Source organism: Shimazuella soli, assembly GCF_022511585.1.
GTDB classification, from domain to species: Bacteria; Bacillota; Bacilli; order Thermoactinomycetales; family Thermoactinomycetaceae; genus Shimazuella; species Shimazuella soli.
The window spans coordinates 57672-115342 of the sequence record NZ_JAKWBN010000005.1 but is presented as its reverse complement, the minus strand read 5'-3'; the positions used below and the strand labels follow the sequence as shown (position 1 = coordinate 115342).

Sequence of the window (57671 nt, the reverse complement as noted above, 5' to 3'; positions counted from 1 at the left end):
GAACAAAAAGTTTGGTTCATAACAGGAGCATCAAGAGGTTTTGGATTGGAAATCGCAAAAGAAGCACTGGCATCCGGTGACAAAGTTGTTGCGACAGTGCGGAAATCACCTGAGTTATTGACAAGTAGACTGGGTAATCCAGATAACCTTAGCGTGATCATACTCGATGTCACCAATGAACAACAGGCTCACGAGGCAGCGGGACAAGCAATCGAACGTTTCGGTAAAATTGATGTTCTTGTCAATAATGCAGGATACGGTATCCTCAGTGCAGTGGAAGAAGCGACAGACAAAGAAGTAAAGGAAAATTTTGAAGCCAATGTATTCGGGTTGTTAAATGTAACTCGTGCAGTCCTACCTTATATGAGAAAAAAACGCTCCGGACATGTGATCAATATCTCCTCAGTAGGTGGACTGACAGGGATCGTCGGATGGGGGATATACGGCTCGACAAAATTTGCTGTTGAAGGTTTGACGGAAGCAATGGCAAAAGAATTCGCTCCGCTTGGCATTTACGCGACTACCGTAGAGCCTGGTTTCTTCCGTACGGAATTCCTTGATGTAACGTCACTGATTCGCAGCAGCCACGTAATCGATGATTACGCAGAAACAGTAGGAGAAATGAGAAGTTTCGCCACGAAAGTTAACAAAAAACAACCCGGTGACCCTGTCAAGTTAGCCAAAGCAATCGTTCTCATAGCAAATGCGGAGAAACCACCTGTACATTTGCCTATGGGGAAAGACTCTCTTGATTTATTTAAAGAAAAAATGGAACTTTTTAATAAGGACATCGAAACATGGTATGACGTGATAACAGGTACAGACCATGATGATGTGATTTCATAAGTTTCTATATCAAGTTGTTAAGTATGTATTATTTCATTTATCTCAAACAATACAATATCTGGAACAATCAAATGAGTATAATTTACTCCTCATCATTTCAACCAATAAAAATCTGGAGGATTCTATAAATGAAAAAACGAATGTTAGGTGAATTAGAAGTATCCGCTATCGGTCTGGGTTGCATGGGAATGTCGAGTTTTTATGGACAAAGAAACGATAAAGAATCAATCAAAACCATTCATCAAGCACTTGAACTTGGAATCAATTTTCTTGATACAGCCGATATGTATGGTGTAGGTCATAATGAAGAATTGATCCAAAAAGCACTAGCTGATCGAATTCGTGATGAAGTTATCATCTCCACCAAATTCGGTTTTGTGATGAGTCCTGAGGGAGAAGTACTAGGCATCAATGGGCATCCTCATTATGTAAAAGAAGCTGTAGAAGCGAGTTTGCGTCGTCTGGGTATCGATGTCATTGACTTATATTTTCTGCATCGCGTCGACCCAAACATACCTATTGAAGAAACCGTGGGTGCTATGGCAGAGTTGGTAAAGGAAGGAAAAGTTAAGAAGATTGGACTTTCAGAAGTATCTGTCAGTAGTATTCGCCGTGCTCATGCAGTACATCCAATTACTGCAGTACAAACGGAGTACTCTTTATGGACACGTGATGTAGAAAAAGAAATTCTACCTCTGTGCAAAGAGTTAGGAATCGGCTTTATGCCCTACAGCCCATTGGGAAGAGGAATGTTAACAGGTCAATTGAATTCGCTTGACGAATTGTCCGAAGATGATTATCGACGAAGTAATCCTCGTTTTACGGCAGAAAACTTTCAGCAAAATCTTCAATTGCTTCAAGTGTTAAACAACTTGGCTCAACAAAAAGGTTGCCAACCTTCCCAACTCGCTCTAGCTTGGCTTTTAGCACAAGATGAACATATTGTACCTATTCCAGGTACAAAACAAAGAAAGTATCTAGTTGAAAATGCTGAATCTGTTGGGATTCAACTTACTTCAGAAGATTTAGCTGCGATCAATGATGCTTTCCCCATCGGATTTGCAAGAGGAGAAAGATACGAAGAAGATCCTTCAGTTTAACTCACCCACTCCTGTTCAATAGAACCAAACAACAGTATATTTTCCTTTGCTATTAACTTCTGCCTCTTTTTCATTTAAAACATAGTTCCACACCAACTCATGGTAAAGAATCGCCTCCTCAAATTATTGATAAGGCGATTTCTTTTTTACACCACTTCTTTCACTTGAAATAAGTGCTTCAACGCATGATACACTTAACTCTCGGATTACGTGTTAGGCACTATCTAAAAGAGACATTCTCTTGCATTTCTCCTACTAATCAAAAAGATAAAACATAAAAAGAACAAAATTCACACAACTACATATTAAGCAAAAACACGAGTATTAATTGGACTATTACCTTCTCAATTCAATACTAGACAACTTTTTAATAGACAGTTCCCTATATTCCTCTTATTGGACATATAGTTTAATTCATTTCCCATCATCATCCAACTGGATGTAAGTTACTCACTCGCTACTTTTCCTACTTTACGTCTAACTAATAATGCCAGAAATAACACTAATAGTGTCAGTAGTGCAATAATCACTGACAAAAGAAAAACCGCACGCTCAAATCCTATCAACGTGGTAGCTAAACCACCGCAATAGGCACTGGCTCCCTGAAGCAAGTAAGAGAAGAGGAACACGGAAGACAGGAGTTTCGCTCGATCCTGGATAGGTGCGTATTGAGAGGCTAATCCAATCCCCCCAGCTGCAGCAAAACCATATGCGATGCCACCAATAATGTCAGATAAGACAAATGCTACAAATGAATGGCTATATGATGAAACGACCAGCAATCCAACTGTTACAATAACAGCCAGAGCTCCTACAAGAATCGAGGTTATTGGAGTTAATCGACTTGCAAGAAGTGCACTAATAGAGGCGATAAGGTACGAAATGGATAATACAATCCCAATTGTTAGAATGTCATTCGTTCCAACAACGTCTCGAGCAATTTGTGCCCCAAGAGAAAGAAAGATACCTCCTTCCGCAAACCCTGTTCCCACTGCCAATGCAGCAACAATGTACACAGCTAACAGCGCCCTAGGCACCTTCAGACCTTGCGGCTTCCAAGATGTGTGACTTTTAGCATACAGCACATTTTGCCGAGGTAGAAATGAACTTAGTACAGCTGTAATAATAATAAATCCGACGAGAAACCAATAACTCAAATACAAAGGGAAGGGTGCAAATTTGATGAGAGAAGCACCAATAATCGTCGACATGAATAAACCTACGGATTGAGCTATTGTATTAATCGATCCGGGCAACTTCTGATTCGATGTAGGATTGAAGTCAACCAATGCTGCTGCTCCAGAACCAGATGTCAATCCTACACCAATTCCTTGGAATACACGCCCGATAAACAACCAAATCATACTGGGAGCTAAGGCGAATATTAGCGCTCCTATGAACAAAAAACTAAGTCCGATAAGTAACGTATTTCGACGTCCTATATAATCAGAAATATTCCCAAATAGGACTAAAACCAGTACCAGTACGACCGGATAAGTAGCATATATTCCCGTTGTGACTGCTTTAGATAAATGCCAGAAAGACGCGTAAACAGGAAATACAATCGAGGGTGCTGCACTGGACCATAAACTGATCGAAATCACCCAAGCCACAATCCAGAATGCCGTTTTAGATGAAATAGTTTGCATGAGGTTTTTTCCTCTCCAATCTCTATTTGCTTGTAATTGCAGGAACAAAGCGACTATTTCCAACAAGATCTAATCTTGATCAATAATTTGTTAGGTGTAGTTTCAAATCACTGTTTCCAAAGCAAAACAAGAGTTTAAACTAATCTATGATAAAATGTTTTAAATCACTGGTCACTATATATAGTAAAAACTTGGGAAATACTTAAGTTCAGATGGTATTATTCATCTTAATTGAACGACCGTTCTAAAATAATTAAAAAAATAATCCCGTCACATTGGGTGTTCTAAAATTTTTAAATTCATGTCAACAATATTTTCAAAACGTTCCCTGTCTTGTGATGTCTTGACGAGCACTCGAAGTCCTGTCATCGTATTCATTAAGAATTGGGATAGCATCACAGGATCCCATTGGGCTGATATCTCTCCGGTGCGTTGCCCTTCTTGGATCAACTCACAAAAAATGCGTTCTGTTTTTTCTAAATAGTCTTGTGATTTACTTCGTACTTCCTCGTCATGCAATGAAAGTTCAACCATCGAATTTACCATTAAACAACCTTGCTGACGAAAATTATCTTCATCCATGACCATACAAAACAAATTTTTAATGATTTTTTTTACCGATAGGTCATCGATCAACCGTTTCATTTTAGATTGTATCATCTGCAAATAACGGTCAACGACAGCTAAGTATAAGGTACGCTTGTCTCCAAATGTATCATATATACTTTTACGATGTATTCCCATATGGTCAACCAGATCTTGAACCGATGTTTTCTCGTAGCCTTGATACCAAAATAGTTCCATAGCTCTAAGTAAAACGGCATCTGTATCAAATTGCTTATTTCGACTCAATTTATCACTCCTCGCAGGTTAAATGAACATTATCCCCATTTAGAATGATCGTTCTAATAAAGACTATATTCTAATTGAAACGGTTTGTCAACAACAGCTACCTTGAAAGAACATGAAGTGGAAAATCTATATGGATTAAAAAAAGAAATTAAAACTATGAAAGCACAAGAATACAGGGAGACGGTTCTCTTATCGCATTGTATACTAGATAATGATCTACTCTCAGCATACTAGATTACCTCTCTGGTTAATCTCATCATTCCCATAAAATCCCATATCTTATATCTTTCGTATTTTATATAATTCAACTCCAATATTTAAAGTTGAATTATATCTATCTTGTTTGTCAAGCTATACACAGAGAATGCCTTTCCCAGCAGAAAAGATTTATAATAATGGTGCTCTAAACGGAAATCAAATAGCTTCTTTTTCAATTGAATTAGCAGATGCTGTTGAAAAAGTACTAAACAATAAAGCATTTCCTTTAGTATTAGGTGGTGATTGCAGCGTATTAGTTGGAAGTGCACTTGCTTTAGCACGTAAGGGGAAATTCGGTATGATTCATCTGGATGGGCATCCAGACTATTACCACAAGGGAAATAAAGAGTACGCTGTAGTTGGAGGTATGTCTTTAGCCACCATTACTGGAAAAGGAACAGACATTTTAACTAATTTAGAGAATCGTAGACCTTATGTTCAAAGTAAACATGTCCTAACTTTAGGTTACCGTGAATCTGATCCTAAACAAAATATTATATTAGAAGCTACAATGGACGGAGTTTCTTGCTGGAGTGCAGAAGGAGTATTGCGCGATGGGCTGGAAAAAACTGCTAAGAAATTAATTGATCTTATAAACAGCGAAGATGTTGAAGGTTATTGGCTTCATTTGGATGCTGATGTACTGGATGCTTCTATTATGCCTTCTGTAGATTGTCCAGAACCTAATGGACTACAATTCTCGGAACTTGAAATGTTACTTAAAACAATGCTAGAAACTGAAAAAATAATAGGTATGAATGTGACAATATTAGATCCTGATTTAGATCCAATGAAAGAAGTGACAAAGTCTTTTTCCAATGTTCTCATCGGCGCATTAAAAAGTAACAATGACGTTAGTTGAAACATTGAAGGGACTCATCTAGTATGAGTTCACCTTTGTTCAAGTAACTTTGATTGTATAAAGGAATCGATTCGTTCACAGCCGCTCAGTCAACTGATAAGGAATCGATTGGCTTAGCTCTTAGCGATGATGGTGCCAGAAAAACATGAGACTATTTATAACATTGTGAGCGAGAAAACCCACGGTTTAAATCGTGGGATGAAAGCGAGCGTTGGACGAAGGGAAGGAATTTCTTTCACTAGTCCAACCTTGAAAAAAGCATCTTTACAAACAAATATTCGCATGGTAATATATGTCTAGTCGCAACAGACGAAAACCAAGTTGTTCGCGGCAAAGAAGAAATCAACATACGTAAACCGTGGGGCACACGGGGTTAGCTTGGTAATGAAATAGTCATGAGGCTATCGTCCCAAGAATCCAACGGCTTTAGCCGTGTGGAGTGTCAAATATTGACGAAATCAAGGTAAATGAGCACTTTAATTTTTCTCATTGCACAAATTACATCATTTAAAACATAAAAATCGCCTCCTTATTTAAGAAGGCGATTTCCTTTTACACCACTTCTAAAAGAACAAAAATTAATGGCTTTTAGCGGATTGAGATGTTTGCTGTAAACTCCATAAAAATCCCCCAACCCATACAAACAGAGCTAAACCTGCTATAGAAATATAAATGGTAAACTCAAAGATGGATTTGCCAATAGCTGTCTGAATGAAAAACATCAGGATTAGAATGATCCAAGAAACTCCAGAAACATGTATGACTCTGTATGCTTGATTTCGATTTATCGTTGATAAACTAAGTAACCACCCTATAATGGGAATAGCTTGGTAAGCATGAAATCCTACAAAATGGATTACCATAATATTTCCTTCTGCACCAACAGAATGTCCTTGAATAACACTCATCCAAACTCCCGATAATATCCCACCCAAAATCCCTGCTATACAACTGTACTTTACTGATAGCAAGAGAAGTTGATTTTCTCCCTTTGACCGAAACACAAAGACAGTAAACATAATGATTAATATGGTAAGCATCGCTGCAACCGCTATGGTAAAGAAGTTAAGATAAACAAATGGCAAGTGAGCATGGGTAAAACGGGGATCAATTCCTCTCAAATTTTGCAATGTTTCCACAAAGTAACCAACCCAAATTGTAATGATCAATGGAATAACAAAAATCTTTCTCCGATAGGGAGTTGCTAAGGAAAGAAGATGCAGCAAAAATCCTGTTGAAAAAGCAAAGATACTGAGTGCCAAATCAAACGTAATTGCTTTGGAAAATTTACCTTCTGGTGGAATATCATTCGTTCCATGTATGAGGTACGTAATGGTTAATCCAATTGTAAGTAAAACACCAATTATACTTGTCCACACTAATCCTTTTTCTTGCTGATAATATTTTTTTACTAATAGAATACCTTTTCTGGCAACTTGAAATATATTCATCTTATTTTCTATCCTCTCGATGTAGTTTTGCAGGCTTCTGTTTCCAATAGAAAATAGGAAATATTACTCGCTAGCTCTTTCCTTCTAACAGATCGATCAAGATTTCTTATGAACTTCTGTCTTCATTGTCCCCATCCTTTGCCAGTGTACTTCTTAACAATTTCCTCGAAATTCGGCCCATATCGATCTTCCATTTCCTCTTTCATGTCTTTCTTAAGGTCATGCAAAACAGCATCATGATAAAAATGATTGAGTACCATCCTTACAATTGCAGGATGTTTAGTAATTAAAGCTTTTGTTTCTATTTCATTTCCTCTAATACCAACTATCGCAACTTCCCTATCTAATAAGAAAGAAAAATTTCTTCCAATAATATTTTGCCAATACTGCTCTGGTTCTTGGATTAGAACGTGCTTGATCGGCAAATCAACTGAACCCAAAGCTGAAACAATTACATGAATACCTTTTTCTTGTGCTTCCATTAAAAATTCTCTAAACAAATCCGTTTCTTCTGACCAGAAATCAGCAAACAATTCTGTTTTTGCTTTCGATAACTCCAATTGAATTCGTTCAACTACTTGTTTATCACTTGTTAAGGTATAAAAATCATCTACTTCTATTGATTTGGGATGTAAAGATTTTTGAAGTTGCTGAAAAGATTTATGCATGGATTGTTCCATTTTTAATTGCATTTCATCCAAAGGAATAGCGTGATAAAATGTTCGTTCACCTTTGGAAACTAGAATAAAACCTTTGTTTAATAAACTTTCTAAAGCTGCATATACATTTGAGCGAGATACACCGATTCTTTTAGAGACTTCATATCCTGTGAGTTTATCGCTTTGGATCAAAGTATATAGACATTTTGACTCTATTTCTGTAAATCCAAGATTTTTAAACTGATCAACTGCAAGTTCCATTCTTATCACTCCGGTTTTTTAGTAGTACTAAAAAGGAATTCATTTTAGTGGTTGCCTTTAGAACCACTATATATCAATATCATTTTGAACGCAATAGTTATATTTATCTTTTTCCCATTTGTTATTTGAACAACAGATTTAAGTAAGGAACCTCCATTCAAGAAAATAAATGATTCCCAAATAAACATCATCTATGACATACAGGATGACAAAAGAGCAGCTTACTAAAAACAACAGGTATTGCTTGTTGTGCGTATTATTAATTTGTTCAAACGAAATAGAAAAAAATCAAAAACAATATTCAACTGATAACTAATCGAATACCAGTAATATTCAGATTATTATGACATTAACAAGTGAATTAGAAATCAAGAATAAAACATATCAGCTAATAGATGAAACAAATCGGTAAATTGATAAAAAAGGAAATAATTAATTAAAAACTATTGCAAAAAAATCAGGATCAATATATAGTAGTCATCAGGAGAACCACTAAAGAGTATTCCGTTTTAGTACCACTATATTTAAAGTGGTCATTCAAACAACACAGACAAGGAGATGTACAAAATGAGTAAATCAAATTGGGGACCAAAATCAGTTTCTTTTTGGTTAGTGGGAGTAGTTACATTATTAATGCTGTTTTTAGGAGTAAGAGGTTTCATTCAACCGGAGGCAGCCATTCAAGGTTTTGGATTACCTTTGCACAACAATGCGGATCGATATGTTGTTTTTGTAAAAGCAGATCGTGATTTGTTTATTGGTATCTTTCTATTAGTTTTAATGGTGCTTCGTATGAGAAAAGCACTGCTTGTTGTCATGTTAACTTCGATCTTAATGCCTATAGTTGATGCTACTTTGGTTTTAACCTATGCCATAGATAAAACACCTTCTTGGATTCATATTGTTACTGCCCTTTATGGAATAATTATCTGCTGGATGTTATACCGAGAGGAAAAAAAGCAAAATATACCCGCTTTAAACAACTAAAAATAATAATTTTTCATCACTATAAAAATCAAAATGTATGAACAGTAACCCGAATAACGGACACTAAGTATCGTTAATCGTTTTTTTTGTATGTGGCAGAGAAAGTGACCAAATCGCCATCCAGAGGTAGCTTATTGAAGTGCAGAAGGAGTATTATGCGATAGAACAAAGACACAAATACATCAATTAAAACATTAAAATCGCCTCCTCAGTATTGAGAAGGCGATTTTCCTTATTACACCACTTCTTTCACTTGAAAGAAATGCTTTAACGCGTGGTACACTTGGCTCTTTTCTCGGATTACATAGTGCATAAATTTTGGATCTACCAAATGCCTGTAAGCAGTCATGAGAGTGCTGTGGCGATTGTATTGATTTACTTCCCCATAGCCAAACATGTTGCTTCTCTCCATCAAAGCTTTGACTAGACCCACACATCTTTCGTTGTCAGAGGTTAAATTGTCCCCATCGGAAAAGTGAAAGGGGTAAATGTTGTAACGATTGGTAGGATAGCGACTATCAATAATTTCGATCGCTTTTTTATAAGCAGAGGAACAGATGGTCCCTCCGCTTTCACCTTTGGTGAAGAATAGGTCTTCCGTTACTTCTTTTGCTTCCGTGTGGTGTGCGATAAACACAATTTCTACATTTTCATACTTGGTACGCAAAAAACGTACCATCCAGAAAAAGAAACTTCGTGCAATATATTTTTCAAAGATACCCATTGATCCACTGGTATCCATCATTGCGATCACAACAGCATTGGAATGAGGCTGAACTTTCTCTTCCCATGTTTTAAAACGAAGATCATCGATCGAGATTCTCGACTTTTCCCGCGAACCTGCTAAAGCGTTTCGTTTAATGGCTTCCAGTAACGTACGCTTTTTGTCAATATTGCCCATCAAACCTTTTTTGCGGATATCAGTAAAACGAATCTCTTCGATTTGAATATCTTCTTGCTCTTTGCGTTCCAAATTGGGAAGTTCCATTTCAGAGAATAAAACATTCTCTAATTCGTCAATGGAAACTTCAGCTTCAAAGTAATCATCACCTGCTTGGTCCCCCGCACCCTTGCCTTTTCCTTTAGCTGGTGAGCCAGAAGGATCTCTAGCTATCACATCACCCACTTGACTATCGCCATCACCCTGACCTACTTGTTTTCCTTTATTAAAATTGTAGCGAATGCGATATTCCTCAATGGAACGGATAGGAATCTTTACCATCTGTTTCCCATCTGACATAATAATACTCTCTTCACTCACCAGATCAGGCAAGTTTTTCTTAATTGCTTCTTTGACTTTTTCTTGATGGCGCAGCTGATCTTGATAGCCTTTGCGATGGAGGGACCAATCTTCCTCTGACACAATAAACAGGGGATTCTTCATTTTCGGTTCACCTCCCGCCTTGTTAGGTTATCGATTGAGTAAACTTCCTACATAACGCAGTAGTCCGTTTGCACTGGAAGGAGTATAGCCATAATCTTCTACCAATCGGGAAATAACTTCATTCATTTTTTTCAGCTGTATTTCATCAGGAGTTTTTGTAGAAGTAGTTATTTTCACTACATCTTTTAAATCAGCAAACAGTTTTTTCTGGATTGCTTCGCGTAAACGTTCATGACTGTTGTAATCGAAGCGCTTTCCTTTTCTTGCAAATGCAGAGATACGAATGAGAATCTCTTCTCGGAATGCTTTTTTAGCATTTTCTGAGATACCGATCTGCTCTTCTATCGAGCGCATCAATTTCTCATCTGGTTCCATTTCCTCTCCAGTAAGTGGATCACGAATTTTGCCCCAGTTGCAATATGCCTCCACATTGTCCAAATAATTATCCATCAATGTTTTGGCGGATTCTTCATAAGAGTAAACAAATGCTTTTTGAACCTCTTTTTTTGCAATTTCATCGTACTCTTTTCGAGCTACTGAAATAAAATGCAAATATTTCTCACGCTGTTCAGCTGTAATCGAAGGATGCTGATCTAGTCCATCTTTTAGTGACCGTAAGATATCTAATGCGTTGATATAATCTTGATCCGTACGAATCAAGGCACTGGATATCCGATTGATGACATAACGAGGGTCAATACCGGACATACCTTCGTCTAAGAACTCATTTTGTAGTTCTCGGACATCGATATCTTTCATGCCTTCAACAGACTCACCATCATAGAGTCTCAGCTTTTTGAGTAGGTCAACACCTTGTTTTTTGGAATCTTTTAGACGAGTCAAGATTGAGAAAATAGCGGCTGCTCTGAAAGAATGTGGTGCAATGTGGATATGGGACAGGTCACTTTGTTTGATTAACTTTTCATAAATACGTTCTTCTGCTGTCACTTGCAGATTGTATGGTATCGGCATTACGATCATCCGAGACTGCAATGCCTCGTTCTTTTTGTTTGCAATAAAAGATTTGTATTCGGATTCGTTAGTATGAGCAACGATTAGCTCATCTGCGGAAATCAGGGCAAATCGTCCTGCTTTGAAGTTACCTTCTTGTGTAAGGGACAATAAGTTCCATAAAAACTTCTCGTCACATTTTAACATTTCTTGGAACTCCATCAACCCACGATTTGCTTTATTTAGTTCTCCATCAAAACGGTAAGCTCTCGGGTCTGATTCTGAACCATAGTCAGTGATAGTCGCAAAATCAATACTACCAGTCAAATCAGCAATGTCTTGGGATTTCGGATCAGAGGGACTAAAAGTACCAATTCCTTGCCGCTCATCTTCTGAGAGTAAGATACGTTCGACAATCATATCTTCAATACGACCGCCAAACTCTTCTTTCAGACGGAAACGGCAAGAGGGACACAAGTTACCCTCAATGCGAACCCCTAGCTCTTTTTCAGCTTCGGCTCTTAATTCTCTTGGAATTAGGTTTAATGGGTCTTCTTGCATCGGACAACCTTTGATCGCATACAGCGCTCCTTCGTCCGTACGAGAATACTGTTCTAATCCCTTCTTCAACATGGCAACAATTGTTGATTTACCTCCACTTACTGGCCCCATCAAGAGAAGAATTCTTTTCCTCACGTCTAACCTACGTGCTGCTGAGTGAAAATACTCCTCTACCAACCGCTCGATTGAATGATTGAGACCAAAGAGCTCCTCACTAAAAAACAAATACGTTTTTCTACCATCTGCATGTGTCTTCACTCCGTGGCTTTTGATCATATTATAGACACGTGAGTGTGCAGTTTCAGCCACTTGCGGATGTTCTTTCACAATTTGCAGATAGTCAGCAAACGTACCTTCCCACAGGAAATTCAACTCATTTTCACGGTAGTCGGAAATACGTTTTAAGATGTCCAATGGAAGCCTCCTCTCCGGTAAGAACCAGCTTCACTTGCTTAACCGTTTATTATCGTATTCCACCAATACCCCTACTTTAAAACCTATAAATAGAGAAAAAGTGTATATTACTATATGCTTTTCTATAGCAAAAGGATACGATAAGTTTTAAACTTTTAGAAAAATGGGAGTTAGTAATATATCCAAATTTCCTAGGCAAATGGGAGAAAATCCAATGTACCATCCATTAATTCATAAGAATGAATTTGAAATTCCATTCTATTCCCTACTTTTCATTATACATCAAGACAGCCTAATTTGCTGTTGTTTTCGCATATTAGGCTGATCTTTCATATTCATTTCTCTTACTTCAAACCAGGAAAATCGAGTTGTCGTAATCCTTCATAAAGTACAATCGCTACGGAATTTGCCAAATTAAGGGATCTCACTTTTGGCATCATAGGAACACGGATCAAACTGTCTTTGTTCGCTTCTAAGATGGAAGCATCTAACCCTTTTGTTTCTTTTCCAAACACAAAAAAATCACCTTCTCGATAGGAAAACGATGTATAAGACTGCTTGGCTTTTGTTGTGGCACAAAAGAAGCGACGGGTGGGATACTTATCGCGAAGTTCTTGAAAAGAATCATACATTTGAATATCTAAATCATGCCAGTAATCTAAACCAGCACGTTTTAATTGCGTATCATCAACAGAAAAACCAAGAGGTTTAACCAAGTGCAGTTTTGCACCTGTTACTGAACATGTGCGAACAATATTTCCTGTATTAGGTGGAATCTCAGGTTCAACTAAAACAATATGAAAAGGCATATTTATTTCTCCTGTCATTTATCATTTAGAAATTTATGTAATATTTTACACTTTCAATATAAAAATAATCATTTTATAATGAAAGAAACGAAAAAAGGAGTACATCTTGATCAATTCCTCAACCAAAAAAAACAACTATATTATCTCTAGTTTCTTTTTGATGTATTTTATCGCGTTAGGGGCTTTTGCACCACTTTTTAGTTTATATTTACAGGGTCTACAATTTACTGGATCACAAATTGGTATCATTGCATCCATTAATCCACTTATTGTACTCTTTTTCCAACCTCTGTGGGGATATGCAGCAGACTTAACCAAACGTTTTCATTTGATTTTGATCTTTACTATCCTATTATCAGCTGGATTAGGGCTCCTATTCCCAATGCTTAGTACATTCTCTCTATTTCTTTTGTTATCCATCTGTCTTGCTTTTTTGCAAGCTGCAATTGAGCCAGTGTCTACCAGTATCATTTTAAGCTACACAGAAAAGTTCAATCTATCTTTTGGTAACTTCCGTTTATGGGGTGCTGTTGGATATGGCTTATCTATTTGGGCATTGGGACAATTAGCTCAATTGTATTCTCTAAAAATTATTTTTTACACCTTCTCCCTGTTTTTAGCCTTATCTGCTTTTTATGCTTGGAAACTACCCTATCAACCATCACAGATTAAGCAAAGTAAACCGTCGCTTAGACAAATAAAAAAACTGATGACCCATAAAAGATTTTTACTCTTTCTTCTCGCATGCTTTCTGGTTTATGGAACCATGCTGTCTAATAATTCTTTTTATGGACTTTTATATATCAGTTTGGGAGGAACCATTTCCGGGCTGGGTGTCAGTTTTCTGATCAGTGTAGGCAGTGAAGTTCCTTTTATGAATCTCGCTGGAAAACTACTGAAACACATCAATATTGCTACGATTTTATTAGTAGCCTCCTTTGTTTCAGGAGTTCAATATTTATTGTTTTTTTATCATTCCTCTACAAATTTTATTTATCTTGTCAACATTGCTCAAGGTTTCTCTTTGGGTATATTCATTCCTGTATCTCTCCAATATGTACAATCCCTTACTTCCAAATCATTTCAAACAACTGCTGTAGGAATTTATAGCGGAGTAAGTCTTGGTCTTGGAAACTGGTTTTTCACATTAATAGGTGGGATTGTATTGGAGCATAGCAATATCCACTATGTTTATCTTTTGTTTGGGATTGTCTCTCTCATTGGCATGTTACTTTTCTTAGTCATACGATTGTTGCCACAAAATGCAGATTCCATTCTACCATACGAAGGGTGAGGTTGATCCGCTATGTACCCAATATATCCTCTATTAGTTGCCGATTTAGATGGAACATTATTAAATTCCGCCAATCAAATACCTCATATAGTAAAAAAAAGGATAAACGATTTCCGGAGAAATGGAGGAAGATTTTCCATAGCCACAGGCAGAAGTTTAGCAGAATGTAAAATATATTTGGAGGAACTTCAAGTAGAAGAACCTGTCATTATTTATAATGGGGCAGCTATCTATTTGCCCTTGGAAGATCGTATTATTCCCTTATACACATTATCCATGAATCTGATGGAAACCCTCTTACAGGATATTCGAAAGCTACCTATAACAGCAGATATCCTCCTCCACAGCCCTACAAGTATGTATGTAAGAAGAATGCGTATATCTACCAGAGAAGCATTGGAGCAGCTCCCCATACGTATTCGTTTATTTCCTCCAGGTTTAAAGCTGCTTGAACCTATTTTTAAAATTCAGCTTATCGGGACAAGTGAAGAAATCGACAGACTAAAAGAATGGGCACAAACATATCCACTTTCCAATTATGTAGAATTTACCCAAACAGAGGATGAATACTTTGAAATATTGCCGATCCATGCCTCCAAAGGAAGAGCTCTCCTAAAAGTGCTGCAATTAATAAATTTCTCTATGGATCAGACTGCTGTTATTGGTGATCATTGCAACGATATTTCCATGTTTCAAATTGCGTCTTTAGCAGCGACAGTTCGTAATGCCCACCCTTTAGCCAAAAAACACGCTACTCATGAAGTTCCTTCCAATGATGCAAACGGGATTGCTACCCTGATTGATCATTACCTTTTACGGCGACACAAAAAACCTACAAGCACTGCTTTGTAGGTTTAACGAATATGAAAAAAATCATAGCGAATATTTGGAGTCCATGCTGCTGAATCTTGATATTGCCAGTAACGATGCTGGCTGTTGTTCGTATGCGCATTAACATAAGCTTGACCATTTTCATCTTTATACGTCACAATGGTATTATGATTCCATCTGCCATCTCCTTCAAAGTCATAGCAGATAACATCTCCGATTTGCAAATCTTCTACGCGGGGAACCCTTTGTGCCCTGCTACGCAAAAATCCATGTAAGCTATGAGCAACTGCCCAGCTGTAACTCCAATTATCGGGGTGTCCTTTGTGATACCACCATCCTCTGCCACGATCCCTGCCACCAACCATAGGATATCCCCCTGCATGTAAGCATTGAGAAATAAAATTAGTACAGTCATTGATCGAAAAGTAACGAAATGTCGGGTTGTGCGAGTTCCAATAAGTATTTGCATAAGAAACTGCTCGATCACGATTATACATAGCTTCTCCCCTCCACTATTCATCTATATGTAAAGAGGGGGATGTGGTCACAAAAAAGTACATCAGGGAAAATATGGATAATTGCTTATTTTATTACGCTAACTATTGCTTCTGGCTTTCAAGAGAAAAGGCATTTCAGCAGGCTGATAGGTCATCGCATAACGAGGACTTATATTTTTGTTAGGGACAAGCGAGAATTCATACTTTTGTACAAATGCAACTATCATAATAAGGGCAGTTGCCAATGACATATCTTGTCCAATACAAATCCGCTGACCTTTTCCAAATGGATAATAGGCTTTGCGTGCAGTATGATCAAAACGCTCAGGTAAAAATCTGTCTGGGTCAAATTTTTCTGGATCAGACCAAAACCGAGAATCATGGTGAGTTGCAAAAGGACTTAAAATGACAGCTGAATTTCCACGAATAACATAGTTTCCAACTGTATCCTCTTCCACTGAAGTACGAAAATACATCGGAAAAGCTGGGTATAAACGCAAGGTTTCATTCAATACCATTCGAGCATATTTCAATTCCTTCAAATCCATATATTCGGGCATCCGACCTTTTAATACTCGATCTACTTCCTCATAGACCTTGTCGGCAATGATTGCATTTTGGCTGAGCAAATAAGCAGCCCATGTCGCACTGCTTGCCGTAGACTCATACCCAGCTAAAAAGATAGTAAAAACCTCATCCCTGATTTGTTTGTCCGTCATAGATTGCCCATTTTCATCTTTCGCTTCTAACAAAACATTCAGCAAATCATCTTTTCCTGACTCACCTGATTGTCTTCGCTGATGGATAATCGAATAAATTTCTTGATCCAGTTGAGCGATTGCCTTTCTGTAGGCAGATTTCCCAGGTGTAGGAAGCCAGCTCGGGACAAAAAATGTCCAAACTCTCTTTGTCATCCCTTGAAAACAGCGTTTGTCAATTCCACTAGAATACGGGTCTGCTCTGGATTAATGGATGTGCCGAGCAATGATTTCAATACCACTTGTACATTCGTTTGTGTTGCATCTAGCAGCATATCCAATGGCAAGTTTTCTTCTGAACATTTTTCCCATCTTTTTGTCGCCTCTTTGACTTCTTCATTTACGATAGAAGCTACTTTTTCAATTTGCCTTGGATGAAAAGCCGGTTGCATTAATTTCCTCTGTCGTTTCCAGTGATCCCCTTCTGCCGTAAATAACCCATTACCTAAAGCAAATCTGATACCATCCATTATGCTTCCCTTTATGTAATTGGAAGCGTTATCAATAAGGACATGATGGACATAATCTGGGTGGCTCACTAAATATGCGCGAGCTGGACCAGAACCGAGACGTACCAAACCATCACCTTTTGCCGCCTCACTCATGCAATAACCAAAAGGATCTTTGGCTAACCGAGGAAGAGAAGAAAGAAGACCGAGTCCCTTTGGTCCTTGTGGATGTAAGGATTTTTGGGAATTTGTTGAGGTCGAAGTCATGCTGCCTGCTCCTTTGAAGTTACGTTGATACCGGATTCTATTTTTTAAATAAATAGAATTGCGGCTTATTATGCCAAAATATCTTTAATTTCATCACTTTTCATTTTCTTTGAAATATTAAACTCACTTAACATCTGTCACTTAAAAAAAGTGAAGGAAAACACATGCATCTTCCTTCACTTTTCATTTCTCATATTCAGCATAAGAAAAACCAGCTTTCATTTGAAAGCTGGAAGTGGAATATTAGAAAGAAAGATTTTCTTTAACTTCACGATTAAAATCTTTTTCGTTGAGGGTTTTCCAAGCTGCGTTAAATTCATCAATTTCTTTGTTGAAGTTATCGATAAGTTCGCCTTCTTTTTTGGAGTATTCATCGTATTGAAAAGTATTAGGTTGTTGTCCTTGGGAGATAGTGACATAAGCTTGACGATAAGAGTCAATTAAGTTTTTGAAATTATTAATATAATCAACTTGAAATTGAGTTGCCCGCTTTAATGCTGCTAAATATTGAGTTGCTCTCAATTTAGTTCCCTCATTTTGCAATTCATTCGCTTTGCTTTCTACTGTGGGAATTTCGTTAAGCAGAGATAGAACCCCTTGCTTATATATATTTAGATCAGAATTAGCTATATCTAAGGATGACATTAACTGGTTGTATTGGGCTTCGCTCATTTTGCCACCTTGGTTCAAAGATTGAGAGATTTCACTTCCCAGCTGATTTGCAGTATTGTAGTCATTTACCATCTGCCGTTGGTCACCTATATTTCTATCATGATGATCCATCAAATTATCCATCAGATCCATTAATTTATGCTTGATTTCCTTATCATCTTGAGCAGAAGCTTTCGTTGGTGCAACTTTACGATTATCTGCTATATTGTTTTGAGCACAACCAGAAATCAAAAGCAAGCAACCAATCAAAAACAAGCCTTTTTTCCACATGTTCATTCAAATATTTTTTCTCCTATCTTTTTTATAAATACAAATGAAATTCACCGAACTTTAGTTACGGGAATATATGGATGCATCCTAATATTACCTCAAATCAAAATTATTTCAAAACAAAAAAACAATCTTCTATAATAAAACTGAAGATTGTTTTTTATTTCCTATTCTTTAGTTTAAGGATCGCTAATTGTATCTCCTTTATAACCATTTCATCTTTTTCAGCTTTCATTGCCTTTTGTAAACTTTGTTCTGCTTCCTCACCGCCGATTTTCCCAAGTGCCCAAGCAATCATTCCCCTTATCATAGGTCGAGCATCCTGTTGAAGCATGGAGGCCAACTGAGGAATTGCAGATTTATCTTTAAAATGGGCTAAGGCAATAATCGCATTTCGTTGGATTGGATTTTTTCCTCTCCAAGAACCAGACATACTACCATATTGCTCTTTAAATTGTCGATTACTAAGTTTCAACAGTGGTTTCAACAAAGGCTTTACTTTTTCTCCATCTGGTTTCAAGGCTTGCTGATGATCAAAATAGCGCTTTCTATTTTTCGGGCACACCGTTTGACATGTATCACAGCCATAGAGGCGATTGCCAATTTTATCGCGATATTTTTCAGGGATCATCGCTTTCGTTTGTGTCAAATATGCAATACAGGATTGTGCATCCAATCTACCCGGTTCTACCAAAGCTCCAGTTGGACAAGCTGTCATACATAACGTGCATTCCCCACAACCGTCTTCAATCGGTTCATCTGGCGGAATATACACATCTACTAACATCTCTCCAAGGTACACCCAAGACCCAAATTCTTCTGTGATAATAGAAGTATTTTTGCCGCTCCAGCCAATTCCTGCGCGTTCTGCAACTGCTCGGTCACTTAATGCCCCTGTGTCAACCATGGATTGAATAGTAGCATTTGGAATAAGTGAATGCAGATAAACAGCAAGGTCATCCAACTTTTGTTTTAGTACTTGATGGTAATCTGTACCCCAAGAAGCTCGACAAAAGATTCCTCTGTAATTTCCATGTGTTGATTTTGGAGGGTTTGAAAGTTTGGCAGGATAAGCGATGGCGATCGCAATGATGGTTTTTACCATTGGCATTAGCTTTTCTGGATGCGTACGAAGTTCAATATCTTTTTCTTCAAAGCCTGAAGAAAAACCACGCTCCTGTTGTTCACGCAATCTTTCTTTCAATTCTAAGAAAGGATCAGCAGACGCAAAACCAATTTTATCGATTCCTAATTGCTGGGCTTTCTTCGTCAGTTTCTCTTTCAATTGCGATCCATCCATCGTCCTGCCTCCTTTCCTATTTTGGAACAGCTGCTCGAGCTAATTCATCACATCGATTGTTCAGTTCCACATTACTATGTCCTTTTACTTTGACAAACTCAACATCGTGTTTACGGTATAAAGTTAGTAACAGTCTCCATAAATCTTCGTTTTTCTTAAAACCTGACCTTTCCCATTTCACATACCACTTTTCATGAAAGCAGTTGACAATGTAGGCGCTGTCCGAATAAACTTTCACTCTACAAGTTTGCTTTAATATTTTTAACGATCGGATAACAGCCATTAGTTCCATTCGATTATTAGTTGTCTTCAGGTCTCCACCAGAGATTTCTTTCATTTGATCGCGATATATCAAAATGGCTGCCCATCCACCTGGACCTGGATTTCCAGAACATGCTCCATCCGTATAGATTGTAACTTCTTTCAATTCATTTCCTCCCTATCAAAAGAAAAAGACATATTAGATTTTTTCTCTAACATGTCTTTCTCTATCTTACACCTAAATTGTGTGGTCGGGGTGACAGGATTCGAACCTGCGACCCCTCGCTCCCAAAGCGAGTGCTCTGGCCAAACTGAGCTACACCCCGATATGCAATTTTGGTGGTACCGAAGGTGGGACTCGAACCCACACTCCAAAGGAACACGATTTTGAGTCGTGCGCGTCTGCCAGTTCCGCCACTTCGGCTCAGCGACAAAATCTATATTACGATATATTATCTTCTGTGTCAATCCTTTTTTAAAAGAAAATTATCTAGCAGCTAATTTTGTCCTTTGATTGAATTTTCCCATATGTTTTATTTTGAAAGATATGCTATATTATACCTACTTACTTTTTTATCTTATAATAGAAAGGAAGATTTCATGAATTGGAACTTTAATATCAATTGGACACATGTTTCCGAAGTCATCATCAGTTGTCTTGTTATTATTGCTATTACTTACATAGCCTTTTTGATTATCAAAGGAATTATTTATCGATTTATCGTTGGAAGAAAAAAAGAGATTCCTCGTTTACAAACATTAGCAAGTTTAGCTAGCAATTTTATTGGATATGTCCTTTTCTTTGTCGCAGTTGTTGCTTTATTGGATCAGTTTGGTATCAACGCAACTGGACTTATCGCCAGCGCCGGAATTATTGGCTTAGCTATCGGTTTTGGCGCACAAGGTCTTGTAAGTGATATTGTAACAGGTTTCTTTATCTTGATGGAAGACCAAGTAAATGTAAATGATCACATCACTGTTAATGGATTTTCTGGTGTAGTAGAACAGACAGGACTACGTGTTTTAAAAATTCGTGATCTAAATGGAGATCTTCACTTTATACCAAATCGCGAGTTAAAATCACTTACCAACCATTCTAAAGGTACTTCCAATACGATCGTTAATGTCAAGATACCTTATAGCAATGGACAAGATATGCTCCCCTATATATCAGAAATCCAAGCAAAATTGAATCAACTAAAAACAGATATGCCGCAAATAGTAGAAGGACCAGCTGTACTAGATGTACATACTCCAAATAAAGCAGAAAATTATATCCGCATTATCGCTAAAACGGAACCAAATCAAGGTATAGCTGTTGCCAATGTTTTGGAACAACACGCGAAGGAAATTGTAGAAGTAGAAAAAACGGTTACCGTTTAAAACACTCGTATTTTCAAAAGCAAGGCAATCTTATCTTACCGATTGCCTTGCTTTATGTTTTTCAAGAACTCCGATACCTTTTTATCATTGCGTAAAATAATAATTTGTTTTTGAGCGGTATATTTTTGTGTCATTGCTAATACTTTGTTTCTGCGGTGTGTTGGATAGTTCCAAACAAATAATAAAAAAGGAAAATCGATTTTCTCTGGACAACCGCTGCCCATATCGGATCTTGTTTGATTACGTGCTAAAACATAACGTTTAACAACACGATATATACATATCCATCGAAAAAAATCTAAAAAGATGATTGTATCTGCTCTTTCTAGCCTCGGTTGCCAGACACTACTGTAAGAACCATCTATTATCCAACTATCTTTTCGCAAATGCTCATCTTGCAAATCTGCTAACTCTTCGTTAGAAACAGCATTCCAACCTGGTTTCCAAAAAAGTTTGTCCAAATGAATAACTTCTATCCCCATTAATGAACCTAATTTTTTTGCTAAAGTTGACTTCCCAGAACCTGGTGAACCAACAATACATATCCTTCTCATTATCTCCTCCATTTATGGACAAAAAAAGAGTAGGTATTACAGCCTACTCTTACACATATCTATTTTTGATGTTCTATCTTATTCAAGATAAGGCTTCGTTTTACCTTCATTGCTTCTTTATATACAACAAAGGAAGAAAATCCTCTTTTATCGTAACAAACGCAGTCCATTTAAAATAACCAAAATCGTACTACCTTCATGTCCAACTACTCCCAATGGCAGATTGATCAATTCCGTAAAATTAGAAAGCAAAAGGAGTATAATCACAGTTGCTGCAAAAATAAGGTTCTGCCGCACAATTCGCTTCATTCTTTTGGATAAACTGACAGCTGTAGTAATTCGTGAAAGCTTATCATTCATCAAGACAACATCAGCAGTTTCTAGGGCTATATCACTGCCGCCTGCCCCCATCGCAATCCCCATGCTTGCTTGACTCAATGCTGGAGCATCGTTTACTCCATCCCCAACCATTGCAATTTTCCCGTGAGATTCCCTTAATTCTTTTACCTTATGGACCTTGTCTTGAGGAAGTAATCCGCTGTAGTATTCCTTAATTCCTAATTCATCTGCAATCACTTCTGCTGTCCGTTTTTGGTCTCCTGTCAACATTACTGTATGAATTCCTAGTTTATGAAGTGATTGAATCAAGGATTTAGCATCATTTCTTATTGTATCTTTTAGTGCAATAGCACCGATTACTTCTTTGTCCCTTTCTATGATTACAACTGTTTTCCCTTGAGCTTCCAATCCTTGAACAGATCTTTGCTTTTCATTTGTCAGGAAAAACCATTCTGGTTTACCGATTCTCCATTCTTCTCCACGGTAATTGGCTTTGACACCATAACCAGTTTCCGCCTGAAGCATCTCTGGTTTCGTACGATCTATCCCTTTGGATTTTGCATAAGAAACTACTGCTCTTGCAATCGGATGTTCAGACAACCATTCAATTGAGGCTACAGCTTGTAGCAATTTTATTTCTTCCATTTCTACAAATTGCACAATATCGGTTACTTTCGGTTTTCCTTCTGTTAAGGTACCTGTTTTATCAAAAGCTACAACATTTATCTCAGATAAAACTTCGAGTTGCATCCCATTTTTAAACAAAATCCCTTTGCGCGATCCATTTGACATTGCAGACAAAATGGCAGGCATAATGGAAGCAACTAACGCACATGGAGAAGCTACAACTAAAAAGACCATTGCCCGATAAAAAGTCTCTGACCAGCTCCAGCTAACAATAAAATGAGGAGCAAATAATAAAATGGATGTTACCAGTAAAATTACTTTTGCATATGTTTTTTCTAAACGTTCCATTTTTAGTTGAGACTCTGGTACCTCTTCTCTGGCTTGATCTACCATATTAACGATCTTTGCAAATAAACTATTTTCATTCGAAACTGTAACTTTAATGAAAAGTGAACCAGTGCTATTCATGGTTCCAGCATATACTTCATCGTTCTTGACTTTTGCTACTGGAATTGATTCTCCTGTAATGCTCGCTTGATCTACTTCTGAAGATCCTTCCAAGACGACCCCATCTACTGGGATCCTACCTCCAGGTCTTACGACGACAACATCATCCACTTTAAGCGCTGATACTGGAATTTCTGCCTCCGAACCATCTGAATAGACGATTGTCGCAACTTCAGGTTGTAGACTGAGCAACTTCGATAAATCTCGTTCGCTTCGAGCCATGGTATATGTCTCTAGTGCTCCGCTTAAGGAGAAGATAAAGATGAGTAATGCTCCTTCTAGCCAGTATCCGATTGATGCTGCTCCAATTGCTGCTACCATCATAAGCAGGTCTACACCGAATTCCCGTTCTTTCCATAACTCCATGAGTCCTTCTTTTGCTTTAACATATCCTCCAATAAGAAATGCAATAGCATAAAGAGTAACTGCATAATGAAAACTTGATTTTTCCAATAAAAATGCTACAAATGTTAACAATCCGCTTGAGATGGCAAAAGCAAATTCCAAGTATTGATCTATTTTCTTAATAGATCCCATTGATTCTTTACTCTTTTTATCTATTTGATATGTCACCAATTCCATAATCTTCACCACCATTATCAGCGAATTTTATTTTCATTTTTTAGTTAAAGTGACTATGCAATGAGAATGATTTTCATTTTTGCCTGTCCGCAACTTTATGATAATTATTATAAAGTAAAAATGATTATTTGTGAATACTTATTTTTGCTGGATTTAATCCGTTGTAGTCTACATTTCAAAACATACAAATGTACAAGATAGAAGCTAAATCTAACAAAGTGGTACAAGAAATCCCCCACCACTTAATGTCTGCTAAAGTGTAGGAGGATTCATTACAATCTAAAAAAAATTGACTTAAAAAAATAACACCTCGTTCTGAGTATGATGAACGAATGGTGCTCTATTTGCTGGTTCAAAAAAACAAGCCCTCATGTGAAAAAGGGCTTCTATTTTATCATTCTGTTTTTACTATCGTTTTCTGCACTATTATGATAAATTTAAAGAAAATCTGACCACTTCTCGATCAATTGAAGTTGATAGGTTTACCCATCCTATTAGAAAATAGACTAGCCTTACATTCCATCGTAAGGGAAAGGAGCAGATAATCTTGAAGAGGTTTCACTTCTTACCTTTTCTCATCCCTGAAGGGGTTACGTATGAAATGGAAACACTTATAGGCTCAAGGCCAAATTATGCAAATACACAGAAATCCCTTAACGACTATATCGATTATATGAAGTGGAAGTGGTACCGACGCTTTCCCTTTCGTATGGTTGAACCATGGATTTCTTGGGAAATATATGCGGATGATACACGAACAAGATACTTTTTTTGGGCACCAAATCTGCAATGGGGAAACGAATTTTGGAACCGTCTGTATACTTGGAGTCCTGAACTTAACTTCACCCTGGCTGAACCACCAAAAATGGATTTTTCTTTACCTCATGCAGGTATGAAGCTGCAATTAGAACGAGACTTTACTGTGCCGATGCGTATTTATGAAAAGAACACAATCGATACTCAATCTGCACTGCTCGAATTTCTTAGCAACGTAGAGGAAGGCGAACAAGTCGGGCTACAATTTTTGATCAGGCCTATTTTCCACCACCAAACTGCTAAGGCCTTCCAAAGAGCGATTAGAGAAGTCAGTCGAGATAAAACTGCAACGAGAAAAGAAACGGAAATGTATCTGAATGCTATAAAAACAAAAAGCGCCCAAGCACAAGCGGAAGTTTCTATTCGTATTGCTGCAACAGCACAAACTTATGAGCGAGCATTTGAGCTGACAGACCAAACTGCACGTACATTAAGCTATATGAACTCAAAAGAGTTAAATCGATTTGAATCTCGTGAGTGGTGGCAAATTGTCCGTCCGATGTTCCGTTATGAATGGAACAAACGCATATTCTCTTTTCGCAAACCAGAAAACAAAGTTGTACTTGGCACTCCAGAACTTGCTGGTCTTACACGACTGCCTAGTATTGCAGGCACAACAAAATTTATAAAAATTAAAGGCAGAAGAGTGCTTATCCCAGTGGAAGTACGAAACTTAGCGAATCGACCCGACCCTACTATATTGGTAGGTCATAATAACAGAAACATCAACAAAGCACCGGTCTACCTGCCTGTAGAAGATCTAAAAAATCATGTATCGATTGTCGGAGGTCCTAAGACAGGAAAGAGTACCCTAATCGTAAACATGCTTTCTGATTTTCTAAAATTAAAAACAGAGGAAAATAAACATGGTCTAACCTTGATTGATACCCAAGGAACGTTGTCTGATCAATTATTAGAACAAGTTCCACCTAAATGGCATCATCTGGTTCGTGTAGTCCGATTTCGCACAAGGACTCCCTTCAATCCATTTGATATGGATTTCCCAGCGAGTGATAACCGAAAAGCAAATCTCATTTCGGAGATCATCCGACGGGTTACTGGTAGTTGGAATCCTATGATGCAAGAAATATTCCTTGTATCAAGCCTTGCCTTATTAAAAGTTGGCATGGCAACCTTAGAAAACTTATTAAAAGTAATCGAAGATGAAGAGTTTTGCAAACGAATCATCTGTCTGTTAGATGAAAATGATCCAGAACAAGCGACACTTATTCGAAGTCTCATGAGAAACTTGCGTGACACAAAGCGAATTGATTGGCGAAAAGAATTTGTGCTCAGCTCCACTTTAGCACGTTTTAGAGGAATGCTCTTATCTTATTCTGGAGTATTGATGAATAAGAAATCCAACTATATCAAATGGCGTGAAGCTTTAGATGAAGGTCACATCGTTATTTTAGATATATCCGCCTGTCCAGCTTATGAACGTACTTTTTTTGGTACGGCTTGTGCTGTTCTCTTTCGTCAAGCGATGGTTACACGCTCCAAAGAATTCGGAGCTGGTGAACATATGCCATTGCACCCTTTTATCGTGGATGATGCGAGTTTGTATATGAATTCAGCACTGGATAATATTGAGTTTGTATTAAATGAAGCCAGAAAGTACAATGTACCATTTATCTTGGCAAATTCAGCGTTAACATCACAAATCCAAGATAAAGACATTGGGACCTTATTCCGTAATTTTGGTACAATATTTGCTTTCCAACAAGGCAGCCCAAGCGATGCACAAGTTGCTGTGGATAATATGTTACTTTATGGACTATCCCATCGTGATTTTAACTTGGTTGAAAAACACGTCGCTTATATCCAAATGATAGTAGACAATGTAAAGATGCGGACGTTTAGTATGAACATCAGAAAGCCTCCAAACCCAGTACACGATAAACCAGCTGATGATATGGTCAAAGAACACTTTGATAAAGCGGCGGAAATCGAAGAGAAAGTAGCAAAAGAAAAAGAAAATCAAAGGAAAAAGAATTGGCAGGACATTGAAGAAAAAGTAAAATTATTAGAACAAAAATTAAAAAACATGGAACCATATTCATCTGAAGAGGAAGAAGATGACTTTATCGACATCTTCTATGAAGATTAATTTTAGTTGAAAGGAGCGAAAAAATTGAAAAGGTATCATTTCTTGCCACAATCCATTCCAAAAGGTGTCCTGTATGAAGTAAACACCTTATTAGCAGATTCACCTTCCTATGATTTAACGGCCATCGCTTGGCAAAACATTCTTGAATTTTTGCAGCAAAAATGGTTTCGTCGTTTTCCATTTGCCTGGTTTGAACCTTGGGTAGCGTGGGAAGCATTTGCTACAGGAACAAGAACACGCTTTTTTTATTGGGCGCCTAATGAAACGATTGGACAGCATACACTAGACCGGATTGCTTTAGAGCACTTCGAATTCAACTATGAACATGCTGAAGAACCTTATCAGCTCGATTTTTCTAAGCCCCATAATGGCATGAAGTTATTTTTAGAACGTGACTTCACTGTTCCGATTGAAATATTCACAGGCAGCCATGATAGCCTGACACAACTTGTTGAACACATGAGTAATGTAGGCCCAGGACAGGAATTATTGATTCAATATTTGATACGGCCGGTTTATGATAGGCAGATGATTCCTAAATTTAGAAGAGTATTAAACAGCCTAAAAAAAGATAAATCATCCGATACAGGAATGTACCTAGATGCAATTCAAGAAAAAATGGAACAACCCAAAGCAGAAGTCGCTATTAAAATCTTAAGTTTTGCTGATTCTGAAGAAAATGCAAAAAAAATTACAGAGCATACTTATCGATCTATGGCCATGTTAAACTCTCCAGAATTAAATCGATTTCACTCTCGTGAGTGGTGGAGAATCATCCATCCATTATTCAGATATGAAGCAAAAAATCGTATTTTTCCTTTTCGCAGACCACAAAATGCAGTGATTTTAGGCACTCCAGAATTAGCTGGTCTAGCAAGATGGCCAACCACTTCAGGTTCTAGTAAGCTAGTCCGTATCAAAATGCAATATCCGCCACCACCTATCGTGGTTAGAAAATTAGCGAAAGAGCCCGGTAATATCTTTATAGGTAATGGTAAACGATTTACAGCTCGTTTCCCCATATATTTACGACCAGAAAATTTAGATGACCATATTGCGGTTATGGGCGGACCAAAATCAGGAAAAAGTGGCTTCATTTTAAATCTCATTGACGACTTAATTAAAATACGGACAGATGAAAATCGCATGGGCTTCACCATACTCGATACAAAAGGGACATTAGCCAATGAAGTGCTAGATCGTATCCCTCCAGAAATGCATGATAAAGTTACAGTCGTACGTGCAAGAGAAGGGAATTTTCCTTTTAATCCATTCGATGTGGACTACTCGATTCAACAAAAAGGCGGACAGGTAGTCGATATTTTAGCACGCGCAGATTCCTCTAATTGGAAACCTGTCGTGACAGAAACATTATTGCTTATTGGATATTCACTCTCTAAAATAGGCATTCCTACTTTGCGAAACATTCAACGAGTCATTGAGGAACCGGAATTTTGTAATTGGGTTATTGACCAACTTGATGAATCTTTACCAGAAACAGCTACCCTAAAACGTTCTCTGCTAAAATATGTACAGAAAGATAGCAATAAAATCAGCTGGCCTCGTGAGTTTATCGAAAGCTTCAGTACTGCTCGATTGCGTAATATCAATACATCTGGTATCACTAAAATGATGAATTCCTACACATGTGGAATTAAATGGTTAAAATCATGGGAAGAAGGTCATTACAATATCATTGATGTCTCGGGCATGCCGCCTGGAGATCAACGACTTATCGCTGCTTGTACTATTGCTCACTTCGAACTTGGGATGGTATCACGCGGAAGAAAAAATGCAGAGGGAAAATATGCACAACATCCACTTATTATTGACGAAGGATCAGGATTCGTTGATCTATTTGGTGATTTAAAAACCCTTACTGATTTTTACCGTGAGTTTAACATGCCATTGATATTGTCAACTCAAGGATTGAAAGATCATATGCCACCAAGTTATGTAGAAGCTTTTTTCCGTAACTTTGGTACCCATGCCGTTTTCCAATTAGGAAGTATTAAAGATGCTCAAACCGTGAGGGACAGTCTGCGTTCAGAATCATTCTCTTTAACAGAATTTGACTATTATCAAATCAATCCCCGTCATTGTTACATGCAGCATACTGTACTTCGATCAGAAGTGTTTATTTTAAACCCAAAAGAAATTAATCCTGCAAATTACAAAGGAAGAGGGCAATTCATAGCAGATAAATCCTTAGCAACAGCTTTAGAAATAGAAGAAGCAAAACGAGCTGAAATTAAATTAGGACTTAAACCACTGATAAAAGAAATACAAGAAGATCCAGTTTATAAACTTATTGATCAATTGTATGAAAACGACGTTTCCTAAAATTAACAGTAAAGAAAACTTGCCGACTGGCAAGCCTTTCAAAACGCAGACAGAGGCTTAGTTGCACTTATGCACCTCAGACTAGGGCACAAGCACACCAAGTGTACGGGTCGTGCTAATGCGCTAAAGCGCAAAGTCACGCCTCTGTCTCGCTATGTCGTATGCTCCTAGTCTCGCTTTGTAGATAAGATAAAATTTACACTTTCTTATCTACCAAAAAGAATGCTTTGTTGTTACTAAAAATTTTAATTTTGTATACTCTTATCCTCCTCCCTTGTAGTATGATGTGGATAATTAATTAGTGAAGGGAGGAAGTGTATGTCAAAGTTATCCAGCCTGTTTAAGAAAGAATCACCAACTAGTAGCAAGCTTGCCAAATGGTTAGAATTAACATCCATTGGTGTTATTTGCACATTTGGTGGTTTTTTCGTCTATCACTATACTCAAACATTTGCTCAGTCGCCGCCTGCACAGCAGCAACCAAGCGTTCAAAAATTGCCTATTGTAATGAATACAGTTGTTTCTAAAGACGCGAATGAACAAATGATGGAAAACCTTCCATCCAAAAGTTTGGAAACTACACTAAAAGTAAAGCCTATTCCTTACGATGGAACGGATCAAAATGGAGATGTACCCCTAACGGGAGATTCTTCTACTCCGCAGGGTAGTAGTGATACAGTCGAATTGCCTGATACTTCTATAGCTTCACAAACACCATCAACAACACCTAATTCAACTTCAACTGATTTAGCTGATTCGCAGTCTTCAGAACCAACAAACCCAGTTGAAATCATTACTGATCCAGACTATTCTGTAGCAGATGAACATAGCGGAAAAGATCAAGTAAAAGGAAAAGAAGACAACCAGCATTCTAATCCAATAATAGCAGCTCTTCAAAAACCAAAACCAGAACCTGCTGCAAAAGAGAAGCCAACACCAATACAAGTTATTACAAAGCCTGTTACTTCGAAACCAAGTACTTCAACTTCGAAACCAAGTACTTCAACTTCAAAACCGAGTACTTCAACTTCAAAACCGAGTACTTCAACTTCAAAACCGAGTACTTCAACTTCAAAACCGAGTACTTCGACTTCGAAGCCTAGTACTTCAACTTCGAAACCGAGTACTTCCACTTCGAAACCGAGTACTTCAACTTCGAAGCCTAGTACTTCAACTTCGAAACCGAGTACTTCGACTTCGAAACCATCAAAACCAAAAGCACCATATGCAGTACAAAAGACATTTCCTGGAACAAAATACTTTAAAACAGGTGCAAAGAATAAGTTTGTTACACAATTAGGTCACATGCTAGTAGCAGCTGGTTATGGAAAGTATTACAAAGTTGGCCCTGGACCAGAATGGACATCAGCTGATTTGAAAAATACACAAGCTTTCCAGCGTGCACAAGGCTGGACAGGCGGCGATGCCGATGGATACCCAGGTCCCGAAACATGGAAACGTTTATACAATAAGTACTACACAAAATATAGTCATTAAAAACATGAAAAACGCTACTTTCATTGGAAAGTAGCGTTTCTTTATTGTTAGTCTAGGTGTTACATCTTTTAGCTACAAATACATAATAAATGATGTAACACAATATTATAGCTGGGATCCCTAAATATACAGATAAAGCTGTTGCTGGATCCAAAACTTGGCTTAACATCACAATCGCATTCAGAACAAAAGCGAGAATAGGAACAAATGGATAGAATGGAGTGCGGAAAGATAAATCCTCAACTCTTCCACCATTTTTCACATATTGCCGTCTGAAGAAAAACTGTGACGCGGCAATAGACATCCAAGCAATAACAGCTGTAGTACCTGCTATAGACAGAATCCACATGTAAACGGTATCAGCAGCAAACTTTGATGTAAGTAAGGACAAACTAGCGACCAAAAAACTTACAACTAGAGCCCAAAATGGAACCCCTCGATCTGTTACTTTTCCTAGTAGTTTAGGAGCCATCTTATTTCTTGATAGCGCATACAACATTCTGGTTGCAGCATATAATCCAGAGTTTGCGACAGATAACAATGCTGTGATAATAACAAAGTTCATGATATCTGCAGCATATGGTACTCCAATTTTATCTAAAGCAAGTATAAATGGACTTTCTACAACGCCAGCTTGTTTCCATGGTATTAAACACACCAACACCGCAATTGCTAAACCAAAAAATAAGATTGTCCGATAAACGGTTTGATGAATGGCTTTAGGCAATGTTTTCTCTGGATTTTCACTTTCACCTGCAGCAATTCCCACTAGTTCTGTTCCCTGGAAAGAGAAGTTGACTGCTATCATTGTCATTAATATTGGTGTAAAACCATTTGGGAATATGCCATCTTTGAACAGAGAGGCAAATCCAGTTACTCCACTACGTACAGGTATAAAACCAAAAATAGCAGCTGCACCTATTACAATAAAAACGACAATCATTGAAACTTTGATAATAGCAAACCAAAACTCAGTCTCTGCAAAACTTCTCGCGGAGAAAGCGTTTACTAAAAACAGTACAGCACCAAATACTAAGCTCCACACCCAAATACTAACATCTGGGAACCATCGCTTCATTGTTGAACCAATTGTTACCAGTTCTAATGCAACGGTTGCTGCCCAGCCAAACCAATACAACCAGCCAACCATAAAACCAGTTCCTGGACCTACATATTTGGTTGTATAATCTTGAAATGAACCAGAAGATGGATCTGCTAGTGTTAATTCTCCTAGACATAACATGATTAAATACATCACCAAACCGCCAACAAGAAACGAAAGAATTGCTCCTATTGGCCCTGCTTGACTAATTGTATAACCTGAGCCGTTAAAAAAGCCTGTCCCAATGACTCCACCTAATGCGATCATAAAAAGGTGTCTGCTTTTCATTGATCTCTTCAACTTATTTTGGTTGTCCATAAATACCTCCTTATCAACCATGCTATTATGACATGTTTTTATTTAGTTTGCAAATAATGTCTAATTTGTTTAAATATTTCATTTTAACTTGCCTGGATTCTTCCCAAAGAGGTATATATGTTATCAGAACTGATTCAAGACATATATTAACAAATATAGGATTATCAAACAATAGAAAAAGGGCGTGTTGCCAATTACTGGAGTTATCAACAAAAAACTTGGAGTGCTTTTTTTCCAAGTGAACGGGCATTTTTTCAATAACAAAAATAAACACATCCATTTCTATTTTTCCAAATCATCTCTGTTCTTCTTGAATTTTTTGCATAGTTTGTTACAATAGTCACTAGTTTCATTACAAATTTTAAAGGAGTTTATAATATGTTAAAAAAAGCTCTCATATTATTTAGTTGCCTCTTACTACTATCTGGCTGTTCCTTACTTGCTGATTCAGGTACCAAAAAAGAATTAATGGATCAAATGGACAAAATGATGGATCATCATGACAAAAACATGGGTGAGCAACGTCAAATGATTAATGACTACAACTCTGCAAACCAACTAGGAAATGAAATCTCCCAAGCTTTAAACCAAGGTACCAATATGAGCGAAACTCAATACAATCAATTAATGTCTTCCTTAGACAAAGCTAATTCTGATCTAACTACATATAAGCAAGGTGTTCAATCTTTGCTTAATGAAATCCCTGGCGTTGAAAGCAAAGCAAATGAGTTGGAAAACGAAGAAACCAAATCAAGAGCAACCCAATATTTAGCAGCATTTAAGAAAGCAACCGAATCACAAGTTGCTTATATCGATAACTTTCAAAAACTAATTGATTCTTACCGCCAAGCTTATGTCACTATCTCACAAGGACAACAGCCTAATATTGACCAATATGATGAGTACTCTAAAAAAGAGGGCGAACTCGTTGATAACTTCAACAAAGAAATCGATGAGTTTAACGCAGCTTGGAAAACGCTCAATGAAAAAGACTTTAATCGTGAAGTTAAAGAAAATCTTTCTTTCTAATATTTCCACTTCCAGCTTTCAAATGAAAGCTGGTTTTTCTTGTGCTGAATATGAGACAATAAGGAGAAATGCACAGTTGTATGCGAAAGGCAGGCCTCTATATTCATGGTAAGTGATTTACTTGCAAATTTTCCTTTATGGACATCGTTACTGGCGATTTTACTCGCACAATTTTTGAAAATAATATGGAATCTTTCTATGACAGGTAAATGGGATTGGATATGGATTTATCATTCCGGCGGTATGCCCAGTGGACATACTTCAGCAGTAAGTTCTCTTTCCACTGCAATTGGTCTTACACAAGGATGGAATTCTTCTGCTTTTGCAATTGCTACAATCTTAAGTGTCGTCGTCATGTATGATGCCACAGGTGTTAGAAGACAGGCTGGAGTACACGCTCAAGTATTGAATCGCCTCGTAGAAGATATGACCAAGTTGTTAGCAGAAGCAAAAGAAAAATCCCCTGCTGAGACAAGGGAAAAATTAAAAGAGATCTTAGGTCACAAACCTATTGAAGTATTTGTTGGATTATGGTTTGGGATTATCGTGGCTATCATTAATTATTATCTTTGGTATTAGAACATCCGGTAACCTTTAGCTCTTAAATAACGTATGGTTAAACCACTGCCCACAACCCCTGCTAAACTTGCAATTAACCACGTAATATCTGTCATATAAACAGTGTTAATTTGAAACGCAAAATACACAATTAGGGCTGCAAATAAATAAATCGGTAACCATGTAGTCTTTAATATCATATTTAAGATAAATCCTATCCCAAAAAAGAAAACCAGTAATAACGGGATAGAAATAATTAATTGAACAAGGCTAATTGGAGGAACTGCTAACATTGTCATTGGAATTATCTCCTTCCACATGTTGCCTATATGGTACAAAAAATGAGACATGCGGTCAATGCCTGTCCTTCTCTGCATTAAAAAGAGCAATCCTACTTTCTTGTAGATGATTGCTCTTTTTAATAACGAAGTAACTTATCTACATTTGCACCATAGTGATCTTTCCTAAAACTTACCTTTACGTAATACAAGCGAAATTCCACCCAGTAAATAGAGCCAGCGCAACTCAGTAATTCTCTTGATAAAGGATGCTTTAAAGCCAAACATTTTGCTGTTTTTTCCTAGAATACCAATTGCTTCTTTTCTACCTAGGGAAGCAAAAACGCCCTTTTGATGATAGGCGAAAGTTTCCATTTGACTGCCGCGTAGCAAATTGACTAAATTTTTACCAAGGAATTGTCCTTGTTGTGTAGCAATCTGAGCAGTTGGCGGGTAAGGTCTTTCATTTTCACTTGGAAATACAAGTGAACTATCTCCGATGATAAAAATATTTTCATGTCCTGGAGCACGCAATTGGCCATCGACTTTCACACGTCCACGCATCGTTTCAATTCCTGCGTCTTCAACTAATTTATTCCCTCTAACGCCACCAGTCCATACTACCGTAGAAGCTTTAATCTCTTCTCCACCTTTAAGAATAACACCTTCGGGTGTGCATTCTGCAATAGGAGTATTAATATGGAATTCTACGCCTTTACTCTTTAGATATGTCGTAGCATATTCTACTAATTCAGGATCGAACCCTGGTAATACGCTAGGAGCAGCTTCAATATTTACAAGACGTACTTTTTCGAGTGGAATATCATATTCTCTACAAAGCTCTGGCATACGATCCACTAATTCACCTACATACTCGATTCCCGTAAATCCTGCCCCACCAACTACTATGGTAATAAGTTCGTCTTTTTTCTCAGCTGCATATTGAGAAAACATGTACTCCATATGTTCACGAATCATTCTTACACTATCAATACTTCTGATGAAAAAAGCATTTTCAAGTAAACCTTTGATTCCAAATGTTTCCGGAGCGCTTCCCAAACCGATTACAAGGTAATCATAAGTTAATGGTTCTTTATGTTCTGCTAATGTGACTTTCTTTGCTTCTGTATCTATTGAGGTCACTTGATCTTGAATAAAGTTTACTCGATGAGGATGGATCACAGAAGAAATCGAAAGACGAGCGTGATCATGATGAGAAGTTCCTGCAGCTGGTTCATGTAATTTAGTAGTAATGTAATGATAAGAGTTCTGATTCACTAGTGTTACTTCTGCTTCTCCAGGACGGAGATGTTTTTGAAGCCCTTTTGCTGTCATAAGTCCACCATAACCGGCACCTAAAATAAGGATTTTAGGGACTTTCATTGTTCATCACTTCCATCTAATTTTCATAATATTTTTCATTCCTATGATCTACCTAGACACTATGTGTGAGAGATCACAAACCTAGTAGAGTAAATTCCTTAGATTATCCTAAAATGCTAACAATAATATGATATGTATTTCACGTACTTTTTACAAGAGGTTTCTAATTTCCATTCTTTATTCTATAACTTTCTTGTAACAATCATGCATGTTTTCCTTTGGTTTCTCTTATGCTAATCAAAAACGAGATGATCATATGAATCCAAGCCATTTCCAATGTCCTTTATGTAATGGATATACTTCTTACTTAGAAAAATGCCCAAATTGCCTTCAAACCATGGAAGATTATGGACCTGCATCATTTTTATTAGCTTCGTATAGTCCCTATCGACCTATCGAGGAAATGAAACAAAATGATGGCTGGTTAACTGATGGCAGACAGCATTATTGTCCTCATGAAGTCTTTTGCCCTGCCTGTGGATTTGATAGAGTCGTGTTTATTCGTGAGATCCAAACATGAAATATCCCTCTCCTAAGGAGAGGGATATAAAAACTAACAATTGGTATCTGGTTTACCTTCGTCAACAGCTGTACGGAAAGAAGAGCCGCATCCACATGTAAGCGATGCATTGGGATTGTCGATTTGAAATCCCCCACCCATCAATGACTCCTTATAATCAACAACAGTACCTTTAATCAATCTTTGACTTTCGTCATCTATAAGTACTCGAACACCATGTTGTTCAAGTTCTAAATCTTTAGCTGTTTTCTCTTCATCAAAGCCCATTAGATAAGAAAATCCACTACAACCACCATGTTGAACACCCACACGTAAATATTGTTTTTCTGGATTCTCTGTTTCCTTCAGCATCTCTTTTACTTTAAATGCTGCTTGTTCAGTTAAGGTAATCATTTCTCATCACTCCAATGTGACAATTGATACCTTTTAGTTTACCACACTTTCACTTAAACCACTGTACGGTATTTTTCATCTAAGGACTCTTTGATCTGATGTTTTGGGTGAGTACGAATGTAATTTCGTTCCTGTTTGGTTTGTTGCCAATTTCTTTGCCATTCGTTATGAAGATTGTCTAGCTCTACACTCAATTCGTACACTGCAGGATGACCAATCCCTAAAAGCAATGCAGATTCAACCATTTTTAAACGCAATTTTTCAATGCGCTCTTCTAAATCCCACGCTCCCATCTTTAAGCCCTCCTTCATTCTTTATCTGCTACCAATTTTTAGTATACATGTTAACACGATTTTTGTAAGCTATTTTTTTACATTTTTTTCAGTTTTGTTTTTTTTTGTATTTTGATCACGACAAAAACATTGACAAATATCTACATTTACGAGGGTTTTGTCCTGTCCATTTTTTAGGGATAGGTGATAACCATAACTTTGTGATAAAATGAACTTGTTTAAAAGAAGTTCAAAACAAGTTTTTTCTTTTTTAGGTCAAGATTGCTTATTATTATTTAGATACTAGAAAATTGTCCATCCTGAAGAAATGCAAAGGAGAGAGAAATGATCCAAGAAACACTTGGAGACTCACCACCAGATTCCAAAAATACGAACATAAAAATCATCATAGTAACTTCCGTCCTAGCTGAGAAAATGGCTTTACTAGACGGGTTAGGTCAACCTACATCAGTCGACGTCGAAGTTGTAGGTGTTGGTTCTATCTCTGCTGCTATTGAAACGACGAAACTACTTTCTAAGCAAAAATATGATCTTGTTATATGTGCTGGCATAGCAGGTGGATTTGAAAACCACACTTCTATTGGAGACTTGGTGATTTCTGACCAAGTTATTGCTGCTGATTTAGGAGCTCAGTCGCCTGAGAAGTTTCTGTCACTGGAGGAGTTGGAGCTTGGTAAAACAAGGTTTTCTACGACTTCTGATTTTGTTCAATCTCTTAAAATTATCTTTCAATCGAAAATAAATCAAACGATTACAGGTACTATTTTAACTTTATCAACAGTAACTGGAACAAAAACTACTGCACAGCATTTAACTGATCGCTATCCAATGGCAGTTGCAGAAGCAATGGAAGGTTTTGGTGTAGCATCTGTTGCTGACTCTTTTTCTGTTCCATTTGTCGAAATACGAGCTATATCTAATCTTGTTGGACCTAGAGATAAGTCGAAATGGCGTTTTAAAGAAGCATTTTCTCAACTAAAAAAAGTAGGAATGGTTCTAAAGGAAATTTCAAAGGAAACAAACCATTTACAGAAAGAAGCAGATAAATAATGGATATTGCTTTTTCTCCATGTCCCAATGATACTTTTATCTTTCATGCATGGGTAAACGGACTAATACCAGATGCTCCTAAACTAAAGGTAACTTATGCCGATATTGATATAACCAATACGTTAGCTGAAAAAGCAGATGGACCAGATATTTTAAAAATATCTTACGCTTCACTTCCATGGGTGCATGAAAGCTACGGGCTATTACCATGTGGTGGTGCACTTGGGCGAGGGTGCGGCCCGCTTATACTTACAAAGCAAGGGCAAGAGAATGTTTCACTTGCTGGAAAAAGCATTGCTGTTCCCAGTGAACGCTCCACTGCTTTTTTGTTATTTCGTTTGTGGATTGCAAAACATGTACCAGAAGGAATAAAAGAAATCCATGTTTTACCTTTCCATGAAATTATGCCAGCTATTGCCGATGGGAAAATGGATGCAGGATTGGTTATTCATGAAGCGAGGTTTACTTATCCATCATATGGATTACGATGTGTTGTAGACCTTGGAGATTGGTGGGAAAAAGATACGTCTCTTCCTATCCCTTTAGGTGCGATTATTGCCAAAAAAACGCTCGATTTGACTAAAATTGCACAGTGGATCAGAGCTTCCCTTGCTCATGCTCAAAAACATCCTAGATCTTCTCAGAAATACGTTATGGATCATGCCCAAGAATTAGATTGGAATGTAGCTCAGGAGCATATCGATTTATACGTCAATTCATTCTCTCATGATTTAGGAAAAGAAGGTTATCAAGCTATACATGCTTTACTTACAAGAGCAATGAAGGAAGGTTTTATTCCAACCGTTGATTATAAATCCCTTTTGATAAAGTAACCGGATAATAGCACTAGAGAGGAGAATACATGATGCTTCAAGAAATTATAGAAAAAGTGAGAGCTGGAGAACGATTATCATTAGAGGACGGATTAACACTCTATCAATCCCCAGATCTTCTGCAAATCGCCCAACTTGCAAACGAGGTTAATTTGAAAAGGAATGGAAATAAAGTTTACTTTATTGAAAACTTATACATCAATCCAACCAACGTCTGTGAAGCAAAATGTGCGTTTTGTGGATTCAGACGTGATCCGGATGAGGATGGAGCTTATACCATGTCAATGGATGAGCTACTTCATTACGTTGAGACACGTATTACAGAAGGTACCCGTGAATTTCATATCGTCGGAGGACACAACCATACTGTTCCATTTGACTACTATCTGAATACCATTTCTACTTTAAAGAAACATTATCCCAATATCACCATAAAGGCTTACACTGGTGCTGAGATTCAATTTTTTGCTCAAATTTCCGGTCGCACGCCAGAAACCATCCTCAAAGAGTTAATAGATGTAGGTCTAGATACTCTTCCAGGTGGTGGAGCAGAAATATTAACAGAACGCTATCGGGCTAAAATGAGTCCTGATAAAGCAAGCACAGATGGATGGTTAGAAGCACACCGCATCGCGCACTCCCTTGGATTAAAAACACATGCTACCATGCTTTATGGATCGATTGAATCGCTAGAAGAACGCCTTATCCACATGATACGTGTTCGTGAACTTCAAGACGAAACGAAGGGATTTATGGTATTCATCCCGCTGGCAATGCAGCCAAGGAAAACTTCTGCATCGCTAAAAAGACGTACTTCTGCCATGGACGATATGCGAACCATTGCTATCAGTCGTCTGATGCTAGATAATTTCCCACATATCAAAGCCTATTGGATCAATATTGGACCTCAGTTAACCCAGCTAGCCACTCAATTTGGAGCTTCCGATATCCATGGAACATTGGTTGAAGAACGGATTAGCCATGCAGTAGGAGCATTGACTCAATCAGGTATTACACGTGATGAACTGAAATGGTTGATTCAAGGTGCAAACCGGGTTCCTGTTGAACGAGACACCTTTTATAACGAAATAAAAGTATACGCTTAATCTGCTTTTCCACCAAAGCTATGATGAAAAACCCACTTATTTAGTGGGTTTATTTCGTTTAAACTCGTTTTTATACTTCACAAAAAGAAAGTTGCGGAATGCTTATAGAAAATGATAAAGTAATTTAGTACCTAGTACTAATATCAGGTCGTAAAATAGAGTCGAAATGAGGACATAAGATGACGAAATCAAAAGCTCGAATCACAGCTATTGGCTCCTATGTTCCTGAGCAAATTTTAACCAATCAGGATTTAGAAAAAATGGTAGAAACAAGTGATGAATGGATTATCCAGCGTACAGGAATCAAAGAACGGAGAATTGCAGGAGAAAAGGAATATTCCTCTATATTAGCTTTTAGAGCTATTGAAAATCTTATACAGAGATATAAAAAGAGTTTGGATGATGTTGATTGTATCATTGTCGCAACTGCAACCCCAGATCACATTTTTCCTAGTGTAGCATGTCAAATTCAGAACTATTTCCACATTCCTTTTACTGGGGCATTTGATCTAAATGCAACATGTGCAGGATTTACTTATGCCCTGCACATGGCTAACAGTCTCATTACAGCTGAAACGCACAAAAAAATTTTAGTAGTGGCAACAGAAACATTTTCAAAAGTGACAGATTATACAGATAGGACAACCTGTATATTATTTGGTGATGGTGCTGGTGCAATGTTGATTGAATACGATCGAGAAAACCCTAGTTTTCTCGATCAACATATGGGGACAGATGGACAAGGAGGAGTTCATGTTTATCGAACAAATTTTTCTGACTCTTTCGGTACTACTCCACTAAATTGTTCAGGGAAAATAGTTCAGAATGGAAGAGAAGTATACAAATGGGCTGTGCGTACTGTTCCACAAGGGATTACAAGACTACTTGATAAAACAGGGTACGCAAAAGAAGATATCAACTGGTTTGTTCCTCACAGTGCCAATTTAAGGATGATTGAAGCCATCTGCGAAAAATCAGGCATTTCCATAAATCGAACGTTAACAAGTATAACACAATATGGAAATACATCTGCCGCATCTATTCCATTAGCTTTAGATTTAGGTATCAAAGAGGGTAAAGTTCAAACTGAAGATACACTAATGCTCTATGGTTTTGGTGGTGGATTGACACACTTAGGAATGATGATTCAATGGAAAATATAATGACGATATAAAAATAGCCTTGATTATTAAAATCAAGGCTTACAATCAATAACGAAATTCCATTTCTTCACATGCTTGTAGTATTTTTTTATATAGTTCTTCAGCTGTATCTGCCGTAATTACTTCTCCATTTACTAAAGCATACGGGAATTTAGCACAAAGACCGCAATTACCTAAACAACCGTATTCCAAGACATCAAAATCCAAATTGCTTTCTAATTTCGCTTTTATTTCGAGTACATCTGGAGTTAAGTTATTCACGCAAAACTCAATTAGTGGCCTCATGATCAATCACTTTTCCTAACCCTAATTTTTCCAATCTATCACAGATTGTTTTTAACTTAGGATTGCCTTCTGCAATTACCTCATTTTGTATTACAACAACAGGATACCACAAATCTTCTTCTAATACTCTTTTTGCAAATTGGACTTGTTCTTCTCCATTTGGAGAATAGATATCGACATAATGAACAGTAACTTGGTTACCATATTTACGCTCTAATGCATGTGTAAGCCAAGATGCTGTTTCTTTGGTAGATGGAAAAGATACACAGCTAGGGCAGACTTGATCTGCCCCATAGACATATAAATCTATCATGAGAATACCTTCTTTATGCAAAGATAGCCTGATTTAAATCATTGATCAAGTCTTCCACGTCTTCAATCCCAACAGAAATACGAATCAAACCATCTGTAATGCCTAATTTTGCTCTTGTTTCAGCTGGAATCGAGGCATGCGTCATTTTTGCTGGAATAGAGATCAAACTCTCCACCGCACCTAAACTTTCTGCTAGAGTAAAATACTTCACTTTTGTTAGGGCTGTAGCTGCTTTTTCGCCATCCCCTACATCAAATGATATCATTCCTCCAAAACCTCGTGCTTGTTTTTTTGCAATTTCATGATTGGGATGTGTTGGCAAACCTGGATAATATACTTTTTCCACTTTGGTGGATAACCAGTCTGCGATTTTATTTGCTCCAAATTCATGCTGCTTCATTCGTAAACCTAATGTTTTCATCCCTCTCATCAAAAGCCAAGAATCTTGTGGACCAAGTACTCCACCGATAGCATTTTGATAAAAGTGAAGCTTCTCTCCTAGTTCTGCTTCTTTAGTGACAACCAAACCTGCCACGACATCACTATGTCCACCTAAATATTTGGTAGCACTATGTACTACAATATCTGCCCCTAGATCAAGTGGATTTTGCCAATATGGCGTATAAAACGTATTATCGACAATAAAGATAGCTTTTTTCGACTTCGCCAATGCACTCAATGCCGAAATATCGGATACTTTTAAGAGCGGATTAGTCGGAGTTTCGACAAAAAGAGCTTTCGTATTAGGCTTAAAGGCATGTTCCACAGCAGATAGGTCGCTAGTGTTCACGTAAGAAACCTCTAATCCAAAACGTCGAAATACTTTATCCATAATGCGAAACGTACCACCATACACATCATCACTGCAAATAATATGATCTCCTTGCTCAAATAGAGATAGTACTGTTCCAGTAGCAGACATACCCGATGAAAAAGCGAGCCCTCTTGCCCCATTCTCCAGAGCAGCAATATAATCCTCTAAAGCTTGACGGGTCGGGTTTCCAGTACGAGAATACTCATATCCACGGTGTTTTCCCACTTCATCTTGTTTGTAAGTTGAAACTTGATAAATAGGAATACTTACTGCACCTGTTTGTTCATCTATTAAATGACTTCCATGAATCAGTTTTGTGTCCATTTTCATATTCATTCTCCTCCTTGGAAAATTTTCTTACTGAGATAGCGATCACTACTATCTGCAAATAGTACCACAATATTTGCATTTGGCAATGCATTTATTTCTTCTTGTACTGCTGCAAAACATGCTGCACCAGCAGAACTCCCCACCAACAATCCTTCTTGTTCTGCTAATTTATTCACCATAGCAAAAGAATCTACATCATCAACGGTATAAACTTTATCAATTAACTCATGTACAAAAAATGGCGGAAAAAACTCCATGCCAATTCCTTCTGTCTTGTGAGGACCAGATTCTCCACCACTGATGATAGATCCTTGTGGTTCCACAATTACATTTCGAATGCTAGGATTTTTCTCTTTCAAATAGCGTGCGACACCCATAAATGTACCTGATGATCCAGCACCTGCAACAAACACATCCACTTTTCCTCCAGTCTGCTCCCAAATTTCTGGACCAGTCGTTTCATAGTGTGCGATAGGATTTGCTGGATTATCAAACTGTTGAGGGATGTAGGAATTAGGGATTTCTTCCAAGAGTTTTTTTGCTTTAGCAATTGCCCCTTTTATTCCTTCTTCAGTAGGAGTATTCACAACTGTCGCTCCTAATGCGCGCATGATTTCTTGTTTCTCCATTGAAAATTTGGAAGGCACAACACAAATCACACGATAATCTGTTCCAACAGCAGCTAAAGCCAAACCAATCCCTGTGTTCCCTGCAGTCGGCTCAATAATAGTTCCACCTGCTTTTAACTTACCAGTTGATTCTCCTGCCTTAATAAGTGAGACTCCAAGTCGATCTTTTACACTGCCACCAGGATTAAAAAATTCCAATTTAGCGAGTATATTTGCCTGCTTGGAGAAAGATTTTAATCGCATTATTGGAGTGTTCCCAATCAACTCATGGATTCCCTCATATATTTTACTCATACCATTTCCTACTCCCTTAGCAATATCCTTAAAAACGTATTCTCATTTTAACAGGAACTTGAATAAATTTGCTACATTGCTTTCTTTTCCAAGAAGGCATACAATAGCAATGATGCATTTCAACAACCGAAAGGAGATTTTGAAAATGGAAGAACGAGTTCAAGAAATTTTAGATAAATTGCGTCCTTATATCCAACGTGATGGCGGAGACGTCGAATTAGTAGAAGTCGAAGAAGGTATTGTTCGAGTTCGTTTGCTCGGGGCTTGTGGAAGCTGCCCTAGTTCTACCATCACTTTAAAAGCAGGAATAGAACGTGCGTTGATGGAAGAAATTCCAGAAGTTCGCGAAGTAGAACAAGTATTATAATATACGTAGAAAGAGGCGACCTATTTGGTCGCCTCTACTTGTTTAGGAGGTTGATAAGTGGCCCACTTTAAAGAATAATCTGCACCAAAAGGATGATACAGCACATTTTTCACATAAGGTTTCTGCAACCTCAAATCATTAACATATATTAATGGCATAACAACAGCTTTATCGACAATCAGATACCTTTCAGCTTCCTGAAGAAGCTGAGTCCTTTTAGTTGGATTAGATTCAAGCGAAGCTTGATTTAGTAGTGAATCATAGTGTGGATCAGCAAATCTAGAAATATTAGTATCAGAATTACTTTTCCATAATGACAAAAACTCATCTGGATCATTATATTTTAATGACCACTCCGAAATAGACAGATCAAAATCTCCTTCAGATTCTTTTTTGTATTTTTCACTTGGATCGAGTCTCTCTATAGTTACATTTATACCTATAGTACCTAGTTGTTTTTTTATTTCTTTTGCTAATAGAATAGATCGATTATCATTATATGTTAACAACTTTAAATCAGGTAATTTAGACACTCCAAGCTCTTGGTATCCTTTAGATAATGAATCTTTCACAGCTTTTTGAGAATAAGTGATTTGAACTTTAGAATTTATAACTTTATTGTTGTTTGTTTTAAGTACTGGTGGAATTACTCCTTTAGCAGCCACAGAACCATCAGAAAGGAATTTTTGAATTTCTTTATTATTAATTTGTAAAGTTATTGCTTTCCTAATTGATTCGTTTTTTAGTGTCATTTTAGCTTCATTCATTTCAAGAAAATCAGAAACACCTCTAGAAACATTAATAACACTTCGATAATCTTTAGAATTCCTTAAGTTTATTCCATTTGATTTAATATTACTTGTTAATTCAGACTTATAATCTTCTATTTGCTTATTCTGGTCCACTTCAACATTAATATCTACTGCTGTGAGCTTAACCTTTGCTTGATCCCAGTATGATTTATTCTTTATCAATTCTGCTTTTTGTGGTGTGAATGATTGCAATACAAAAGGACCTGTAAAGCTCATCGTTTCAGGTGATGTTGCATAGCTCTCCCCATATTTTTCGACCAAATCACTTCTAATCGGAAGAAAAGGGGTAAGTGTTACAAGACTTAAAAAATTAGGATCTGGTTTGTCTAATTGAACAGTCAAGTGACTTTCATCTGTAACAGAAACACCAACCTGATCAGCCCCTACTTTTCCTAAAGAATATGCTTGTGCGTTATGAATGGGATAAAATAAGAATGCATATTCATATTCATTTGCTGGGTTTAATGCTCTTTCCCATGCATATTTAAAATCATTTGCAGTTACAGGCTTTCCATCACTCCATCGTGCATTTTTTCGAATTGTAAAAGTATAAGTTCGATAATCCGGACTCACTTGATAGGATTCAGCTAAACCTGGTACGGGAACATCATTTGAACCAAGTCTCATCAAACCTTCTTGTACTTGATTCAAAATATTATATGTAATTTGCTGATTTGCTTTGGAGCTGTCCAAGATCGGTATGGGAGTTGATTCTGTTATTGTTAAAACAGATGGGACTTTTATGTAGTGTTTTTTGCAACATACTTGTTCTGCTTCGTTTTCCTGAAAAAAATGATTATAAATATATCCAATTGCAACTCCTATAACAACTACTAAAAATAGGAGGATCCACCTTTTCTTGATATACAAACTTTTGCCTCCTTTGTGAATTTTTTGTTTCTAATATATTCATTATAGCGAAACGGTTTGATAAAGGAAACTTGTGACCAATCCGTTTTGATTGTAAAAAGGGAACCTTAAGGTTCCCTCCATTCAATCCAATCATTTGCTTCTAAGATGGATAAAAAAGCAATTAGCCGTTCTCTTATTGGAGCAGCCTTACAGCCAAAATGTTCTGTTATTCTGTCCTCGATTACATGAACAGGATAAGAGCCATCACACAATTGAATAACGAAACTACCTAGTTCATCCAGTTTCACTTCATGATGAGCAGGCTGCCCTAAATACTTAATGGATAGACGTTCTAAGAGGTTAGTTCTCGGAATTTGAACATATAAAATCCCAGATTCCTCTGTCGAAAATCTAAAACTAATCTTTTCTTTTTTCTTTGGGATCATCAACAGTACATTTTTAGAGCTCATCTTTTCTTCTCTTTTTTATCGTAATGACAAATAGCAGTACTGCCAGCACTACAAACAATAAAAATGGGATTAAGTTGCTTTCTGTAAATACAGGTGCATCAGGATTAATAACCCCTGGTACAATCAGCATAGCAATAATAACACTGATAAGAGCTTCTCCTGCGATAAGACCAGAAGCAAAAAGAGTACCAACACGATCTCGTTTTGCTTTTACTTCATCATTTACAAAAAGCTCTGTCGCCCATCGTACAATTCCACCGATCATAATCGGAGTACTGACGGACAATGGCAAATAAAAACCTACTGCAACTGTTAATGAGTTCAGACCTAAAAATTCGAGGCTTATGGCCAACGCTATCCCAATAAAAATAATTTCCCATGGTAAATCACCAGACATAAGTCCTTGTGCTATGATTTTCATTAATGCAGCCTTTGGTGCAGGTAATGCATCGGAACCCAATCCATATGTTTTATCAAACAAGAAAAGTATACTACCAATAAACAAGCCGCTTGATAATACGCCGATCATCATTGCAATTTGCTGTTTCCATGGCGTTCCACCTACTAAATATCCTGTTTTTAAATCCTGTGAAATATCTCCTGCAACCCCCAAAGAAACACATATAATAGCTACGACAATTAAAGATGCGATCATACCAGTTTGACCTGATAAACCAGACGCTTTAAATAAAATCGTTACAATCAATAAGGTTGCAATGGTCATTCCAGATACGGGCATAGTAGTACTTCCGACAATCCCAACTATTCGAGAAGCTACAGTGACAAAGAGAAATCCAAATATTGCGATAGATATTGCTCCAATTATACCCACATTTGTCACAGGGGCAAAAGCAATAATCAAAACCAAAAGTATAATCCCGATAATCAAAACACTGGGAGGAATATCTCGATCGGTTCTCTCCCAAGAGCCCGAATTTTTTGTTTCTTTATCTCTTAATCCAACAAATGTGTCACGTAAAGAACTTATTAATAGCGGAAGTGTTTTGAGCAGTGTAATAAAACCTCCTGTAGCTACAGCACCAGCACCAATATAACGAATATAGTTAGTATAAATATCATGAGAACTTAAACTTCCAATTGGACTCATTGCAGGAAAGATAGAAGTTGGATTACTTGATCCAAAAAATCCAATTATCGGGACAAAAACGATAGATGACAGCAATCCACCTGCGATCATCTGACCTGCTATCCGAGGTCCAATAATATAGCCAACTCCCAGTAAAGCAGGCATTGTATCCATACTAAGTGATGCATATTTAAACTTCCCAAGCCCTGTCTCTACTGTTGTTTTAAACAGATGAAAACCATCACCTAAAATTTTAAAAAGACCTCCAACTAAAAATCCAAATCCAATCAATTTGGCTTGGTTTCCGCCTTGTTCCCCTGATTTTAATACTTCTGCACATGCAGTTCCCTCTGGGTATGGTAATACTTCATGCTCTTTTACAATCAACAACCGTCGGAGTGGAACCATCATCAAAACTCCTAGAAAACCTCCTACCAAAACGATAAAAATGATTGTTCCTTGCGTAGGTGCTGCGTGGATAAAGAAAAGCGCTGGAATTGTAAAGATAGCACCTGCAGCTAGTGCCTCTCCTGCAGTAGTCATCGTTTGAACAATATTATTTTCTAAAATCGACTGTCTTCGAAATAAGCCGCGTAAAACCGCCATTGATATTACTGCTGCTGGAATAGAAGCACTAACTGTCAGACCAGTTTTTAATCCCAAATACGCATTCGCAGCTCCAAACACAACAGCTAAAACAAAGCCTAATAACACAGCCGTTACCGTCAATTCTGGTAACGATTTACTAGCAGGAATATACGGTACAAACTTGTTCTTTTTGCTCATTTATACACCTCTTTCTCTATATCTACCTTCATGTTAATATAAACAGCCTCTCAAAACCATCTTTTCCCATGTTTTTATTGGATATCCTTCCACATGAAGGTAAAAGCTAATAAAAAACGGAAGGAGCATATTATGTCTCCATTAGAACAAACTGTGTATCTATGGTTGGAAGAACGGGGTGTGCAAATAGAAGATATTGCAGAACTCACATTTTTTTTACAAGCAGATTTTTTTTCTGATGTCACTATGGAAGAATGTATAGAAAATGTTCAGACGGTACTCACCAAACGAGAAGTACAAAATGCACTCTTGACAGGAATTCAATTGGATTTACTTGCTGAAAAAGAAATATTACGGGAACCTTTGCAACAGATGATCTACTCTGATGAAAGTTTGTACGGAATTGATGAAGTCATGTCACTCGCCATACTAAATGTATATGGAAGTATAGGATTCACCAATTACGGGTACATCGATCGATTAAAACCAGGCATTTTATGCCGGCTAAATAGCAAAAGTGATGGGAAAATACATACATATCTTGATGATTTGGTTGCTGCAGTAGCTGCAGCCGCAGCAGCTAGGCTAGCCCATACTCGAGCACATTCAAGTACTATTATCATCGAATAAAACATCCGTTAACGAATTAACGGATGTTTTTTAAACAAAATATTGATATCCATGCTCGTGAAATTGCCGCTTTATTTCCCCTCTTAACCGCAAATACTCCAAATGGGCCAAAGTTTCCGAAAATGCAAACCGCAGATTATGTATATCTAATTTTCGATTACTAAACAGTTGCTCACAAATCTGAAACCCTGTCTGTGCTGAATTACCTTGCACCATAGCTTTTATTTTTTCCAAACGCCTACCATGATGATCTTTTATCTCTTTTATGCGTTGTTCTACAGAATAAAATACATCGCCATGAGCAGGATAGACCATTTCAATATCCAATGACTTTATTTTATCCAATGTTGAAAGAAAGGTTGCTAAAGGATTTGGATCGCTATATGGCATCAAAGGAATATTGGGGGTGACGGATGGTAGAACTACATCTCCCCCAAAAAAGGTTCCACTGGAATGAAGGAAACTAAGGTGACCTGGAGAATGCCCTGGTGTATGTATAACTTGATAAGATTCTCCTCCTATCGCTAGCCTTTCATCCTCGTCCAACCACTTTAAAACTGACGGATGTGGTTCGATAACGGCTCGAAACCCTTCCATATGTTCAGTTATCTCATGCAAACGATCACTTGGAAAACCATAAGAAGCAAAAAAAGTTGCGACTTCAGAAGGATTTCCTGAAGTAGGATTCCAAAAAGCTTGAATTTGATCATATTCTCGCTTCGATATATATACACTCGCCCCTGACCACTCCTGCAATTTTCCTGCAAATCCATAATGGTCAGGATGATAATGCGTTACGATAATCTTTTCCACTTGCTTCCATTGCCAACCTTTTTCGTGAAAAAATCGTTGCCACGTATCACTTGTTTGTTTGGTATGCAGTCCTGTATCGATAATCGTTAATTTATCTCCAACTTCCACTACATATGCTGTAATTTGTTTTAAAGAAAAAGGTAAAGGTAAAGATACTGCAAATATGTTATACATATACGTTACCACTTGCTTTTTCTTTCCTGATGAATGCTTCCACATGATCGATAAACTCTTGAAATGCTGCCATTTCTTTTAGAGAATCTTCTAATTTGGAAACCTCTATTTGGTCGTAATATCTTACCAATTGTTCTCTTAATTTCACAAAATTTTTGAGCTTATTTGCTAGAATAGTAGGAATCACCTGTTCATCTTCTAAAATATCTATAATATCTGAATATCCACCTGGATCACGCATAATGAATCCATCAATAATTGTATTTCCAATATCAATAACACACTCTACCCCAATATGATAAGAACGCATCACTGCAAATCGTTCAACATTCGTTGTAGGTATTCCTACTTCCTTTAACACTTCTAAACAAGTTGATAAATAATTCGCTTGGCTGTCGATTCGATCCAAATTAAGTTCGTACACGAAAATACCTCCAATTTTTGAAAGGGGTTTGTCCTTTTGAATAAGAAAAAATATTGGCTGTTGCTTTCCTTTATTGTTATTTTTGTAATGATTGGTTGCTATTTACTTGGAGCTTACATCAATCAAACTGACAATAACAGTTACTCTTCTGAAACACAATCTTATAACACATCTCTGTATAACTCGCAGGCTTCAAAAGATTATTCGGGGAAACCAAGTGAACAAATAACGCAGACTGACCATATGGCTGGTGAGAGACAACAAATGGTCTATCATGCTGATATTTATTTAGAAGTAAACAAACTACACTCAGCAAAAAATGAATTGGATAAAATTGTTAAACAAACCAATGCCATCATAGTTAGCAGTTCCGATACAGAAAAATTCGATGAAAGAAATCTGAATATCAACTATAATGTTCCACAAAATAAGTTTCAGCTGTTTCTTGACCACATTAAAAAGATATCAAATACTCCACCAGATATACAAATTCAAAGTGACGATGTGAGTGAAGAATTGGTGGATCTCACAGCTCGTATCAAAGCCAAAAAAGCGATGGAAGCCCGTCTGCTGGCAATGATGAGTAAAGCAACTACTACCAGTGATCTACTAGATATCGAGAATACTCTTGGTACCACCCAAGAACAATTGGAACAATTGACAGGCAGACAGCAATACTTAAAACATCGAGTCGCATTTTCCACCATCACGGTTGAACTCCGTTCATCTACATATCAACCCTTACAAACCAAATACTCTTTATTAAATGAAATCTCACAAGGATTTATCCATTCTTGTAACAACTTATGGATTGGACTTCAATTATTTATCATTTGGTTAGCAACAGCTTCACCTTACTTCATTTTGATTATTATCATTGCTATTCCGTTAGGACTATTAATCAAGAAACATAAAAAAGAGTAATGTATGCATAACCGAACTCTTCTTGGTTACAGTATGATTGTATACCTTGAAGGGAGCTAAGCCAGATGCAAATCTCATCCAAAGATCTTCAATACCTCAGTGACGAAATGTCTTGGGAGTTAATTGCCTTTAAGAAATGTCATCATTTTGCTGGAGAAGTACAGGATCAACAAATCAAAGCTGCAATTGATAAAATAGGAGCAATACATCAACAGCACTATCAAGCATTACTTCAATGTCTCCAATCATCTACTGGTCAAACTCCATCACAAACAAATTCTTATCTTCAGTAAGGAGGATAGTTATGCAAAATCAACAGGCAGGTCAACAACAAGTAACAGGTACATCCCCATTACAAGGTCCTCAAATGAGTGATCGCGATTTCATCAATGATATTTTAGCTACAGAAAAATATTTGACTAACAGTTATAATACAGCAGTAAATGAAGCTAGTATAGAAGAGCTTTATCAACTTCAGATGAAACATTTAAACGATACCCATCAAGCTGCCAGAGACTTATACAATTTGATGCAACAAAAAGGTTGGTATAATATCGAACCTGCTGAAAGTCAAAAAATTAGTCAAAAAACTGCACAGTTCGCGGAATACCGCAGTCAATTTCCATATTGATCAAAAGAAGCGATTATCTCAAAATAATCGCTTTCTCTTTTTGTAAAAAATGATTTTCCTTACTTTCATCCATGCTTAACTACTCTATCTGTTAGTATGTTCGCAAGTTTTCTTTTGATTTTTATGACTTCCTTTGTCAACTCATGACTTCCTTTGTCACTGAGCAGGAGAGATAGAACCGATGGTAGAAAAAGGTATTAACATCTTTTTCTGGGAGGTAATCTATCATGGCTCAACAAGAATTATTCTCTATTACGACTCGGGAAGCTTCTGAACAATTAAAAGTACATGCTAGAAGTATCCGTAAGTGGATCGATATGTATGGAGAATACATTGGATATGACGTGACGGAAAAAGGACATTACCTTCTTTCGAAGGAAAGTATAGAACGGCTAAAAGAAATACAAATACAACTACAAAGTCCTGGTATGTCTATGCGAAAATTACGTGAGGAAATGCTAGAAGAAGGGAAATTATCTCAACCAAGTGAAACATACTATTCCCAACAAACATTTGACGAAATGATTCATTCTATGCATCAAATGGGGCACATGATGGAAGAATTGTTTTCACGAATGGAAAGAATGGAAGAACACTTATATGGTATTTATGATTCTTTTGAAGACCTGGAACAAAAAATGGGAGTTGTAGCTCAAGATGCAGTCTCATCTAGTGAAGTTCATAAAATGTTTGATGAAATTCGCAAAAAACAAGATCAATTAAAAATCGAATTACGCAATGTTCATTTTACACAACGACTCACTTCTGCAACTTCTGAACAAGGGATGCTTCCGCGTCGTCAGAAAAAAAATCGCTTCTTGTTCTTTTTTTAGTATACTAAAAGCCAGAGATACATCTTAGATAGGAGCCAAAAAATGGAAGAATTTGATTTCTTATATGATGACTTAGAAGAAACAAAAACACGTTTTGTCAGTTTTGTAGGAAAAGAGAACCGTTATGACCTTGTTATCATGATGTCAGGTCGTTTTTATGGTAAACATTTGATCATGCATCTTCAATCCAATAACTTTGCAATCATTGGTCGAGATGATTTAGAAGAAGAAGGATATTTAGAAGAAGCATATTCTCTCTCTGAAGCTGAGGCAGCAGAACTTCATTCTTTTTTACATACCATTGTGTAGTTTGGGTACCTTATAATAGAGGTGACCTATGTGAATAAAGATAAAAAAGAATATAAGGAACTAGATTCGGTAATCGCCTACCATTCAGAATTGGCTTTTGAAGAGTTCCCAGAAGGACCTTATGGTGCAGCTCATAATGAAGAAAAATTGGGTAAAAACTCACCTTGGCTTCCTGGACAACATGCATCAGCGCAATTCACATATGAAAATCGCCAATTTCATGAAGGAATAGAACGACAAATGCCAGGTAGTCATCCTACCCATGACGAAGAAGAAAGCTAGCCCAAGGTTAGCTTTTTTGTATTTTCTTTAAAATAAAATAAGCACAACCAAAATTACAATATTCGGAAAGATATTCTTCCAGAAAACTAAATTTTGTCTCTCTCTCTGCTAGTTCATTTGTATCTTCGTAAAAACCTTTCAAACGAAGTTGGCCATAACCCCAATCACCAACAATATAATCATATTTTTCCAATAAATCTACATATCGTTTGCGGAATGCATTCTGTTTCCAACCTTTTCGATAGCTTTTTATCAGTTTATATTGATTTTCTTCCACTTGAAAAATATCCATTTACATTCTCCTTTCAAATGGAAATGGAACTAGCTTCCTATTAGAAGCTAGTTCTGCTTCGTTTTTAATTTCATACGTACAGAGATTCATTAAGATCTTTTTCATTATAATTTATTTTCAATCGTCTAACTAGTAGCTCTTGCTTCTGCAGATTTTACTTGTTCGTGGGCATGATAAGAACTACGCACAAGTGGGCCAGATTCTACATGTGAGAATCCAAGATCTAACCCCATTTCTTTCCATGTGGCGAATTCCTCTGGGGTATAATATTTTTCTATTTTCATATGTTTTTTTGTTGGTTGGAGATACTGACCAATTGTTACAATATTTACGTCATGAGCATGTAAATCTTGCATGGCTTCGATTACTTCTTCAAACGTTTCCCCAACTCCCACCATAATACTGGATTTGGTTGGAATTTGTGGTTGCATTTCTTTCGCTCTTTTTAGCAATTCCAATGAACGTGGATATTTCGCTTTAGAACGAACACGGTCAGACCGTCTTCTCACTGTTTCAATATTGTGGTTGAGAATATCTGGTTTTGCATCCATTACTACTTTTAACGCATCCCAATTCCCTTGAAAATCAGGTATCAGTACTTCTACCGTTGTCAAAGGATTGCGCTGACGAATTGCACGAATCGTCGCAGCAAATATTGCCGCTCCTCCATCTTTCAGGTCATCACGTGCAACAGATGTCACAACTGCGTGACGTACGCCCATCTGTTCTACAGCTTCTGCTACTCTTTCGGGCTCCTGCCAATCTAATTCTGTCGGCATTCCTGTTTTCACTGCACAGAAACGACAAGCTCTAGTACAAATGTCACCTAAAATCATAAAAGTTGCCGTTCTATTCGCCCAGCATTCATATATATTTGGGCAGCGAGCTTCTTCACATACCGTGTGTAAAGTTTTGCTGCGCATCATTTTTTTTAATTCTTGAAAGTTCTCACCTGTACTTAATTTTACTTTTAACCATTCTGGTTTACGCTCTGTCATATGATCACTCCCCACCTTTAAGCACTATCCTATCTTACCACATTGTTTCCGATAAAATTAGGAAGATACCTTCCCCTTACTGCGATAAATCAAATAGAGAAAATAAGGTACACCAATTAGAGCTGTGAAAACACCAGCAGGTATCTCTTTTGGAGCTAATAATGTATGTCCAATCAAGTCTGCACCCACTACCATTATTGCCCCAATTAAGGCCGCTACGGGCAAAATGAACCGGTAATCATTTCCTACCAACCTTCTAGCCAAGTGCGGACCGATCAATCCGATAAAAGTAATTCCTCCCACAAATGCAACCGCTGCACCAGTAAGACTCGTACAGAGAATCAAAAGAAAAAACCTTTCCGTTTTTATCTTCATGCCAAGCCCAATCGCCGTATTTTCACCTAATTCGTGTATTGTTAAACTGCGGCTGAATAAATAAGCAATTGGAAGCAACACAGCAAGCCAAGGTAATAATACCATAACTTCTTTCCATGTTGTTCCATATATGCTGCCCGTTAACCAAGTTTTCGCCTGCATAGCACGAAATAAAGGTCCAATTAAAACAATCAGATTAACAAGTGCATTCATTAAAATATAAAATCCTATCCCAACAAGCACAAGCCGAAGAGAAGAAACACCTTTCTTCCAAGCAAATAGATAGATAAGAAGTGCGACTAGTGTAGCACCTAAAAAAGCAAATAGAGGTAGAAAATTTAAACTGATCGATAACGCATCATTTTGCGTACTAAATATCATGATGATGGAGACAGCTGCAACGGAAGCTCCTCCGCTTATTCCCATCATTTCTGGAGTTGCCATTGGATTTCGAGTGATCGCTTGTAAGATACAGCCTGCCACAGCAAAAGCCATTCCTGCTAAAGTTGCTAGCACAATACGAGGTAAACGAAGTTGAAAAATAATTAGCGAATCGAATGGATTCCCTAAACCTAAAAATGATTTTACCACATGTAGAGGAGAAATATATGCTTCGCCGACACCAACACTAATGACAACCAGACAAAAAAGAATGAGGCATAATATTATCCAAACGTATTTCTTCATATGCTCTGCCCCCATCTTCTAACAAGATACAAAAAGACAGGCGCTCCAAGAACAGCTGTCATAACTCCTACTGGAATGACTTGTCCCATCATGATAACTCGTCCCAACATATCTGCGCCTAACAACAAAATAGCCCCCAATAAACCAGCAAATGGAAGAATTACCCGATGATCTTGTCCTACCCAAATTTTTGCTAGATGGGGAACCAACAGACCGATAAATAAGATAGGTCCTGATATTGCCACAGAACTCCCCGCAAGCAGTACTACTGCTACACCAGCAAGAAACTTATAGATAGAGACCGATAATCCTAAGCTTTTTGAAACTTCTTCTCCTAAAGCCATCAAGTTAAGAGACCATGATAGGAAAAATGCCAGAAAAATTCCAACTAAAAGATATGGAAGGACAGGTGTTATATCTCCTAATTCTCGACCTTCTACTGATCCCGTTAACCAATACAACATCTGTTCCAAGCTTCTATCGTTCATGACCAAAAACCCATGGGTTAATGAAGAAAAAAGAGCAGCAATACTCGTTCCTGCTAATGTGAGCTGCAAAGGAGAATGCGCTCGTCCTATTGCAAAAACAATAAAAAAGGTCAACCCTGACCCTATAAAACTAACCCAAATTAACTGGCTCAGTGACCATCCCGTAAATAACGTAACACTGAGCACCATGAAAAAACTAGCACCGCCGTTAATACCAAGCGTTGTCTCAGATGCGAGGGGATTGCGAAAAATTACTTGAGTTATACATCCTGCAATCGCTAAGCTGGCTCCCACTAAGATTGCAATGATAGTGCGAGGTAAACGATCTGTAAGAATAATTAACTCATTTACTGTAGCATGATAGTTGGTAAATGTATCTACAATCGTCTGAATGGGGATATCCCTTGTACCAACCATTAAACTAAATGCCATCAAACCAATTAATAAAATGAAACCACCGACAAAACTTCCTAATTTCCCCATCTATCTCAACCTTTGTTGTGTTCTTTTCTTATCCAGTTTAAAAAAAGGAAAAGATATGGTCAATGATTTTCATTCTCAATAACACTTCAAAAATTATTAAGTACGTATTCTTATGTTTCTTTATTGAATATTTTCGTTTTATTATAAGATAAAATTATGTCACAAATATGTTGACGTTCGAATCAATATTGGATACATTTGTTATGAGAATGATTATCACTATTGAGAAGGGAATCACCTACCACATGCGTAAATGGTTATCTAGCTTAGTTGTCTTGGCTTTACTGCTATTTGCACTAACAGGTTGTACACCTGAAAAATCAGAAAATGCAGGCAATACGATTTCGATCAAGCATGCAATGGGAACAACAAAAGTTCCAACAAATCCAAAACGCATTGTTGTTTTGACAAGCGAAGGAACAGAAGCACTACTAGCCTTGGGAATTAAACCAGTAGGTGCTGTTCAACCATATAATGGGAATCCTTGGTATGACTATACGAAAAACAAGCTTCAAGGCGTAAAGCTCTTAGGAATTGAAAGTGCACCTAATTTAGAGGCAATCGCTAGCTTAAAACCTGATTTGATAATCGGAAATAAAATGCGTCAAGAAAAAGTTTATACTCAACTTTCTGCAATTGCCCCGACTGTTTTTTCAGAGGAACTGCGAGGGGATTGGAAAATAAACTTCCAACTATATGCGAAAGCTGTAAACAGAGAGGCAGAAGGGAAAAAAGTGCTGGCTGCCTACGAGCAACATATTGGGCAAACGAAAAAAGCACTAGGGGATCTTGTTCATAAAAAAGTTTCGGTTGTACGTTTTATGCCGGGTCAGACTCGAATTTACCAACTTAACAGTTTTACAGGTGCGATTTTTAAAGAACTCGGTTTTCAAAGACCTGCCAATCAAAATAAGAATGACTTAGCTATGCAAGTTACTCGTGAACAAATTCCTGAAATGGATGCTGATATCTTATTCTACTTCACCTTTGATAAAGGAAAAAATAATGGCGGTACTAAATTAGAACAAGAGTTTACCAATGATCCTCTTTGGAAGTCTTTACATGCGGTTCAACAAAAACATGCATTTAAAGTAGATGATATTGTTTGGAATACTGCAGGGGGTATTTTAGCTGCAAATAAGATGTTGGATCAATTAGTAGAATATACAAAACAAATGAAATAAACATTGAAAAACCATTGATACAATAAGATCAATGGTTTTTTTGTTATTTAGATTCTAATTTTAGTAACACCCCTGCACAAAGGCTTACTTTTTACCACTTTCCCTTTTTTGCTCATGTATACTTACAATTCTTCTTTTGCAAACTAATAGCGAAAGGAGTTGTCCTATGCGCTACTTGTTCATATTCATTGTTTTATTTATTCATGCTCTTGCCAATCCTGTGTTTGCAGAAGAAAAAAAAGACGATTTGCAACAACTTTATGAGTCGATGGAATCCCTGACAGGAGTACCATGGGAGTATTTGGCAGCTATAGACCAATATGAATCTAATATCCATAAAGATAAATTAAAAAACAGGGTCACACACATACAAATACCGAGTTATTTATGGGCAGGTGTCAGTAATCCATCTCCTGATGACTCTTCTCTTATGACCATCCATTACTTTGGCGGCATGGGATTAGATGGTGATGGTGATGGACGTGCAAACGCCTCTAGTGATCGTGATGTGCTCTATACCCTTTCACGCTATCTTTCTTCATATGGACCAACTATCTCCCATATTCGTGAACAGATTTGGAATTACTACAAGCAGCCGATGGCAGTTGATGTCATTACCCATCTAGCAAAAATTTATGAAAAATATCAAACAACACAACTAGAAGGAAATGCGTTTCC

The 57671-nt window shown here is 37.3% G+C and carries 59 protein-coding genes, 2 tRNA genes and 1 pseudogene (2 of these 62 cut by a window edge); 27 read left to right on the top strand and 35 right to left on the bottom strand.

The genetic code is table 11. The annotated features are described in order from the left end of the window. Positions 1-846: the 3' portion of an oxidoreductase gene (locus MK805_RS12515; protein WP_240876232.1), read on the top strand. Its footprint begins 6 nt before the window's first position; only the last 846 of its 852 coding nucleotides appear in the window; the start codon falls outside the window, past its left edge; its stop codon occupies positions 844-846. Between the two features lie 128 nt (positions 847-974). Then, positions 975-1946 carry an aldo/keto reductase gene (locus MK805_RS12510; RefSeq protein ID WP_240876231.1) on the top strand — a complete coding sequence of 324 codons (972 nt, stop codon included), beginning with the start codon at positions 975-977 and terminating at the stop codon, positions 1944-1946. Positions 1947-2392: 446 nt separating this feature from the next. On the opposite strand, the gene MK805_RS12505 is transcribed toward MK805_RS12510, so the two are convergent. Together MK805_RS12505 and MK805_RS12500 are read right to left on the bottom strand one after the other, a co-directional pair. After that, positions 2393-3595: an MFS transporter gene (locus tag MK805_RS12505; protein ID WP_240876230.1), complete on the bottom strand. Its 1203-nt coding sequence runs from the start codon at positions 3593-3595 to the stop codon at positions 2393-2395. Positions 3596-3865: 270 nt separating this feature from the next. After that, positions 3866-4447, bottom strand: a complete 582-nt coding sequence (locus MK805_RS12500; RefSeq protein WP_240876229.1) for a TetR/AcrR family transcriptional regulator — start codon at positions 4445-4447, stop codon at positions 3866-3868. A 364-nt stretch (positions 4448-4811) separates the two neighbouring features. On the opposite strand from MK805_RS12500, the gene MK805_RS12495 reads away from it, so the two are divergent. Further along, positions 4812-5567, top strand: coding sequence for an arginase family protein (locus MK805_RS12495; protein WP_240876228.1), 756 nt, complete (start codon positions 4812-4814; stop codon positions 5565-5567). Positions 5568-6145: 578 nt separating this feature from the next. Here the strand turns inward: MK805_RS12495 and MK805_RS12490 are convergent. After that, a complete protein-coding gene (locus tag MK805_RS12490; RefSeq protein ID WP_240876227.1) occupies positions 6146-7018 on the bottom strand; it encodes a hypothetical protein in 873 nt (290 codons plus the stop codon). Between the two features lie 122 nt (positions 7019-7140). Next, positions 7141-7938, bottom strand: coding sequence for a TrmB family transcriptional regulator (locus tag MK805_RS12485; RefSeq protein WP_240876226.1), 798 nt, complete (start codon positions 7936-7938; stop codon positions 7141-7143). A gap of 567 nt (positions 7939-8505) precedes the next feature. Between MK805_RS12485 and MK805_RS12480 the strand changes: the two genes are divergently transcribed. After that, the gene (locus tag MK805_RS12480) at positions 8506-8925 is read left to right on the top strand and encodes a DUF4267 domain-containing protein (RefSeq protein ID WP_240876225.1); all 420 of its coding nucleotides are present in this window, start codon (positions 8506-8508) and stop codon (positions 8923-8925) included. A 235-nt stretch (positions 8926-9160) separates the two neighbouring features. On the opposite strand, the gene yhbH is transcribed toward MK805_RS12480, so the two are convergent. The 3 genes from yhbH to trmL all read right to left on the bottom strand — a co-directional run bounded on the left by yhbH (position 9161) and on the right by trmL (position 13044). After that, complete coding sequence (yhbH, locus tag MK805_RS12475) at positions 9161-10309, bottom strand: sporulation protein YhbH (protein WP_240876224.1); 1149 nt, start codon at positions 10307-10309, stop codon at positions 9161-9163. 27 nt (positions 10310-10336) lie between these two features. After that, positions 10337-12235, bottom strand: a complete 1899-nt coding sequence (locus MK805_RS12470; RefSeq protein ID WP_240876223.1) for a PrkA family serine protein kinase — start codon at positions 12233-12235, stop codon at positions 10337-10339. 344 nt (positions 12236-12579) lie between these two features. Further along, positions 12580-13044 carry a tRNA (uridine(34)/cytosine(34)/5-carboxymethylaminomethyluridine(34)-2'-O)-methyltransferase TrmL gene (gene trmL, locus MK805_RS12465; RefSeq protein ID WP_240876222.1) on the bottom strand — a complete coding sequence of 155 codons (465 nt, stop codon included), beginning with the start codon at positions 13042-13044 and terminating at the stop codon, positions 12580-12582. A gap of 106 nt (positions 13045-13150) precedes the next feature. On the opposite strand from trmL, the gene MK805_RS12460 reads away from it, so the two are divergent. Next, positions 13151-14338 (top strand): MFS transporter, encoded by a 1188-nt coding sequence (locus MK805_RS12460; protein WP_240876221.1) that lies wholly within the window; start codon positions 13151-13153, stop codon positions 14336-14338. A 12-nt stretch (positions 14339-14350) separates the two neighbouring features. After that, the gene (locus MK805_RS12455) at positions 14351-15190 is read left to right on the top strand and encodes a Cof-type HAD-IIB family hydrolase (protein ID WP_240876220.1); all 840 of its coding nucleotides are present in this window, start codon (positions 14351-14353) and stop codon (positions 15188-15190) included. Positions 15191-15192: 2 nt separating this feature from the next. Here MK805_RS12455 and MK805_RS12450 read toward each other — a convergent pair. From MK805_RS12450 to MK805_RS12420, 8 genes and pseudogenes are all read right to left on the bottom strand, one after another. Next, a pseudogene (locus MK805_RS12450) lies at positions 15193-15681 on the bottom strand (amidase domain-containing protein); the annotation flags it as partial. 83 nt (positions 15682-15764) lie between these two features. Beyond that, a complete protein-coding gene (locus MK805_RS17865; RefSeq protein WP_255724633.1) occupies positions 15765-16580 on the bottom strand; it encodes a cytochrome P450 in 816 nt (271 codons plus the stop codon). Continuing rightward, positions 16577-17140 (bottom strand): cytochrome P450, encoded by a 564-nt coding sequence (locus MK805_RS17860; protein ID WP_255724632.1) that lies wholly within the window; start codon positions 17138-17140, stop codon positions 16577-16579. Before MK805_RS17860 ends, MK805_RS17865 begins: the two co-directional genes overlap by 4 nt. Before the next feature lie 243 nt (positions 17141-17383). Next, entirely contained in the window at positions 17384-18082 is a 699-nt protein-coding gene (locus MK805_RS12440) for a hypothetical protein (protein ID WP_240876218.1), read from the bottom strand. Positions 18083-18242: 160 nt separating this feature from the next. Further along, a complete protein-coding gene (gene queG / locus MK805_RS12435; RefSeq protein WP_240876217.1) occupies positions 18243-19382 on the bottom strand; it encodes a tRNA epoxyqueuosine(34) reductase QueG in 1140 nt (379 codons plus the stop codon). Positions 19383-19398: 16 nt separating this feature from the next. Then, positions 19399-19809, bottom strand: coding sequence for a ribonuclease HI (rnhA, locus tag MK805_RS12430; protein ID WP_240876216.1), 411 nt, complete (start codon positions 19807-19809; stop codon positions 19399-19401). An 82-nt stretch (positions 19810-19891) separates the two neighbouring features. Continuing rightward, positions 19892-19969 (bottom strand) — tRNA-Pro (locus MK805_RS12425). Between the two features lie 14 nt (positions 19970-19983). Then, a tRNA-Leu gene (locus MK805_RS12420) sits at positions 19984-20067 on the bottom strand. Between the two features lie 176 nt (positions 20068-20243). Between MK805_RS12420 and MK805_RS12415 the strand changes: the two genes are divergently transcribed. After that, positions 20244-21026, top strand: coding sequence for a mechanosensitive ion channel family protein (locus MK805_RS12415; RefSeq protein WP_240876215.1), 783 nt, complete (start codon positions 20244-20246; stop codon positions 21024-21026). A gap of 35 nt (positions 21027-21061) precedes the next feature. Here the strand turns inward: MK805_RS12415 and MK805_RS12410 are convergent, their stop codons facing one another. Continuing rightward, a complete protein-coding gene (locus MK805_RS12410) occupies positions 21062-21580 on the bottom strand; it encodes a DNA topology modulation protein (protein ID WP_240876214.1) in 519 nt (172 codons plus the stop codon). Between the two features lie 147 nt (positions 21581-21727). Further along, on the bottom strand, positions 21728-23635 hold the full coding sequence (locus MK805_RS12405; RefSeq protein ID WP_240876213.1) for a heavy metal translocating P-type ATPase: 1908 nt from the start codon (positions 23633-23635) through the stop codon (positions 21728-21730). A gap of 547 nt (positions 23636-24182) precedes the next feature. On the opposite strand from MK805_RS12405, the gene MK805_RS12400 reads away from it, so the two are divergent. From MK805_RS12400 to MK805_RS12390, 3 genes are all read left to right on the top strand, one after another. After that, positions 24183-26561, top strand: a complete 2379-nt coding sequence (locus MK805_RS12400) for a hypothetical protein (RefSeq protein ID WP_240876212.1) — start codon at positions 24183-24185, stop codon at positions 26559-26561. 24 nt (positions 26562-26585) lie between these two features. Further along, positions 26586-28904 (top strand): ATP-binding protein, encoded by a 2319-nt coding sequence (locus MK805_RS12395; RefSeq protein WP_240876211.1) that lies wholly within the window; start codon positions 26586-26588, stop codon positions 28902-28904. 318 nt (positions 28905-29222) lie between these two features. Further along, positions 29223-30401, top strand: coding sequence for a peptidoglycan-binding protein (locus MK805_RS12390; protein WP_240876210.1), 1179 nt, complete (start codon positions 29223-29225; stop codon positions 30399-30401). A gap of 52 nt (positions 30402-30453) precedes the next feature. Here MK805_RS12390 and MK805_RS12385 read toward each other — a convergent pair whose 3' ends face one another. Beyond that, a complete protein-coding gene (locus MK805_RS12385; RefSeq protein ID WP_240876209.1) occupies positions 30454-31821 on the bottom strand; it encodes an amino acid permease in 1368 nt (455 codons plus the stop codon). A gap of 378 nt (positions 31822-32199) precedes the next feature. On the opposite strand from MK805_RS12385, the gene MK805_RS12380 reads away from it, so the two are divergent. Both MK805_RS12380 and MK805_RS12375 read left to right on the top strand, forming a co-directional pair. After that, positions 32200-32850, top strand: a complete 651-nt coding sequence (locus MK805_RS12380; RefSeq protein ID WP_240876208.1) for a hypothetical protein — start codon at positions 32200-32202, stop codon at positions 32848-32850. Positions 32851-32955: 105 nt separating this feature from the next. Further along, the gene (locus tag MK805_RS12375) at positions 32956-33429 is read left to right on the top strand and encodes a divergent PAP2 family protein (RefSeq protein ID WP_240876207.1); all 474 of its coding nucleotides are present in this window, start codon (positions 32956-32958) and stop codon (positions 33427-33429) included. Here the strand turns inward: MK805_RS12375 and MK805_RS12370 are convergent. Together MK805_RS12370 and MK805_RS12365 are read right to left on the bottom strand one after the other, a co-directional pair. Continuing rightward, positions 33426-33707 (bottom strand): YuiB family protein, encoded by a 282-nt coding sequence (locus MK805_RS12370; RefSeq protein WP_338057502.1) that lies wholly within the window; start codon positions 33705-33707, stop codon positions 33426-33428. The two genes, MK805_RS12375 and MK805_RS12370, sit on opposite strands and share 4 nt — an antisense overlap. Before the next feature lie 165 nt (positions 33708-33872). Continuing rightward, positions 33873-35069, bottom strand: a complete 1197-nt coding sequence (locus MK805_RS12365) for an NAD(P)/FAD-dependent oxidoreductase (protein WP_240876206.1) — start codon at positions 35067-35069, stop codon at positions 33873-33875. A 337-nt stretch (positions 35070-35406) separates the two neighbouring features. Here MK805_RS12365 and MK805_RS12360 point away from each other — a divergent pair, with 337 nt between their 5' ends. After that, positions 35407-35589, top strand: coding sequence for a hypothetical protein (locus MK805_RS12360; RefSeq protein WP_240876205.1), 183 nt, complete (start codon positions 35407-35409; stop codon positions 35587-35589). A 33-nt stretch (positions 35590-35622) separates the two neighbouring features. Here MK805_RS12360 and MK805_RS12355 read toward each other — a convergent pair whose 3' ends face one another. Then, the gene (locus MK805_RS12355) at positions 35623-35982 is read right to left on the bottom strand and encodes a HesB/IscA family protein (RefSeq protein WP_240876204.1); all 360 of its coding nucleotides are present in this window, start codon (positions 35980-35982) and stop codon (positions 35623-35625) included. 53 nt (positions 35983-36035) lie between these two features. Continuing rightward, a complete protein-coding gene (locus tag MK805_RS12350) occupies positions 36036-36275 on the bottom strand; it encodes an aspartyl-phosphate phosphatase Spo0E family protein (RefSeq protein WP_240876203.1) in 240 nt (79 codons plus the stop codon). Positions 36276-36599: 324 nt separating this feature from the next. On the opposite strand from MK805_RS12350, the gene MK805_RS12345 reads away from it, so the two are divergent. From MK805_RS12345 to MK805_RS12330, 4 genes are all read left to right on the top strand, one after another. After that, positions 36600-37325, top strand: coding sequence for a futalosine hydrolase (locus MK805_RS12345; RefSeq protein WP_240876202.1), 726 nt, complete (start codon positions 36600-36602; stop codon positions 37323-37325). Further along, positions 37325-38158, top strand: coding sequence for a 1,4-dihydroxy-6-naphtoate synthase (locus MK805_RS12340; RefSeq protein WP_240876201.1), 834 nt, complete (start codon positions 37325-37327; stop codon positions 38156-38158). Before MK805_RS12345 ends, MK805_RS12340 begins: the two co-directional genes overlap by 1 nt. A 29-nt stretch (positions 38159-38187) precedes the next feature. Continuing rightward, complete coding sequence (gene mqnE, locus MK805_RS12335) at positions 38188-39264, top strand: aminofutalosine synthase MqnE (protein ID WP_240876200.1); 1077 nt, start codon at positions 38188-38190, stop codon at positions 39262-39264. Between the two features lie 179 nt (positions 39265-39443). Continuing rightward, positions 39444-40427, top strand: a complete 984-nt coding sequence (locus MK805_RS12330; protein ID WP_240876199.1) for a ketoacyl-ACP synthase III — start codon at positions 39444-39446, stop codon at positions 40425-40427. A 45-nt stretch (positions 40428-40472) separates the two neighbouring features. Here MK805_RS12330 and MK805_RS12325 read toward each other — a convergent pair whose 3' ends face one another. The 4 genes from MK805_RS12325 to MK805_RS12310 are packed head-to-tail and all read right to left on the bottom strand — an operon-like array spanning position 40473 to position 43092. After that, complete coding sequence (locus MK805_RS12325) at positions 40473-40712, bottom strand: YuzB family protein (RefSeq protein WP_240876198.1); 240 nt, start codon at positions 40710-40712, stop codon at positions 40473-40475. After that, entirely contained in the window at positions 40696-41025 is a 330-nt protein-coding gene (locus tag MK805_RS12320) for a DUF1462 family protein (RefSeq protein ID WP_240876197.1), read from the bottom strand. The genes MK805_RS12325 and MK805_RS12320 overlap by 17 nt, the downstream gene beginning before the upstream one ends. Before the next feature lie 13 nt (positions 41026-41038). Then, a complete protein-coding gene (locus MK805_RS12315; protein WP_275092334.1) occupies positions 41039-42169 on the bottom strand; it encodes a bifunctional cystathionine gamma-lyase/homocysteine desulfhydrase in 1131 nt (376 codons plus the stop codon). Positions 42170-42171: 2 nt separating this feature from the next. Then, the gene (locus MK805_RS12310; protein WP_240876195.1) at positions 42172-43092 is read right to left on the bottom strand and encodes a PLP-dependent cysteine synthase family protein; all 921 of its coding nucleotides are present in this window, start codon (positions 43090-43092) and stop codon (positions 42172-42174) included. Positions 43093-43237: 145 nt separating this feature from the next. Between MK805_RS12310 and MK805_RS12305 the strand changes: the two genes are divergently transcribed. After that, the gene (locus MK805_RS12305; RefSeq protein WP_240876194.1) at positions 43238-43459 is read left to right on the top strand and encodes a NifU family protein; all 222 of its coding nucleotides are present in this window, start codon (positions 43238-43240) and stop codon (positions 43457-43459) included. 20 nt (positions 43460-43479) lie between these two features. Here MK805_RS12305 and MK805_RS12300 read toward each other — a convergent pair whose 3' ends face one another. The 3 genes from MK805_RS12300 to MK805_RS12290 all read right to left on the bottom strand — a co-directional run bounded on the left by MK805_RS12300 (position 43480) and on the right by MK805_RS12290 (position 47466). Continuing rightward, entirely contained in the window at positions 43480-45141 is a 1662-nt protein-coding gene (locus MK805_RS12300) for a peptide ABC transporter substrate-binding protein (protein ID WP_240876193.1), read from the bottom strand. A 107-nt stretch (positions 45142-45248) separates the two neighbouring features. After that, the gene (locus MK805_RS12295) at positions 45249-45569 is read right to left on the bottom strand and encodes a PqqD family protein (protein ID WP_240876192.1); all 321 of its coding nucleotides are present in this window, start codon (positions 45567-45569) and stop codon (positions 45249-45251) included. Between the two features lie 13 nt (positions 45570-45582). Beyond that, positions 45583-47466 carry an OPT family oligopeptide transporter gene (locus MK805_RS12290; RefSeq protein WP_240876191.1) on the bottom strand — a complete coding sequence of 628 codons (1884 nt, stop codon included), beginning with the start codon at positions 47464-47466 and terminating at the stop codon, positions 45583-45585. Between the two features lie 132 nt (positions 47467-47598). On the opposite strand from MK805_RS12290, the gene MK805_RS12285 reads away from it, so the two are divergent. After that, entirely contained in the window at positions 47599-48096 is a 498-nt protein-coding gene (locus MK805_RS12285) for a phosphatidylglycerophosphatase A family protein (protein ID WP_240876190.1), read from the top strand. A 30-nt stretch (positions 48097-48126) separates the two neighbouring features. Here MK805_RS12285 and MK805_RS12280 read toward each other — a convergent pair whose 3' ends face one another. Continuing rightward, a complete protein-coding gene (locus MK805_RS12280; protein WP_240876189.1) occupies positions 48127-49083 on the bottom strand; it encodes an MBL fold metallo-hydrolase in 957 nt (318 codons plus the stop codon). Then, positions 49076-49507: a DUF86 domain-containing protein gene (locus tag MK805_RS12275; RefSeq protein ID WP_240876188.1), complete on the bottom strand. Its 432-nt coding sequence runs from the start codon at positions 49505-49507 to the stop codon at positions 49076-49078. Before MK805_RS12275 ends, MK805_RS12280 begins: the two co-directional genes overlap by 8 nt. A gap of 36 nt (positions 49508-49543) precedes the next feature. Here MK805_RS12275 and MK805_RS12270 point away from each other — a divergent pair, with 36 nt between their 5' ends. The 6 genes from MK805_RS12270 (at position 49544) to MK805_RS12245 (ending at position 52486) form a co-directional block, all read left to right on the top strand. Further along, positions 49544-50431 (top strand): DUF4349 domain-containing protein, encoded by an 888-nt coding sequence (locus MK805_RS12270; RefSeq protein WP_240876187.1) that lies wholly within the window; start codon positions 49544-49546, stop codon positions 50429-50431. Positions 50432-50496: 65 nt separating this feature from the next. Continuing rightward, entirely contained in the window at positions 50497-50724 is a 228-nt protein-coding gene (locus tag MK805_RS12265) for a hypothetical protein (protein WP_240876186.1), read from the top strand. A gap of 11 nt (positions 50725-50735) precedes the next feature. Then, entirely contained in the window at positions 50736-51062 is a 327-nt protein-coding gene (locus MK805_RS12260; RefSeq protein WP_240876185.1) for a spore coat protein, read from the top strand. A 227-nt stretch (positions 51063-51289) separates the two neighbouring features. Then, a complete protein-coding gene (locus tag MK805_RS12255) occupies positions 51290-51895 on the top strand; it encodes a MerR family transcriptional regulator (RefSeq protein WP_240876184.1) in 606 nt (201 codons plus the stop codon). A 42-nt stretch (positions 51896-51937) separates the two neighbouring features. After that, on the top strand, positions 51938-52204 hold the full coding sequence (locus MK805_RS12250) for a DUF3055 domain-containing protein (protein ID WP_240876183.1): 267 nt from the start codon (positions 51938-51940) through the stop codon (positions 52202-52204). 30 nt (positions 52205-52234) lie between these two features. Beyond that, positions 52235-52486 carry a hypothetical protein gene (locus tag MK805_RS12245; RefSeq protein ID WP_240876182.1) on the top strand — a complete coding sequence of 84 codons (252 nt, stop codon included), beginning with the start codon at positions 52235-52237 and terminating at the stop codon, positions 52484-52486. Between the two features lie 7 nt (positions 52487-52493). On the opposite strand, the gene MK805_RS12240 is transcribed toward MK805_RS12245, so the two are convergent. The 4 genes from MK805_RS12240 to MK805_RS12225 form a co-directional block, all read right to left on the bottom strand. Further along, positions 52494-52778: a YutD family protein gene (locus tag MK805_RS12240; protein WP_240876181.1), complete on the bottom strand. Its 285-nt coding sequence runs from the start codon at positions 52776-52778 to the stop codon at positions 52494-52496. A 125-nt stretch (positions 52779-52903) separates the two neighbouring features. Continuing rightward, entirely contained in the window at positions 52904-53776 is an 873-nt protein-coding gene (gene lipA, locus MK805_RS12235) for a lipoyl synthase (protein WP_240876180.1), read from the bottom strand. A gap of 57 nt (positions 53777-53833) precedes the next feature. Next, positions 53834-54838: a FecCD family ABC transporter permease gene (locus tag MK805_RS12230; protein ID WP_240876179.1), complete on the bottom strand. Its 1005-nt coding sequence runs from the start codon at positions 54836-54838 to the stop codon at positions 53834-53836. Then, positions 54835-55809, bottom strand: coding sequence for a FecCD family ABC transporter permease (locus MK805_RS12225; protein ID WP_240876178.1), 975 nt, complete (start codon positions 55807-55809; stop codon positions 54835-54837). Before MK805_RS12225 ends, MK805_RS12230 begins: the two co-directional genes overlap by 4 nt. Before the next feature lie 233 nt (positions 55810-56042). Between MK805_RS12225 and MK805_RS12220 the strand changes: the two genes are divergently transcribed. Further along, the gene (locus MK805_RS12220; protein WP_420833075.1) at positions 56043-56993 is read left to right on the top strand and encodes an ABC transporter substrate-binding protein; all 951 of its coding nucleotides are present in this window, start codon (positions 56043-56045) and stop codon (positions 56991-56993) included. A gap of 166 nt (positions 56994-57159) precedes the next feature. Continuing rightward, positions 57160-57671 carry the 5' portion of a M23 family metallopeptidase gene (locus tag MK805_RS12215; protein ID WP_240876176.1) on the top strand. The gene runs 457 nt beyond the window's last position, so only the first 512 of its 969 coding nucleotides appear in the window; it begins with the start codon at positions 57160-57162; the stop codon falls past the right edge of the window.

What these genes read in the sequence shown, in the direction of transcription:
- MK805_RS12510 (WP_240876231.1), top strand. Translation starts at nt 975, where the DNA reads ATGAAAAAACGAATGTTAGGTGAATTAGAAGTATCCGCTATCGGTCTG.
- MK805_RS12505 (WP_240876230.1), bottom strand. Translation starts at nt 3,595, where the DNA reads ATGCAAACTATTTCATCTAAAACGGCATTCTGGATTGTGGCTTGGGTG.
- MK805_RS12495 (WP_240876228.1), top strand. Translation starts at nt 4,812, where the DNA reads ATGCCTTTCCCAGCAGAAAAGATTTATAATAATGGTGCTCTAAACGGA.
- MK805_RS12490 (WP_240876227.1), bottom strand. Translation starts at nt 7,018, where the DNA reads ATGAATATATTTCAAGTTGCCAGAAAAGGTATTCTATTAGTAAAAAAA.
- MK805_RS12485 (WP_240876226.1), bottom strand. Translation starts at nt 7,938, where the DNA reads ATGGAACTTGCAGTTGATCAGTTTAAAAATCTTGGATTTACAGAAATA.
- MK805_RS12480 (WP_240876225.1), top strand. Translation starts at nt 8,506, where the DNA reads ATGAGTAAATCAAATTGGGGACCAAAATCAGTTTCTTTTTGGTTAGTG.
- yhbH (WP_240876224.1), bottom strand. Translation starts at nt 10,309, where the DNA reads ATGAAGAATCCCCTGTTTATTGTGTCAGAGGAAGATTGGTCCCTCCAT.
- trmL (WP_240876222.1), bottom strand. Translation starts at nt 13,044, where the DNA reads ATGCCTTTTCATATTGTTTTAGTTGAACCTGAGATTCCACCTAATACA.
- MK805_RS12455 (WP_240876220.1), top strand. Translation starts at nt 14,351, where the DNA reads ATGTACCCAATATATCCTCTATTAGTTGCCGATTTAGATGGAACATTA.
- MK805_RS17865 (WP_255724633.1), bottom strand. Translation starts at nt 16,580, where the DNA reads ATGACAAAGAGAGTTTGGACATTTTTTGTCCCGAGCTGGCTTCCTACA.
- MK805_RS17860 (WP_255724632.1), bottom strand. Translation starts at nt 17,140, where the DNA reads ATGACTTCGACCTCAACAAATTCCCAAAAATCCTTACATCCACAAGGA.
- MK805_RS12440 (WP_240876218.1), bottom strand. Translation starts at nt 18,082, where the DNA reads ATGTGGAAAAAAGGCTTGTTTTTGATTGGTTGCTTGCTTTTGATTTCT.
- queG (WP_240876217.1), bottom strand. Translation starts at nt 19,382, where the DNA reads ATGGATGGATCGCAATTGAAAGAGAAACTGACGAAGAAAGCCCAGCAA.
- MK805_RS12415 (WP_240876215.1), top strand. Translation starts at nt 20,244, where the DNA reads ATGAATTGGAACTTTAATATCAATTGGACACATGTTTCCGAAGTCATC.
- MK805_RS12410 (WP_240876214.1), bottom strand. Translation starts at nt 21,580, where the DNA reads ATGAGAAGGATATGTATTGTTGGTTCACCAGGTTCTGGGAAGTCAACT.
- MK805_RS12405 (WP_240876213.1), bottom strand. Translation starts at nt 23,635, where the DNA reads ATGGAATTGGTGACATATCAAATAGATAAAAAGAGTAAAGAATCAATG.
- MK805_RS12390 (WP_240876210.1), top strand. Translation starts at nt 29,223, where the DNA reads ATGTCAAAGTTATCCAGCCTGTTTAAGAAAGAATCACCAACTAGTAGC.
- MK805_RS12385 (WP_240876209.1), bottom strand. Translation starts at nt 31,821, where the DNA reads ATGGACAACCAAAATAAGTTGAAGAGATCAATGAAAAGCAGACACCTT.
- MK805_RS12380 (WP_240876208.1), top strand. Translation starts at nt 32,200, where the DNA reads ATGTTAAAAAAAGCTCTCATATTATTTAGTTGCCTCTTACTACTATCT.
- MK805_RS12375 (WP_240876207.1), top strand. Translation starts at nt 32,956, where the DNA reads ATGGTAAGTGATTTACTTGCAAATTTTCCTTTATGGACATCGTTACTG.
- MK805_RS12370 (WP_338057502.1), bottom strand. Translation starts at nt 33,707, where the DNA reads ATGACAATGTTAGCAGTTCCTCCAATTAGCCTTGTTCAATTAATTATT.
- MK805_RS12365 (WP_240876206.1), bottom strand. Translation starts at nt 35,069, where the DNA reads ATGAAAGTCCCTAAAATCCTTATTTTAGGTGCCGGTTATGGTGGACTT.
- MK805_RS12360 (WP_240876205.1), top strand. Translation starts at nt 35,407, where the DNA reads ATGGAAGATTATGGACCTGCATCATTTTTATTAGCTTCGTATAGTCCC.
- MK805_RS12355 (WP_240876204.1), bottom strand. Translation starts at nt 35,982, where the DNA reads ATGATTACCTTAACTGAACAAGCAGCATTTAAAGTAAAAGAGATGCTG.
- MK805_RS12350 (WP_240876203.1), bottom strand. Translation starts at nt 36,275, where the DNA reads ATGGGAGCGTGGGATTTAGAAGAGCGCATTGAAAAATTGCGTTTAAAA.
- MK805_RS12345 (WP_240876202.1), top strand. Translation starts at nt 36,600, where the DNA reads ATGATCCAAGAAACACTTGGAGACTCACCACCAGATTCCAAAAATACG.
- MK805_RS12340 (WP_240876201.1), top strand. Translation starts at nt 37,325, where the DNA reads ATGGATATTGCTTTTTCTCCATGTCCCAATGATACTTTTATCTTTCAT.
- mqnE (WP_240876200.1), top strand. Translation starts at nt 38,188, where the DNA reads ATGATGCTTCAAGAAATTATAGAAAAAGTGAGAGCTGGAGAACGATTA.
- MK805_RS12330 (WP_240876199.1), top strand. Translation starts at nt 39,444, where the DNA reads ATGACGAAATCAAAAGCTCGAATCACAGCTATTGGCTCCTATGTTCCT.
- MK805_RS12325 (WP_240876198.1), bottom strand. Translation starts at nt 40,712, where the DNA reads ATGAGGCCACTAATTGAGTTTTGCGTGAATAACTTAACTCCAGATGTA.
- MK805_RS12320 (WP_240876197.1), bottom strand. Translation starts at nt 41,025, where the DNA reads ATGATAGATTTATATGTCTATGGGGCAGATCAAGTCTGCCCTAGCTGT.
- MK805_RS12315 (WP_275092334.1), bottom strand. Translation starts at nt 42,169, where the DNA reads ATGAAAATGGACACAAAACTGATTCATGGAAGTCATTTAATAGATGAA.
- MK805_RS12310 (WP_240876195.1), bottom strand. Translation starts at nt 43,092, where the DNA reads ATGAGTAAAATATATGAGGGAATCCATGAGTTGATTGGGAACACTCCA.
- MK805_RS12305 (WP_240876194.1), top strand. Translation starts at nt 43,238, where the DNA reads ATGGAAGAACGAGTTCAAGAAATTTTAGATAAATTGCGTCCTTATATC.
- MK805_RS12295 (WP_240876192.1), bottom strand. Translation starts at nt 45,569, where the DNA reads ATGATCCCAAAGAAAAAAGAAAAGATTAGTTTTAGATTTTCGACAGAG.
- MK805_RS12290 (WP_240876191.1), bottom strand. Translation starts at nt 47,466, where the DNA reads ATGAGCAAAAAGAACAAGTTTGTACCGTATATTCCTGCTAGTAAATCG.
- MK805_RS12285 (WP_240876190.1), top strand. Translation starts at nt 47,599, where the DNA reads ATGTCTCCATTAGAACAAACTGTGTATCTATGGTTGGAAGAACGGGGT.
- MK805_RS12280 (WP_240876189.1), bottom strand. Translation starts at nt 49,083, where the DNA reads ATGTATAACATATTTGCAGTATCTTTACCTTTACCTTTTTCTTTAAAA.
- MK805_RS12265 (WP_240876186.1), top strand. Translation starts at nt 50,497, where the DNA reads ATGCAAATCTCATCCAAAGATCTTCAATACCTCAGTGACGAAATGTCT.
- MK805_RS12260 (WP_240876185.1), top strand. Translation starts at nt 50,736, where the DNA reads ATGCAAAATCAACAGGCAGGTCAACAACAAGTAACAGGTACATCCCCA.
- MK805_RS12255 (WP_240876184.1), top strand. Translation starts at nt 51,290, where the DNA reads ATGGCTCAACAAGAATTATTCTCTATTACGACTCGGGAAGCTTCTGAA.
- MK805_RS12250 (WP_240876183.1), top strand. Translation starts at nt 51,938, where the DNA reads ATGGAAGAATTTGATTTCTTATATGATGACTTAGAAGAAACAAAAACA.
- MK805_RS12240 (WP_240876181.1), bottom strand. Translation starts at nt 52,778, where the DNA reads ATGGATATTTTTCAAGTGGAAGAAAATCAATATAAACTGATAAAAAGC.
- lipA (WP_240876180.1), bottom strand. Translation starts at nt 53,776, where the DNA reads ATGACAGAGCGTAAACCAGAATGGTTAAAAGTAAAATTAAGTACAGGT.
- MK805_RS12230 (WP_240876179.1), bottom strand. Translation starts at nt 54,838, where the DNA reads ATGAAGAAATACGTTTGGATAATATTATGCCTCATTCTTTTTTGTCTG.
- MK805_RS12225 (WP_240876178.1), bottom strand. Translation starts at nt 55,809, where the DNA reads ATGGGGAAATTAGGAAGTTTTGTCGGTGGTTTCATTTTATTAATTGGT.